The organism is Micromonospora sp. NPDC000668, from assembly GCF_042897975.1.
Lineage (GTDB): Bacteria > Actinomycetota > Actinomycetes > Mycobacteriales > Micromonosporaceae > Micromonospora.
In genome coordinates this window covers 285,107-340,234 of sequence record NZ_JBIAYP010000007.1, presented here as the reverse complement: position 1 = coordinate 340,234, position 55,128 = coordinate 285,107, and the positions used below count along the sequence as shown (strand labels likewise).

Genomic DNA, 55,128 nt, shown 5'->3' with positions numbered 1-55,128 from the left:
TTCTTCCACCAGGTGTCGAAGTGCCGGCCGGAGACCACGTCGGCCGGGATCCGCTGGTCGTAGAAGCCGAAGATGGTCTCGTCGTCGACCAGGATGTCCCGGCGCCGGGCCCGGCTCTCCAACTCCTCGATCTCGGACAGCAGCCGCTGGTTGTCACCCCAGAACTGGTGGTGGGTCTGCCAGTCGCCCTCGACGAGGGCGTGCCGGATGAACAGCTCCCGGCTCAGCGCCGGGTCGATCCGCCCGAAATTGACCTTGCGGGAGGTGACCAGCGGAATGCCGTACAGCGTGACCTTCTCGTAGGCCATCACCGCGGCCTGCTTCTTCTCCCAGTGCGGCTCGCTGTAGCTGCGCTTGACCAGGTGCTGCGCGAGCGGTTCGACCCACTCCGGCTCGACCCGGCCGGCGATCCGGCCCCAGAGCCGGGAGGTCTCCACCAACTCGGCGGCCATCACCCAGCGCGGCGGCTTCTTGAACAACGCCGAGCCGGGAAAGAGCGCGAACTTGGCGCCTCGGGCACCCAGGTACTCGTGCTTCTGGGCGTCCTTCAGGCCGATGTGCGACAGCAGGCCGGGCAGCAGCGACTGGTGGACCTTCGGGGTGTCGATCTCCTCCGGCAGGTCGGCGCCGCCGCGGCGGCTCGCACCCCGGCCGGCGTCCGCGCTGTCCGCCGTGTCGCGCGCCGGTCGCCCGCCGCGCCGGTCGCCGTCCTCGGGGGTACGCAGCACCTGACGCAGCTGGGCGACGATGTCCTGCCACTCGCGGACCCGCAGGTAGTTCAGGTACTCCGCCTTGCACATCCGGCGGAACGCGCTGGAGGAGAGTTCCCGCTGCTGCTCCCGCAGGTAGCGCCAGAGGTTGAGGAAGGCGACGAAGTCCGACTCCTTGTCGGCGAACCGGGCGTGCGCCTGGTCGGCCTGGGCCTGCTTCTCCGCCGGCCGCTCCCGGGGGTCCTGGATGGACAGCGCGGCGGTGATCACCAACACCTCGGTGGCGCAGCCGTTGCGCTCGCCCTCGACCACCATCCGGGCCAGCCGCGGGTCGACCGGCAGTTGGGCCAGCCGCCGGCCCAGCGCGGTGAGCCGCTTCGCCGGGTCTGTCTCGGCTGGGTCCAGCGCGCCCAACTCGTGCAGCAGGTTGACGCCGTCGGTGATGTTGCGTCGGTCCGGCGGGTCGATGAAGGGGAACGCGGTGAGGTCGCCGAGCCCGATCGCGGTCATCTGGAGAATGACCGACGCCAGGTTGGTGCGCAGGATCTCCGGGTCGGTGAACTCCGGCCGGGAGAGGAAGTCCTGCTCGTCGTAGAGCCGGATGCAGATGCCGTCCGAGGTGCGGCCGCAGCGCCCCTTGCGCTGGTTGGCCGACGCCTGGGAGATCGGCTCGATCGGCAGCCGCTGCACCTTGAGGCGACTGGAGTAGCGGGAGATCCGGGCGGTGCCCGGGTCCACCACGTACTTGATGCCGGGCACGGTCAGCGAGGTCTCCGCGACGTTGGTGGCGAGCACCACCCGGCGCGAGGTGTGCGCGGCGAAGACCCGGTGCTGCTCGGCGCTGGAGAGCCGGGCGTACAGCGGGAGGATCTCGGTGCCGAGCAGCGGACGTTTCGTCTGCACCAGCTTGCCCAGCGCGTCGGCGGTGTCCCGGATCTCCCGTTCCCCGCTGAGGAAGACCAGGATGTCGCCGGGCCCTTCGGCGGCCAACTCCTCGACGGCGTCACCGATCGCCTGGATCTGGTCGCGGACGGTCTCCTCGTCGCCGTCGCCGTCCTCCTCGCCCTCGGCGACCTCGACCAGCGGCCGGTAGCGCACCTCCACCGGATAGGTTCGCCCCGAGACCTCCACCACCGGCGCCGGTACGCCCTGCGGCTCGTCGGCGGTCGGCGGCCCGGCGAAGTGCCGGGCGAAGCGGTCGGTCTCGATGGTCGCCGAGGTGATGATCACCTTGAGGTCGGGTCGCCGGGGCAGCAGCTCGCGCAGGTACCCGAGGATGAAGTCGATGTTGAGGCTGCGCTCGTGCGCCTCGTCGATGATCAACGTGTCGTACTGGCGCAGCATCCGGTCGGTCTGCAGCTCGGCCAGCAGGATGCCGTCGGTCATCAGCTTGACCAGGCTGCGCTCGCTGACCTGGTCGGTGAAGCGCACCTTGTAGCCGACCACGTCGCCCAGCTCGGTGCCCAGCTCGTCGGCGATCCGGTCGGCCACCGTACGGGCGGCCAGCCGCCGGGGCTGGGTGTGCCCGATCAGCCCGTGCACCCCACGCCCCAGCTCCAGGCAGATCTTGGGGATCTGGGTGGTCTTGCCGGAGCCGGTCTCGCCGGCCACGATCACCACCTGGTGATCACGGATGGCGGCGGCGATGTCGTCCTTGCGCTCGCTGACCGGCAACCCCGCCGGGTACGTGATCACAGGTACGGCTGCCCGCCGGGCGGCGATCCGCTGCTCGGCACGGGCCAGGTCGGTGGTGATCTCGGCCAGCGCGGCCTCCCGGCGCTGCGGGTCGCGCAGCTTGCGGGCACCGTCCAGGCGCCGCTGGAGCCGGCGCTGGTCGCGGAACATCAGAGGGGAGAGGCGGCGGTGCAGCTCGCGAACCGGGTCGGTCGCGGCGGAGGCGGCTGGATTCTGCATGTCGTGCCCAAGGATAGGCAGCCCGACGACGTATCGCCGCCGGGTTATCGCGCGGCCGGTCCTTCGACGGTCGGACGGCGTCTCTCGACCGCTGGACGGCGGTCTAGAGTTGGCGGCCGACGTCGAGCGCTGGGGGGCCGGTATGGAGCTGCGGGACACCGACCGGGCGCTGGTGCAGGCCGCCACGGCGGTCGCGAAGCTGCGCTGCCGCAGCGAGAACCACAGCGTGGCGGCGGCCGTCCGGACCGCCGACGGGCGGGTCTTCACCGGGGTGAACGTCTACCACTTCACCGGAGGCCCGTGCGCGGAGATCGTCGCGGTCGGCGCCGCCGCCACCCAGGGCGTGACCGAGCTGGAGACCATCGTCGCGGTGGGGGACCGGGGGCGCGGGGTCATTCCGCCGTGCGGACGGTGCCGGCAGGTGCTGCGCGACTACTTCCCGGCCCTGCGGGTGATCGTCGGTCCGGCGGACGCCCTGCGGGTCGTCGAGATCGACGAGCTGCTGCCGGAGACGTACGTCTGGGCCGACCACCAGGTCGACCCGGGGGCGACCGGGGGCGTCGTGCCCGTGGCGCGCACCGGCGCGGCCGGCTGAGCCCGCCGGCGTCGGATCAGTCGCCGGCCGCCGCCTCCAGCATCGACCGGGGCATCGGCACGCTCTCGAACCGTACGTTGCCCTCCGGCACCATCCAGCTCATCACCTGCACGGCCAGGCGCCCGGCCCGCACCGCCGGATCGTTGTGGTACAGCTCGCGGGCCGCGTCCGGGTCCACCGAGAGCACGACGAAGCCGCGCAGCCGCTCGTCGTCGGTGTCCAGGAGCGGACCGGCCGCGAGTACGAGGCCCTGCTCCACCAGCCCTGCCTGATGGGCCAGGTGGGCGTTCTGCAACCGGTCGACCGCGTCCAGCGGCAGCTCCGGGGCGTCCGCCGGCCGCACTAGGAGTACGACCGTGTGCTGGTCGAATCGCATGCCCCCACCCTAGGCGCGGGTGGCCCCTCGGCGTGGGCGTCCGTCCTGGTCAGCGGCTCCCGGATCGATGACTACGAGTTAGGCGACCCTCAGCACGTCGGCTAAGGTAAGGCGAACCTAAGCGCGAACATGCAGGAGACTCGTGACCACCCTCGCCATCCGGCCGGCCCCGGCCGGCAAACGGACCGGCACCCGCACCGGCCGCCGGGTGGCCGTCACCGTCGGCGCCGCGCTGGTACTGCTGCTCACCGTGCTGGCCAGCTTCGCTCTGGGCAGCCGGCAACTCGGCGTGGACCAGGTCTGGAACGCCCTCTTCGCGCCGGACGGCGGCGACGCCAGCACCATCGTCCGTGAGATGCGGATGCCGCGCACCGCGCTCGGCCTCGCCGTCGGGCTCGCCCTCGCCGTGGCCGGTGTGCTGTTCCAGGCGCTCACCCGCAACCCCCTCGCCGAACCGCGCATCCTCGGCATCAGCGCCGGTGCGTCGTTCGGCGTGGTGCTGGCCATCTCCGTCTTCGGCGTCGGCACCCTCGCCGGGTACGTCTGGTTCGGCATCGCCGGGGCGCTGCTCGCCGGGGTGCTGGTCTTCGCCATCGCCGCCCGGGCCCGCGAGGGCGCCAGCCCGGTCACCCTCGCGCTGGTCGGCGCGGCCCTCGACGCCAGCCTCGCCTCCGGGGTGTACGCGCTGCTCAGCATCGACACCCGCACGTTCGAGGAGTACCGGTTCTGGGTGGTCGGTGGTCTCGCCGGCCGGGACCTGGGGGTCACCGCGCAGGTGTTGCCGTTCGTCCTCGCCGGGCTGGTGCTGGCCGTCCTGGTGGCCCGAGGCCTCGACGCGCTGGCCCTCGGCGACGACGTGGCCCGCGGTCTCGGCAACCGGGTCGGCCTGGTCCGCCTCGGCGGTGGCCTCGCCGCCGTGCTGCTGACCGGAGCCGCGGTGGCCGCGGCCGGGCCGATCGCCTTCGTCGGGCTGGCCGTGCCGCACCTGGCGCGCGCCCTGGTCGGCGCGGACCACCGCTGGACCCTTGCCGTCTCCGCCCTGCTCGGGCCGGCGCTGCTGCTCGGCGCCGACGTCGTCGGCCGGCTCGTCGCCCCGCCCGGCGAGATACCGGCCGGGATCATCACCGCCCTGATCGGCGCGCCGCTGCTGGCCGTGCTGGTCCGCCGCGCCCGGGTGGTGACCGCATGACCACCGTCGACCGCCCGTCCGACCTCTCGACCATCGGCTCCGACACGTCGCCCGGCGCGCGACTGCCCGGGCGGTCGCTGCTGCGGATCGGCCCGGTCAGTCTGCAGATCCGCCGCCGTGCGGTGCTGGTGGCCGCCACGCTGACCGTGCTGCTCCTGGTGGCCGTGGTGCTCAGCCTCTCCCTGGGCACCCCGTACGTCGCCCCGGCCGACGTGCTGCGCGCGCTCTCCGGCGCCGGCACCCCGTACGACCTGGTCGTCTTTGATCTGCGGTTGCCCCGGATCATGCTGGCCGCGGTGGCCGGCGCGGCCTTCGGTGTGGCCGGCACGCTGATCCAGAGCGTGGCGCGCAACCCGCTGGCGAGCCCGGACGTCATCGGCATCACCCAGGGTGCCGGGCTCGCCGCGACCGTGGCGTTGACCAGCGGGGCGTCCGCCGTGCTGGTGGCCCCCACCGCGCTGGTGGGCGGGCTGCTCGCCGCGGTGCTGCTGTTCGCCCTCGGTGCCCGGCACGGGCTGGCCGCGCAGCGGTTCGTGCTCGCCGGGGTGGCGGTCGCCTTCGCCTTCCGGGCGCTGACCGAGGTGGTCATGCTCACCGCCGACCCGATCGACGGGCTGCGCGCGCAGATCTGGCTGATCGGCACCCTGGCCGGCAAGGGCTGGACCGAGGCCGCCTGGATCGGCGGCACGCTGCTGGTGCTGCTGCCGGTGCTCGCCTGGGCCGGTTGGGCACTGAACAGCACCGCGCTGGACGACGACACCGCACGCGGGGTCGGGCTGCGCCCGGTCGCGCGCCGGATCGGGCTCGCCGGCACCGGCGTGCTCGTCGCCGCGATGGTCACCGCCCAGGTCGGCGCCGTCGACTTCGTGGCCCTGGTCGCCCCGCAGGTGGCCCGGCGGCTGGTCCGGGCCGAACGACCGCCGCTGGTCTGCGCCGCGCTGCTCGGCGCGCTGCTGCTGGTGCTTGCCGACCTGGCCGGCCGGCGACTGATCGCGCCCACCCAACTCCCGGCCGGCGTGCTGACCGCCGCGATCGGCGGGCCGTACCTGATCTTCCTGCTGCTGCGTGGACGGCGGCGGTCCTCGTGACCGTCACCCGCCCCGGCCCCTTGAAGGAGTCGTGATGCTCTCCACCCGCGACCTGGTCGTCGGCTACGACGAGCGGACCGTGCTCGACGGGCTCGACCTCGACCTGCCGACGGACGCGTTCACCGTGATCGTCGGTCCGAACGCGTGCGGCAAGTCCACCCTGCTGCGGACCATGGCCCGACTGCTCACCCCCCGCCGCGGCACGGTGCTGCTCGACGGCAGCGCCATCCGCGACCTGCCGACCCGGGAGGTGGCCCGCCGTCTCGGTGTACTGCCGCAGAGCCCGCTGGTGCCCGAGGGCGTCACCGTGGCCGACCTGGTCGGGCGCGGTCGGCAGCCCTACCAGCGGTGGTGGCAGCAGTGGTCGGCGGAGGACGGCGCGGCGGTCGACCAGGCGATGGCCCTGGCCGACGTGACCAGCCTGGCCGACCGGCCGGTGGACAGCCTCTCCGGCGGCCAGCGACAGCGGGTGTGGATCGCCATGACGCTGGCCCAGGACACCGACGCCCTGCTGCTGGACGAGCCGACCACCTTCCTCGACCTGGCCCACCAGGTGGAGGTGCTGGACCTGCTGCACCGGCTGCGCGTCGAGCGGGGCCGCACCGTGGTGGCCGTGCTGCACGACCTGAACCAGGCCGCCCGCTACGCCGACCACCTGGTCGCGATGCGCGCCGGCACGGTGGTGGCCGCCGGACCGCCCCGGGAGATCCTCACCGCGGACCTGGTCCGCGACGTCTTCGGGCTGGCCTGCGTGGTCGTGCCCTGCCCGGTGACCGGAGCACCGCTGGTGGTGCCCGCCCAGACCGGCGGCACCACCGCCCGCCCGGTCACCCCCTCTGCCACATCCACCGACGACGCGAGCATCCCGCTCGCCGGCTCGTACCCCTCGAAAGGACTCTGATGCGTCGTCTCGTCGCCGCCCTCACCGCGGCCGCCGCCCTCGGCGTCGGACTCACCGCCTGCGGTGAGAGCGACCCGGTCGCCGGCTCCACCGCCGGGGAGACCCGGGAGATCACCCACGTCATGGGCACCACCAAGGTCCCGGCGGAGCCCAAGCGCGTCGTCGTGCTCGACACAGACAAGATCGACACGGCGCTCACACTGGGCATCACGCCGGTCGGTGCCGCCACCGCCGGTGAGGCCAAGGGCTGGCCGACCTACTTCAGCGCGGACAAGCTCGCCAGCATCAAGGAGGTCGGGGTGCTCACCGAGCCCGACCTGGAGGCGATCAACGCGCTGAAGCCGGACCTCATCCTCGGCAGCAAGTTCCGCCAGGAGAAGTTCTACGACGAGCTGGCCGCCATCGCGCCGACCGTGTTCACCGACAAGGTCGGCATCACCTGGAAGGAGAACTTCCTCCTCGATGGCAAGGCGCTCGGCCACGAGCGGCAGGCCAAGGATCTGCTCGCCACGTACGAGAAGCGGGCCAAGGACTTCGGCGCGACGCTCGGCGACGCCGCCACCCGCAAGGTGTCGATCGTGCGGTTCCTCCCCGGCAACATCCGGGTGTACGGCCCGCAGTCGTTCTCCGGCATCGTCATCGGCGACACCGGCCTGGGCCGTCCCGAGCGGCAGTTGCTCGCCAACAAGGAGGACAAGCGCTTCGACCTGGTCAGCCCCGAGCGGATCAACGAGGTCGACGGTGACGTCATCTTCGTGACCGCGTACGGCGACAAGGCCGCCGCCGAGCAGGCCAAGACGACCGCCGGCACCCTCTGGAAGGGCCTCGGCGCCGTCAAGGCCGGCAAGGCGTACCCGGTCGCCGACGAGGTCTGGATGACCGGCATCGGCGTCGGCGCCGCCAACAAGATCCTCGACGACCTGACCAAGTACCTCCCCGCCGCCTAATCGCGCCGCGCGCTCCATGCCGCGCCCCGCCGACAGCCCGCACCCGCTCCGCGCGTGCGGGCTGTCGGTGCCTGGCACCCCATGATCGTGCTCGATCCAGGATGTAGTGGTCTCCCTCTTCTGGGAGGCCACTACATCCATGTTCAAGCACGATCATGGGGTGCCAGGGGGAGCGGGAGCGCGCCCGCAGGGCGGCCCGGACCTCGGCGAGGAAGCCGTCGAAGTCCTCCCGGAGGCGCTTGCCGGTCACGTGCAGCACGATCCACTCGCCGCCGAGCAGCCGGTTGAGCCGTCGACGGTCCCGGTGGAACTGCTCGGGATCGTCGTGCCAGAGCCCGTCGTACTCCACCGCGACCTTGAACGCCGGCCAGGCCAGGTCGAGCCGGGCCACGAACCGGCCCTGGTCGGCGACGACCCACTGTGTCTGCGGCCTGGGCAGCCCGGCGAGCACCAGCCGCACCCGGGTGCGGGACTCCTGGGGCGATTCGGCGCCCGCGTCGGCCAGGTCAACCGCGCGCAGCAGGGACCGCCAGCCCCGCTGACCGGCCCGGGCCAGCGCATATTCCCGCAACGTCGACACGTCGGTGAGCCGGCGATCCAGCAGGGCGTCGATGACGACCACCGCTTCCACCAGGTCGAGCCAGCGGGCGAGGTCCCAGCAGGTCCGCTCCGGGCCGGTCACCCTGACCCCCGCCCGTTCCACCACGTCGCCGAGGTCGACCTCCCCATGGTGGACCTGGAGGCCGGCGGTCGGCCCGATCCGGCTGTCCTTGGGCACCAGCACGTCGACGGGCGCGGCCCGGGACGGTGTTGGGCAGCCGTACAGGGCCGCTGCGGCCCGCCCGGCGATGGCCGCACCCGGCGGGATCAGCCAGCGTTCGACGGCGGCACACCTGGCCTGGTGGGTGACCCTCAGCCGCGACTCGGCGTAGACGTCCCGGAAGAGTGGCCGCCACGCGGCGCTGCGCAGGTCGTTGCGGGTCAGCAGGCCGCGCGAGACGGCCACGGAGCCACGGAAGATCCGACCGCGCAGTTGTGGCGGCCGGCGGGGAGCTTTCGGCATGACATTCAGGCTGACCGATCACCACCGGACCACGCAGTCCCTGTGGATAACCCGCCCACGCCTCGGCGCCGGGCACACGCCGCCGCCATGATCGCGCCCGAACATGGATGTAGTGGCCTCCCGGGGAGAGGAGACCACTACATCCTGGATCGAGCACGATCTTGGCGGCGGGCGGCGGGCGGCGGGCGGCGGGCGGCGGGCGGCGGGCGGCGGGCGGCGGGCGGCGGGCGGCGGGCGTCGGGCGTCGGGTGGGTTAGGCGGCGGGCGGGGGTGGGCGGGTTAGGCGGCGGTGGACCAGATGGCGCGGAAGGCGGCGGCTTCGCCGGCCAGCCAGCGTTCGATCTGGTCGGGCTTGGCGTCGGTGGGCATGCGGTGGGCCTGGCCGCGCCGGACGTCGACCAGGACCGGCTCGGCGTGCGGCAGCACCGCGTCCATGTGTCGGGCCATCAGATGCAGGGTGGCGAGCACCGACTCCTCACTCGGCGGGGTCTCGTCGAAGTGCAGGCGGACGGCCTCGGCCCGGCCGTCGGCGTGGCGTACCCCGAAATGGGGGTTGATCTTGACGGGTAGGTCGCCCAGCATGGCCAGGGCGTCGCGGGTCTGGGCCAGGTCGACGGCGGCCGGATCGCCGAGGGAGTGCAGCCAGGCGGTCGCGCCGGGCACCAGCGCCTGGTAGAGCGGGCGCCAGCGCGGCTTGACCACGTCGACCACGCCGGTGAGGTGGGTGCCGCCGGTGTGGAAGGCGATGTCGGCCTTGAGTGCCTTGACGAACTGGCCGTGCGGGTTGAAGCCGGAGCGGCTGGCTCGCTGCTTGCGCAGGCCGCCAACGAAGGTCGCCTTGGTCGGGCCGGTGCGGTCGACGTAGCGGGTGAAGCCGAGCAGGGTGGCGTAGGGGGTGAGGGGCGTGGAGGCGGGCGCGGTCACGGGCGTCCTCCCAGGTCAGGAACTCGATTAGTACATACATTCTAATCGACGGGTCTGACATCGCCCAGCGAAAACGGGGGTCCGGAAGACGCGACAAAGGGGGCCGCCGGGTGCCCGGGCGAGCCCCCGGTCAGATCCGTACGAAGCCCTCGCCCAGCACCGCCCGCAGCCGACTCAGGGCACGGGCATTCTGTGTCTTGACCACCGACACGGACACGTCGAGGGTGCTGGCCACGGCTTCGACGCTCTGATCCTCCCAGTGGCGGAGCACCACGATGGCCTGGTCGCGGATGGGCAGGGTGGCCAGGGCCCGCAACAGGGCGACGTGCAGCTCCACGGTGTCGTCGGCTGATGGGTGCGGAGCCTCGGGTAGCTCGGCGAGCACGAGTTCGGAGTCGCTACGCCGCCTCTTCTGGTCGAAGACGGCGTTCGTGGCCTCGACGAACGCGGTGAACTCCGCCTGCCGGGCGGTCTGCTGGGACACCGGATCGGTGACATCGAGGAACAGAATCCAGGTCGGAGGATGCGAAAGGGGGCCGCCCGAGCCGGGCGACCCCCCATGAAAAGACGCGTCAGAGCTGGCCGACGTCGGTGATCCGGATGGCCGCGGCGCCGATCTCGTCCGAGGCAGCCAGGTCGATCTCGGCGCTGATGCCCCAGTCGTGGTCGCCGTCGGGGTCGTCGAAGATCTGTCGGACGGTCCACCGCTCCCGGCCCTGCTCGATCATGAGCAGCGCCGGGCCGCGCGCGTCCGGCCCGACGCCGATCGAGTCGTACGCCTCGAAGTACGGCCGCAGCGCGTCGGCCCACGCGTCGTAGTCCCAGCCGTCGCCGGCGTCCAGCTCGGCGAGCAGGTCCCAGCGGCGCAGCGCGGCCAGCTCGACCCGGCGGAACAGCGCGTTGCGCACCAGCACCCGGAACGCCCGCGCGTTGCGGGTCACCGCCGGTGGCCGGTCGGTCAGCGAGGCGTGCGCCTGGGCCACCTCGGCCACGTCGGACGGGTTGCGCAGTCGCTCCCACTCGTCGATCAGGCTGGAGTCGACCTGGCGGACCAGCTCGCCCAGCCACTCGATGAGGTCGATCAGCTCCTCGGTCTTGGCGTCCTCGGGCACGGTCTGCCGCAGCGTCTTGTACGCGTCGGCCAGGTAGCGCAGCACCAGCCCTTCCGAGCGGGTCAGCCCGTAGAACTGCACGTACTCGGTGAAGGTCATGGCCCGCTCGTACATGTCGCGGACCACGGCCTTGGGGGAGAGCTGGTGGTCGGCGACCCAGGGGTGCCCCTGCCGGTACATCTCGTACGCGGCCTCCAGCAGCTCCGCGAGCGGCTTCGGGTGGGTCACCTCGTCGAGCAGCTCCAGGCGGGCCTCGTACTCGATGCCCTCGGCCTTCATCGCGGCGACCGCCTCGCCGCGGGCCTTGAACTGCTGGGCGGAGAGGATCTGTCGGGGGTCGTCGAGGATCGACTCGATCACCGAGAGGACGTCCAGGGCGTACGACGGGGACTCGGCGTCGAGCAGCTCGATGGTGGCCAGTGCCAGCGGGGAGAGCGGCTGGTTGAGCGCGAAGTCGAGCTGGAGGTCGACGGTGAGCCGGATCCGCCGGCCGGTCTCGTCCGGCTCGCGCAGTTCCTCGACCACGCCGCCGGCGCGCAGCGCGCGGTAGATGGCGATCGCCCGGCGGATGTGCCGGCGCCGGGCGGCGGCGTCCTCGTGGTTGTCGGTGAGCAGGTGCCGCATCGCGAGGAACGCGTCCCCGGGCCGGCCGATCACGTTGAGCAGCATCGAGTGGCTGACCTGGAAGCTGGAGGTCAGCGGCTCGGGCTCGGCGTCGACAAGCCGGTCGAAGGTGGGCTGACCCCATCCGATCGAGCCCTCCGGCGGCTTCTTGCGGACCACCTTGCGCCGCTTCTTCGGGTCGTCGCCGGCCTTGGCGAGGGCCTTCTCGTTGTCGATGACGTGCTCGGGGGCCTGCACCACGACCCGGCCGATGGTGTCGTAGCCGGCCCGGCCGGCCCGCCCGGCGATCTGGTGGAACTCCCGGTTCTTGAGCAGCCGGGTGCGGACCCCGTCGTACTTGGACAGGCCGGTGAACAGCACGGTGCGGATCGGCACGTTGATGCCCACGCCGAGGGTGTCGGTGCCGCAGATGACCTTGAGTAGGCCGGCTTGCGCGAGGGTCTCGACGAGCCGGCGGTACTTGGGCAGCATGCCGGCATGGTGGACGCCGATGCCGTGCCGGACCAGCCGGGACAGCGTCTTGCCGAAGCCGGCGGTGAACCGGAAGCCGCCGATCGCCTCCGCGATCATGTCCTTCTCGGCACGGGTGCAGACGTTGACGCTCATCAGCGCCTGGGCGCGCTCCAGCGCGGCGGCCTGGGTGAAGTGCACCACGTACACCGGGGCCTGCTTGGTCTCCAGCAGCTCTTCAAGCGTCTCGTGCAGCGGCGTCATCGCGTACGAGAAGATCAGCGGGACCGGCCGCTCGGCCGAGCGGACGACGGCGGTCGGCCGGCCGGTGCGCCGGGTCAGGTCGTCGACGAACCGGGTGGTGTCCCCCAGGGTGGCGGACATCAGGATGAACTGGGCCTGCGGCAGCTCGATGATCGGCACCTGCCAGGCCCAGCCCCGGTCGGGCTCGGCGTAGAAGTGGAACTCGTCCATGATCACCTGGCCGACGTCGGCCTGGTCACCCTCGCGCAGCGCCAGGTTGGCCAGGATCTCCGCGGTGCAGCAGATGATCGGGGCGTCGGCGTTGACGCTGGCGTCGCCGGTCAGCATGCCGACGTTCTCGGCGCCGAAGACTTCGCAGAGGGCGAAGAACTTCTCCGACACCAGCGCCTTGATCGGGGCGGTGTAGAAGGTCGTCCGGCTGTCTGCGAGCGCCGCGAAGTGCGCGGCGACCGCCACCAGGCTCTTGCCCGAGCCGGTGGGCGTGTTCATGATCAGGTTGGCGCCGGAGACGATCTCGATGACCGCCTCCTCCTGATGGGGGTAGAGGTCGAGGCCGCGCTCCTTCGCCCAGCTGGCGAACGCGTCGAAGAGGGTGTCGGGGTCGGCGCTTGTCGGCAGCGCGGCGGTGAGCGTCATAGCGTGTCCATGGTGCCTGGATCATGCCCCCGGGCGCCAACCCGCAGTCCTTTGGATCGCCGTCCGGGCGCGGTGGACGCCCGGATGGTCACCGTCGGCGGTAGATCAGGTCGGCCACCGGCCGGCCGGCTGTGAGCGCCCGCCGTTCGAACTTGGTCACCGGGCGGTGCGCCGGACGTGGCGCGAACCCGCCGTACGCGTCCACCAGCCCCGGGTCCGCGTCCAGGGTGTGCCGCATCGCCTCGGCGTACTCGGCCCAGTCGGTGGCGCAGTGCAGCGTGCCGCCCGGCGTCAGCCGGGAGCGCAGCAGCGCCACGTGCGACGGCTGGATGATCCGCCGCTTGTGGTGGCGGGACTTCGGCCACGGGTCCGGGAAGAAGATGTGCACGGCGTCCAGGACACCCTCGGGCAGGCCGCTGACCAGGTCCAACGCGTCGCCCTGGGCCACCCGCACGTTGCTCAGGCCGCCGCGCTCCACCAGGTCGAGCAGGTTCGCAATTCCCGGCGTGTGCACCTCGACCGCCAGATAATCTCGATCCGGGTCAGCGGCGGCCATCGCGGCGGTGCTGTCCCCCATGCCCGAGCCGATCTCCAACACCACCGGCGCCCGGCGGCCGAACAGGTCGGCCAGATCGACGGGTCCGTCCGGGACGTCCAGGCCGTAGGCGGGCCAGAGACGGTCCAGCGCGTCGGTCTGCCGCCCGCTCATCCGGCCCCGTCGGGGGTGGAAGGTGCGGATCGGCCGGCTCGCGGGCGGGGCGGCGGGGTCATGGTCGGTGGTGGTCACAGCGACCCGAGCGTACGCGACGCTGTCGGCGGATCGGATGTGATGTGCGACCGGGAATGAGAGGATCCATCTGGTACGGCAGACCGGGCGGTCCGCTGCTCGGCTCGGCCGCACGGCGTCGAGAGGGGGCATCGTGACAGTGACCCGCGGCGGCGTGACCCTGTCGGTGGTGACCGTGCTCGCCGGCCCCCTGCTGGCCGCCGCTCCCGCGCACGCCGCACCTCTTGCGCCCGCCGTGTCCGCTTCCCTTGCGCCTGCCGCCCTCACGCACGCGGTGCCCCGGTCCGCCGCGGCCGGCCCTGTCGCCCTCGCGTTCGCCGCGCCCGCCCCCGGCACGCCCCAGCCCGGCCCGCCGGGTGGTGCGCCGCAGCCGGGGCCAGTGGTGGACGTCTTCGTCGAGGTGAGCCCCAGCACGGTGCAGCCCGGCTACCTGGTCGGCATCCGGGCCAGTTGCCGGGACAACTCGGTCGGCGCCACCGTGGTCTCCGACGCCTTCGGCGCGGTCGGCGTGCAGCCGCAGCGTGGGGTGCTCACCGCCGCCCCGATGGTCCGCGAGCGCACCCGCCCGGGCAACTACCGGGTCAAGCTGGAGTGCCGCGACGGCGAGACCGCCTCGACGATGCTGCAGGTGGTCAAGAAGGTCCAGCCCAGTCGAGGGCCGGCCACCGGCTTCGGCGCCGACGAGGGCGGGATGACCGGCAAGCTGCTGGTGCCCGGAGGCGCGGCGCTGACCATCGCCGGGCTGATCCTCGCCGTGGTGGCCCTGCGTCGGCCGCGTACCGTCCGCGGCGCCGCCCGCCACTGAGCCCGCCATGGAGATCTTCCGCCCCTCGCAGCCGCCCGGTGACGCACGCCCGCCCGCTGATCGCCCGTCGGTGACCGAGCGCCCGCCGGTGGCCGCCCGACCGCCGACCGCCGTCGCGCCCCGGCGCAGCCGGGCACCCGGCCGCAGCCCCTGGTCCCTGCCGGTGGCCGTGGTGCTGGTGCTGGCCGGCGTCTTCGCCACCGGGGCGGGGCTCGGCCGCTCGGTCGGCCCGCTCGACTGGGCCCCGGCCGGCGGTGACCGGCCGCCCCGCAGCGAGTCGGTCGGGTTGTCGGCCAGCCGCCCGGTGCGCCTCTCGGTACCGGCGATCAAGGTCGCCGCGCCGGTGGCGCCGGTCGGGCAGGCCCGGGACGGCTCGATCGCCGTACCGCCGCTGGAGCGGCACAACGAGACCGGCTGGTACGACCGCGGGCCCACGCCCGGCGAGCCCGGCCCGGCGGTGATCGTCGGGCATGTGGACACCAAGAGCGGCCCGTCGGTCTTCTACGACCTGGGCATGCTCAAGCCCGGCGACCTGATCGAGGTGTCCCGGGCGGACAAATCGGTGGTGGTGTTCAAGGTCGACACCGTCGAGCACTTCCCGAAGGACCAACTGCCCGCCGAGCGGATCTACGGCCACGACGGCCCGCCGGTGTTACGGCTGATCACCTGCGGAGGCCAGTTCATCGGCGGCCGTACCGGCTACGCCGACAACGTGATCGCCTTCGCCACCCTGCAGAGCTCCCGCAACCCCTGACCTCACCCCGTTCGCCGAGGTGATCGACACGAGATCGGCGATGTTGGGGTATCGCGCCGGCCTGGACACCCGATATCCCGACCCGGACCCGAGAGGGCTGGGATAGCTACGGCTGCGGGACGTGGAGGGCCACCTCGAACTCCAGCAGCGTCGCGCCGGAGGCGACCGGGGGGCGGGGCTTTTCGCCGGGGGCGGCGGCGTGGGCGGCGCGGGACGGGCCGGCGGCCCAGGCCTGGTACGCCTCTTCGGTCTCCCAGCGGGTGTAGACGAAGTAGCGGGTCTCGCCGGCCACCGGCCGGAGCAGCTCGAAGCCGAGGAAGCCGGGGGAGTTCTCCACCGTTCCGGCTCGGGCGGCGAACCGCTTCTCCAGCTCCGCGCCCGCGCCTTCCGGGACGTCGATTGCGTTGATCTTCACGACTGCCATCTGCCCACCCTAGCCGCCGTCCGGGGTGGGCTCAGAACGCCTCGACCACGGGTACCAGATCGGCGTCGACCACGATCGGGGCGTGGTCGGAGGGGCCCTTGCCCTTGCGGGCCTCCCGGTCCACGTACGCCGAGCGGACCCCGCGGGTGAACGGCGCGGAGGCGTACACCAGGTCGATTCTCATGCCCTTGTTCTGGTGGAACATTCCGGCCCGGTAGTCCCAGTAGGTGAAGGGGTGGGGGCCCTTCATCGGGGTCGGCACCACGTCGCTGAGCCCCAGGTCGCGCAGGGCCGCGAGGGCCGCCCGCTCGGCCGGGGTGACGTGCGTGGAGTGGGTGAAGACCGCCGGGTCCCAGACGTCGGCGTCGGTCGGGGCGACGTTGAAGTCGCCGCAGACGGCCAGCGGCAGCCCGCCGGCCAGCTCCGCGTCCAGCGCGTCGCGCAGAGCCGCGAACCAGGCCAGTTTGTACGCGTAGTGCGGGTCGTCCGGCGTCCGGCCGTTGGGCACGTACACCGACCAGACCCGCACGCCGTCGCAGGTGGCGGAGATGGCCCGGGCCTCGGGCTCGGGAAAGCCGGGCTCACCGGCGAACCCGACCCGGACGTCGGCCAGGCCGACCCGGGACAGGATGGCCACGCCGTTCCACCGGCCGTCGCTGTGGCTGGCCACGGTGTAACCAAGCTCGCCCACCTCGGCCACCGGGAAGGCGCCGTCCGGGCACTTGGTCTCCTGCAGGCAGACCACGTCCGGCCCGGTGCCGGCCAGCCACTCCAGCAGCCGGGGCAGCCGGGCCTTCACCGAGTTCACGTTCCAGGTCGCCAGGCGCATGTCCCCAGCCTGCCGCATCCGCCCCCGTGACGCCCGGTCAGCTGCCCGGGGTGTCGCCGGGACGGGTCTGTTCGGCCAGGAACCGTTCCAACTCCGCGCCGAGTTCGTCGGCGGTGGGCAGCGGGCCGGCGTCCGGGGCGAGCAGGCTCTTCTCGCCGCGTCCCCGGGAGAACGCGTCGTACTGCTCCTCCAGGGCCTGGACCAGGGCGGCTGCGTCCTCGGTCTGGGCGACCTGCCGGTCGATCTCCACCCGGACCACCTCGGCGGCCGAGCGCAGCCCGTCGCCGGGCAGCAGCAGCCCGGTGCTGCGCGACACCGAGGTGAGCAGCACCTCGGCGGCGGCCGGGTACTCGGTCTGTGCGACATAGTGCGGCACGTGGGCGGAGAAGCCGAGCGCGTCGCGGCCCTGCTCGCCGAGGCGGAACTCGAGCAGGTGACCGACGCTGCCGGGCACCTGGACCCGTTGCAGCCAGGGCTCGTACCCGCCGATCAGCTCGGGCCGGGTGGCGTGCGCGGTGACCCCGGTCGGTCGGGTGTGCGGCACCGCCATCGGAATCGAGTTGAGCCCCACGGTGAGGCGGACGTCCAGCCGGGCGGCGAGCCCGGCGACGGCGGCCACGAAGCGCTCCCACTGCAGGTCCGGCTCGGGGCCGGTGAGCAGCAGGAACGGGGTCTCGTCGTCGTCGTGCAGCAGGTGCAGCTCCAGCTTGGGCGCGTCGATGCTCTCCCAGTGGTCCTCGACGAAGGTCATCACCGGCCGCCGCGAGCGGTAGTCGAAGAGTTGGTCCACGTCGAAGGTGGCGATCGGCCGGCTCTCCAACGAGGTGAGCAACTGCTCGCGGGCCAGCCGGCTGGCGTTGCCGGCGTCCACGAACCCGGTGAGGGCCTGGATCAGGACCGGTTGCCCGAGGTCGGGCAGATCGTCGGTGAGCTCGTAGAGCTCGTGTGGGTCGAGCACCGGTGCGGACCTCCCTGGAATGTGCCTACGGGATACCGACGCAACGGACGGCACCCGGTTCGGGCAACGTACCCGCCATCCTGGTGCATTCCTGCGGCGGGCAATTCGTCGCCCGTCTGATGGGCAGGACTGGACTAATCACCTGATTACCCCGCCAGGTCGGCCCTCGTGGGCCGATCGGCTGAGGGCGGTTCGGCCCAAAGGCCGAGTTTGTCGATCATGTCGTTGGGCGGGGCCGGATGTCCGCTCCTGTCGCCGACCGTGCCGGCCTGCGTGCCGCGCCAGCTTCACCCGGTACGCGAGGTTCGTTCCCCGGGCGGGTCGAGCCGTCCCGCTCGTCCACCAGGGCACCCCCATTCTGTGGCGAGCGCCACATGATCACCGTGCGTGATCGGGGTTTCCCCCTGCCTAGCCTCGGCTGATGCGTGACGACGGAACCCTCGACGACCCGTACGCCCCGAGCAGCCCCACTACCGGTACGGAGGATGGCACCTCATCCGAACGGACAACCGCCGCGAGTCGGCTCCGGGGTTACGCCCGGGACCTGACCGGTCGACGCCGGGCTCAGGTGGCTCTCGCCACCGGCGTGGTCTGCTGCCTCGGCCTGGCCGCTGTCGCGCAGGTCCGCCACGAGACCGCCGACGGGGCGCCCCGGGTCGATTCGCTCGCCAACAGCTCGGAGCTGCTCCAGCGCGCCGACCAGCAGCGCGCCTCCCGTGACCTCGAGCGCGTCGCCTCCTCGAGCACCCCCTCCGCTACCCCCTCCGGCACCCCCTCCGCCGCCGCGACCTCCGCCGACCCGGACACCACCCCGAAGGCCCGCAAGACCGCGCCGGCGCTACCGACCGACCCGGCGCCCGTCGCCGGGCTGGACGAGGACCAGATGGAGAACGCCGAGGCGATCGTCCGTACCGGCCGCAAGATGGGTGTCGCCCGCCGTGGCCTGGTGATCGCGGTGGCCACCGCCATGCAGGAGAGCAACCTCTACAACTACGCCAGTGGCGTGCTGCCCGAGTCGCAGGACTACCCGCACCAGGCGATCGGCTGGGACCACGACTCAGTCGGGCTCTTCCAGCAGCGCTCCAGCAGCGGCTGGGGCCCGGTCAGCCGGCTGATGGACCCCGAGTTCGCCACCCGGCAGTTCCTCACCGCGCTGGAGCAGGTGCCCGGCTGGCAGCAGATGCGGCTCACCGACGCCGCCCAGGCGGTGCAGGTCTCCGCGTACCCCGAGCACTACCAGCAGCACGAGTGGCGGGCCACCAGGGTCGTCGAAGCCATCGTGCCGTCCGGGCGGTAACCTGTCGGCCACTGTGGACTGTCGCGGTTGAGCCTGTCGCGTCCCGGGTACATCCGTTGCGGGTTCGGGGTACACATGACAGAGGGATCACCGACAGGAGGACGTTATGTCACTAATGCAGCGGATCAGCGCATTTCTGAGATCGCCGAAGGGGCAGCAGTTGGTCGACCGGGGCCGGCGCGAGATGGCCAAGCCCGGCAACCAGCAGAAGCTCAAGGGGTTGGCGGCCCGGCTGTCCAACCGCCGGCGCTGACCCTTCCACCGGCCGTCCTGCCCGCCGTACCGACCCCCTGGGGAGACCCGGTGACCGACACCCCACCCGTCGGCGGCCCGCCCGCCGCACCCACCCCCCAACCGTCCGCCGGCCTGCCGGCCGGGCCGGCGGACGCTCCCGAGGGCCCGCCGGCCCGGCTCTGGGACCGGATGCGTGACGATCCGCAGTACGCCCCGGAGCACCTCGCCCTGGAGGCGGTCCGCCGGCTCGCCCCGGAGGCCGCGCAGTGGGCCAGCCGGGCCCGGGCCGATCAGCCCGGTGTCTCGGCCGATGCCCTGGCCGACCAGGCGGCCCGCAAGTTCGTCAACCTGGCCCGCCTCTCCGGTGCGGTCTCCGGCGCGGCCGGGCTGCCCGGCGCCGTGCTCGACGTGGGCGTGCTGGCCTGGACCCAGGCGCGGATGGTGCTGCACATCGCCGCCGCCTACGACGTCGACCCGCTGCACACCGACCGGGCCACCGACCTGCTGGTGCTCCAGCGGGTGCACAAGGTCGCCGAGAGCGCCCGGCTGGCGCTCGGGGTAGCCGCCGGCCGGGAACGCGCCGACGCGCTCTTCGGCCTGGGCGGGCGACAGCGCCCGCTCGGCCACGTCATGCTGAAGCTGGGCGTCCGGCTGGCCCAGATGGCCGGCGTCCGGGCGGCCAAGCGGATGGTCGCCAAGATCGTGCCCGGTGCCGCGATCGTGCTCGGCACCTGGGCCAACTCGTCGGCCACCAAGGAGTTGGCGGCGCGCTCCCGGGCTCTCTACCGCCCGCGCAGCACCGTGCCGGAACCCCGCCACCCCTGACCGGCACCCCCGCGATCGTCCGAGGGCGTGGGGCCGGTCAGTCGGCCAGGCCGGAGGAGCGCCAGGTGACGTCGGCGAGCCGGCCCTGCCCGGTGACGTTGGGATGGAACCAGTCCAGCGGGTTCAACATGTCGAGCGTGAACCGGACCTTGTGCACCGCGCCGCCGTCGTGCCGGCAGCGCGAGCCGTACGCCCGGCACGCGGCCACCAACTGGGCGTTGTACGCGTCGATCCGGTCCCGGACGGCGGCCCGGCGGGCCCGGTCGGCGGGCGCCGTCGAGGTCGCCTCGGCCAGCAGGGCCGGGCAGACGCCCCGCCGCCAGGCGCGTACCGCCCGGGAGTCGCCGTGCCCGACCTCCCAGAGCCGGTTCAGGTCGGGGATGCTCACCACCAGCACCCGGGCCTTCGGCCGGCCGGTCCGCAGCACCCGCAGGCCCCGGTCGACGTCGGCCCGGAACTGCGCCACCGGTGTCATCGAGTCCACCCCGCCCCGGCAGACGTCGTTGGCGCCGATCAGCACGGTGACGTAGTCGGCGCGGTCGCGTACCGCTGCCTTCGCCTGGCCCTCCAGCGCGTCGGCGCGGGCACCCGGCCGGGCGTGGTTGTACGTCCGGCCGCGGATCGCGGAGTCCTGGTCGAGTAGCCGCCGGTAGTGGCTCCGCACCCGCAGGCCGTCCCCGGTGGACCAGGAGTTGCGCTCGCAGGAGGTGAGCACCAGGCAGGAGGCGAAGCCGGTGCTGATCGAGTCGCCCAGCGCGGCGATGCCACCCGGCCCGCCGGGCTGCGGGGTGCCCTTGGTCGGGCGGGGTGTCGCCGAGGTGCCGCCCTCGCAGGCCAGCGCGACCAGCGCCGCGAGACAGGCCAGGGCGGCGACCCAGCGTCGAGGCATGACATCCCCCGTCTTCGCAGCACAGAGCGACAGCGCGGTAACTCTATGCGCAGGACGTGGTTTGTCGGGAAGTTGCTGTCGGGTATGCGGCAGAGCGTCGGTAGGGCCGCCTCGGGCGTGCTACAGCGCGTCTGACCATCTGTCCCAACTAGCGTGATACCTGTGAGTCATCAATATGCGTCACAGGTATCACGCTCCTTTGTGCATGCCGCCCGGGCGCCTGGCGGGACGGCTGGATGATCGCCGCCACGTCGGCGCGGGCCATGGCTGGCCGTGCAGCCACCAGTGCAGCGCCCGGGTGATCTGGGGCAGCACCAGGTAGGTCATCAGCGGGGTTAGGCAGAGCGTCATCAGCAGCACCCGGGCCGCCAGCGGCACGTCGGCGAGAAACCGGGTGGTCAGCAGGGTGGCGGTGAGACTCAGTGGGAAGAACGCCAGCCAGATGGTCACCGCCTGCTTCCATCTCGGCGGCGACGCCGGCGGGATCGGCTCGACCGGGTCCACCCAGTGCTCCAGCGGCGGGTCGAACCAGCCCTCGATCCCGGTGCGCCGCTCGACCCGGGTGTGCTCGACGATGCCCTGCGCCGAGCTGAGCCACCAGCGCCGTTGCGGCGACTCCTCCCACTGGTGCAGCGTCTCGGCGTCGGCGAAGCGGTAGAGCATGTGCCAATCCGCCGAGCCCGGACCGCTCTGCACCCAGCCGGCGCCGAGGAACCCGGGAAACGCCTCGGCCAGCGCCGTGCCGGCCCGCATCCAGGCCACCATCTCGCTGGCCCGGGCCGGATCGGCGCGCCGGGCGATGGCGACGGTCACCGGCACGGTCTGGGTCATGGGCATGCGTCCATCCTGCGGTCGGCGGGGCCGTGGGGCGAACGGGTGTAACCGAGCACACCGGCGCACCCCGGTGGCGCGACCGACCGGGGTGCCCGGGGCCGGTTAACGCTGGCGATCTGGGGTAGGTCGGAGGGTATGACGAGATCGCAGCCCCGGCGTGCCCGCGGCACGGTCGGCCACGCGAACAGCGCGCTCAACCTCCGGCTCACCCTCGCCGGCTTCGGGTTGGTGATCATGGCGCTCTTCGCGGTGTTGGCGTTCTGGGCCGGCATCGCCTGGCTCGGCGTGGTCTGCGCGATCTTCGCCGTGGTCGCCGTGGTCGACCTGGTCGTGATCCAGCGCCGCCGCGCCGCCCGCCACCGCGAGGAGCCGGGCGTCAAGCACTCGCTGTTCGAGTGACAGGAGGACGAGATGCCCATCGCCACCACCAACCCCGCCACCGGACAGGTGCTCAAGACCTACGAGGCGATGTCCACCGAGCAGCTCGACGCCGCCATCGAGCGCACCGACCTCGCGCACCAGCAGCTTCGCGAGACCACCGTCGGCCAGCGCGCCCGGTGGATGAACGCCGCGGCCGACCTGCTGGAGGCCGACCGGGACGAGATCGCCCGGATCATGACCACGGAGATGGGCAAGACGTACATCGCGGCGCAGGCCGAGGTGACCAAGTGCGCCTCCGCCTGCCGGTTCTACGCCGACCAGGCGCCGTCGTTCCTCGCCGACGAGCCGGCCGACGCCACGGCGGTCAAGGCGACCCGGGCGTTCATCCGTTACCAGCCGATCGGTGCGGTGCTCGCGGTGATGCCGTGGAACTTCCCGCTCTGGCAGGTGATCCGCTTCGCCGCACCGGCGCTGATGGCCGGCAACACCGGCCTGCTCAAGCACGCCTCGAACGTGCCGCAGACCGCGATGCTGTTGGAGGACGTGTTCCGTCGGGCCGGCTTCCCGGAGGGGGCGTTCACCGCCGTGCTGGTCGGTTCGGACGCCGTCGACCGGATCCTCAGCGACCCCCGGGTACGCGCCGCCACGCTCACCGGCAGCGAGCGCGCCGGCCGTTCCATCGCCCAGGTCGCCGGCCGGGAGCTGAAGAAGACCGTGCTGGAGCTGGGTGGCAGCGACCCGTTCGTGGTGATGCCCTCGGCCGACGTGGACCGGGCCGCCGAGGTGGCCACCACCGCCCGCTGCCAGAACAACGGTCAGTCCTGCATCGCCGCCAAGCGGTTCATCGTGCACACCGACGTGTTCGACGCCTTCGCGGAGAAGTTCGCCGCGAACATGGCGGCGCTGCGGGTCGGCGACCCGATGGACCCGGACACCGACGTGGGGCCGTTGGCCAGCCAGGGCGGTCGCGACGAGGTGCACGCCCAGGTGCGCGACGCCGTGGACAACGGCGCGACCGTGCTCTGCGGCGGCGAGCTGCCGCCCGGTGACGGCTGGTTCTACCCACCGACGGTGGTCACCGACCTCACGCCGCAGATGCGGATGTGGAGCGAGGAGGTCTTCGGCCCGGTCGCCGGCCTGTACCGGGTGTCGTCGTACGAGGAGGCGATCGAGGTGGCCAACGGCACCGCGTTCGGGCTCGGCTCGAACGCCTGGACCCGGGACCCGGCCGAGCAGGAGCGCTTCGCCACCGACCTGGACGCCGGCAACGTCTTCATCAACGGGATGACCACCTCCTTCCCGGAGCTGCCGTTCGGCGGCGTGAAGAACTCCGGTTATGGCCGGGAGTTGTCCGCGTTGGGCATGCGGGAGTTCTGCAACACCAAGACGGTCTGGGTGGGCGAGGGCGCCGCGTCGGCCGGCGCCGGCGCGCACGCTGAGTAACCGGCGCGGACCGGGCGGCCGGGGCGGGGCGGGGCGGGGCGGTTCAACCGGACGCCGTCGTGGGTAGGAAGTGCGCCCATGACGGTGTTCGGGTTTCACGCGTCCCATGAGCAGATCCACCCCCGTGCCCTGCTGGAGGCGGTGATGCACGCCGAGCGGGCCGGCTTCGACGCCGCCATGTGCTCGGATCACTTCTCCCCGTGGAGCGTCCGGCAGGGCGAATCGGGCTTCGCCTGGTCCTGGCTGGGTGCCGCGTTGCAGGCCACCGGCATGTCGTTCGGCGTGGTCAACGCCCCTGGCCAGCGCTACCACCCGGCGATCATCGCGCAGGCCATCGGCACGCTCGGCGCGATGTACCCGGGCCGGTTCTGGGCCGCGCTGGGTACCGGTGAGGCCAGCAACGAGCACATCACCGGTGATCCATGGCCACGCAAGGACGTCCGCGCGGCGCGGCTGCGCGAGTGCGTGGACGTGATCCGGGCGCTGCTGGCCGGCGAGGAGGTCAGCCACGACGGCCTGGTCCGGGTGGACCGGGCCCGGCTGTGGACCCGCCCCGAGGAGCCACCGGCGCTGGTCGGTGCCGCGGTCAGCGTGGCCACCGCCCGCTGGTGCGCCGAGTGGGCGGACGGGCTGATCACGGTGAACGCGCCGGTGGCGCACCTCCGCGAGATGATCGACGCGTACCGGGACGCTGGCGGGCGCGGGCCACTGCACCTGCAGGTGCACGTCAGCTGGGCGCCGGAGCAGGCACAGGCCGAAGCAATCGCGTACGACCAGTGGCGCAGCAACGTCTTCGCCCCGCCGGTCTGCTGGGATCTGGAGACCGCCGAGCACTTCGACATGGTCTCGGCCGACGTGCCGGCTCAGCGGGTCGCCGAGGTGGTGAACGTCTCGGCCGACCTCGGCCGGCACGTCGGCTGGCTGGAGGAGTACCTGGAGCTCGGCTTCGACCAGATCGCCCTGCACCACGTCGGGCAGGAGCAGCGAGGGTTCATCGACGCGTTCGGCGCCGAGGTGCTGCCGAAGCTGCGCCCGGGCGGCTGACCGGGGTCCGACCCTCGGACCCCTAGGCTCGTACCCATGGAGAGCCTGTTTCCGGTCGTCGTCTTCCTGGCGATCGCCACCCTGGGCGCGGCGCTGGCCCGCCGGCTCGGCCTGCTCGCGCCGATCCTGCTGGTCGTACTCGGTCTGGCGCTCTCCTTCGTGCCGGGCTTCCCGCAGGTCCGGCTCGACCCGGAGCTGGTGCTGGTCGGCATCCTGCCGCCGCTGCTCTACGTCGCCGCGCTGGAAACCTCGGTGCCGGCGTTCAAGAACAACATCCGGCCGATCCTGCTGCTCGCCGTCGGCCTGGTGCTGTTCACCGCGTTCGTGGTCGGGCTCGTGCTGCACCTGCTGCTGCCGCAGGTGCCGTTCGCGATCTGCCTGGCCCTCGGCGCGGTGGTCGCCCCGCCGGACGCGGTGGCCGCCACGGCGGTCGCCCGGCGGGTCGGCCTACCCCGTCGGGTGGTCACCATCCTGGAGGGGGAGAGCCTGGTCAACGACGCCACCGCGCTGGTGCTGCTGCGGGTCGCGACGCTGGCCACCATCGGCTCGGCGGTCGGCACCGCCGAGGTCGCCATCGAGGTGCTGCGGGCCACCGGCGGTGGCATCCTGATCGGCGCCCTCGGTGCGGTGATCTTCGGCTTCCTACACCGGCGGATCAACGACCCACTGCTGGACAACGCGCTGTCGTTGATCATCCCGTTCGCGGTGGTGTTCGCCGCCGAGGCGGTGCACTCCTCCGGCGTGGTCGCGGTGGTGGTCACCGGGCTGGCACTCGGCCACAAGCTGCCCCAGTTGCTGTCGGCGGCCTCCCGGTTGCAGGTCGGGGCGTTCTGGCGACTGGCCCGGTTCCTGCTGGAAGGGCTGGTGTTCCTCCTGGTCGGCCTCCAACTGCGGGAGGTGCTGCGGGACCTCGACGAGCCGATCGGCTCGCTCATCACGATCACCCTCGCGGTGCTCGCCACGGTCTTCCTCACCCGGTTCGTCTGGCTCTTCCCGGCCACCTACCTGGCCCGGCTGGTGCCCCGGATCCGCCGCCGGGACGAGACCCCGTCGCCGAAGTTCCCGATCATCATCGGCTGGGCCGGGATGCGTGGCGTGGTGACCCTGGCCGCCGCGCTGGCCCTGCCGCTGACCCTGGCCGACGACGCGCCCTACCCCCGGGCGCTGTTCATCTGGTTGGCCTTCGCGGTGATCGTGGTCACCCTGGTCGGCCAGGGGGCCACGCTGCCGCTGGTCGCCCGCCGGCTGAAGCTGCCGCAGGACGACCCGGTGCAGGACGCGCTGTCGGCCGCCGGGGTGCAGCAGCAGGCCAGCCGGGCCGCCCGGGACCGCCTCGACGCGCTGGCCGCCGACGCACCGGCGGCGGTGGTGGACCGGCTGCGCCGGGCGCTGGACGACCGCACGAACCTGGCCTGGGAACGGCTCGGTGGCGCCGAGCGGGAGACCCCGTCCCAGGCGTACGGTCGGCTTCGACAAGAGATGATCGACGCCGAGCGGGACGTCTTCCGGGCTGCCCGGGACGCCGGTCGGATCCCCGAGGAGGTGCTGGTGCGGGCCTATCGTGACCTGGACCTGGAAGAGTCGTTGCTGCGGCAGGAGGTCGAGAAGTGAGCTGTCAGCACCTGACCGAGGCCGGCGCCGTGGAGTCGGGCACCACCGAGGAATGCCCGGACTGCGTCGCCATCGGAGACGCCGACTGGGTGCACCTGCGAGCCTGCCTGACCTGCGGGCACGTCGGCTGCTGCGACTCGTCACCGAACCAGCACGCGACGAAGCACTTCGAGTCCACCGGCCACCCGGTGATCCAGTCGGTGCAGCCCGGCGAGACCTGGCGCTGGTGCTACGTCGACGAAGAGATCGGCTGACGGGCCGACGACTGGAGGCGGCCCGGCCGTCAGCGTCGGGACGATTGCTCAGCCGAGCCGACGGACGAGGAGCTGCCCGGGCCACGGGTCGCGTCCCGGTCGCGCGACAGTGAACGAGTCGGTGGCGGTGAAGCCGCAGCGCTCATAGAAGCGGACCAGCACCCGATCGTCGCCGCCGTAGCAGTCCACCCGGAGCAGCCCCAGCCCCCGCGACCGGGCCAGTTCCGCGGCGTGCTCCAGCAGCCGCGCCCCGATCCCCAGGCCGGCGTGCTCCCGGTCGGTGACCAGCAGCCGCACGTAGAGTTCCGGCTCGGTGGCCGGCGGCACGTAGTCGCTGGCGGCGCCGACCACCAGGGTGCCGACCGGGCGGTCGTCGCGCATCGCCAGGTGCATGCCGCCGCCCGAGGCCCAGCCGTCGGCCTGGGCGATCCGGCGTGGATCCGTCGACGCCGGCTCGGTGCCCCACTGACCGGTCCGGCCGCGCGCCGCCAGCCAGGCGGTAGCGCCGTCGAGCAGCCGCAGCACGGTCGCGGCGTCGTCGGGACCACCGGGGCGAATGGTGATGCTCTGCTGATCCGTCACGCCCACCATGCTGCTACACCCCGGGCGGGTGGCCAACGCCCACCGGGTCAGCGCCGGGATGACCAGGCCCACGACGGCGAAGAGCCCGCCGACGGCCAGCCAGCCGGGCACGCCGCCGTCGAGCACCACCAGCGTCAGCAGGGCCGGGGCGACGGCGCGGGCCAGACCGGCGAGCATCCCATCGGCACCCTGGTACGCGCCGACCGCGTCCGGCGGAGCGAGATCGTAGGCGAGACCGGCCCCGGCGGTGCTGTGCCACAGATCGCCAACGGTGTAGACGACGGTGGCGACCAGCAACAGCGTGACCGCCGAAGCGGTGTGCAGGGTGGCGGTGGCCGCGTACAGCAGCATCGCGGCGGCCAGCACCAGGCCAGCCCGGCGCATCTTCCGGGCCGCCGGGGCCGCAGCGTCCGCGCCCCGGCTCAACCGCACCGCCAGCAGGACTGTGAGCAGCGTGTTGGTCAGCAGCACAGCCGACACGACGGGCGGGGGCGCCCCGAGCAGGGTCACCGCCCAGAGCGGCACCACCAGCGTGAGTACCGTCTGGTGGAGGGCGAGCACCGCCGACGCACCGCTCACCGCGAGGAAGCGGCCGTCGTGCAGCGGACGACCCCGGCGGAGAGCAGCGGCCGTCGCGGGATGCGGGGGCGGCGGGAAGGCCGGCAGCCGCAACAGCAGCGCCGCCGACACCAGATAGCTGGCCGCGTTGCCTGCCACCAGGATCTGGTACGCCAGATGCGTGTCGGCGGCCAGCGCGAACCCGGCCAGCCCCGCCCCGAGCGCGATGCCCAGGTTCGCCACCGCCCGCAGCGTGGCGAAGGCGTGCACCCGCCCCTGCGGGCCGGCAACGGCGGCGACCAGCGCGGCGCGGACAGCGAGGTTGCCAGAGGTCAACAGCAGCTCGAGCACCGCGACGACCAGGAACATCGGGAACGAGCCGACCAGCAGGTACGTTGCGGCAACCACCGCCTGGAGCACCTGCAGGACGGCTCGCAAGGTACGCGGGTCGCGCCGGTCCGCGAGCCCGCCGAGCGGCACGCTGGCGGTCAGCCCGACCAGCCCTGCGACGCTGAGCCCGGTGCCCACCTGGACGGCGGAAAGCCCCACGTCTCGGGTGAGGTAGAGAGCCGCGCCGGTCAGCCACAGTCCCGAGCCGACGGTGTTCGCCAGTGTGGCGAGGGAGAGGGTGCCCAATCGCCCCGGCGGCGGCAGCGGCGACACGCCCCGCATCAGCGCGCGGTGGGCACGGCCGCGGAGACGTCGACGAGCCGCTCACCCTCGGTGTCCTGATCGACCGCGTCCCCGTTGACAGCCATGATGCCGACGTTAGGCAGGCCGGGCGACTTGGCGGCCCCGAACGACGCGAGGCCGGTCACACCGATCCCCAAGCCCCGTTCCGGAGCGTGCTCCGGAGAACGGCGCCATGCCCGCCGCGCAGTTCCGCCCCGCCGTGAGTTCCGGCCCGCACTGGGTTTCGGCCCGCACTGGGTTCCGGCCCGCTGTGAGTTCCGGAGGTGGACGCGGCGCAGGGTCACGCTGGAATGCGGTGCCGCAGTCATGGCTGCTGGATGGGCTGTGGTGGTCACGGCCGCCGGTGGTAGTGGTTGCGGCGGGGGAGTTGGTCGGGATCGAGCCAGGCTGGTGGGACGAATTCGGGGTGGCCGTCGTCGCCCAGTCGGACGGTCCAGTCGCCGTGATGGATGTGTCGGTGGTGGTGGGCGCAGAGAAGCACGGCGTTGGTCAGGCTGGTGTTGCCGCCGGCTGCCCAGTGTTGGATGTGGTGGGCGTCGCACCAGCGGGGTGGGCGGTCGCAGCCTGGGAAGGCGCAGCCGCGGTCGCGCAGGACCAGGGCGCGTCGTAGTGGGCCGGTGATGAGACGGCGTTGCCGGCCGACGTCGAGTAGCTGGCCGGTGCTGCCGAGGACGGCGGGGAGGATGGCCGCGTCGCAGGCGAGGCGGCGGACCGTTTCTGGGGTGAGCCGGAGGCCGGTGTCGAGTGTGCCGGAGTCGAGTTGCCGGGTCAGCGCGTCGAAGCTGGTGGTAACCACGATCTGGGCCGGTTCGGCGCCGTGCTCGGGTAGCTCGCCGGTGCGTAGGGTGAGTCGGCAGAGGTCGGCGAGTGCGTCGTGTCGGCGTTGCCCGGGGGTACGTGGGTCGTCCGGGCCGGTGGGTGCGGTCAACGGCTCGATCGCGGCGCGTAGCAGGCCGGCTGCTTCGGCGTCGAGGCTGCCGGTCAGCCGCAGGCGGCCATCTGGCAGCTCGGACAGAGTGACATGACGATCCCGGGCGGAACGGCGGGCCTCGGTCTCCAACGCCGCCCGGTTGGCGGCGTCGGCGACCTCCGGGGCGACGTGGTCGAGGATCCGCGTGCCCAGCCTGCGGAGTAGCGTGGGATCGAACTGCCCGGCCCATTCGACCAGCACGCCGACGGCCTTGTCGGCAGCCTCGGCGCCGGCGGCGGTGTGCACCGTGTTGACGGTGTCGCCGATGACCCGGGCCTGCTCCACGCTGATGTCCCCATTGGCCAGAGCAGCCCGGACCCCCGGCGCTCCGGCGTCCAGCGCAGCGGCGAGGTCGACCAACCGGCGCGCGGCGGGAACGGTGAGTCGCAGCCGATCGCGCAGCCACACCGTCGTCGACGACGCACTCTGCGCCGCAGCCGTGCCGCGACTGTCGACGGCCCGCACCAGGGCCAGCTTGACGGCCGCCAGGCGCTGCTCGAGCCGGTGCGCGGCATCCAGCGCCGCGACGAGATCGTGCTCCCTAAGGGCCCACGTCGCCGCGTCGCCGCAGGCGGCGACTGCCGCCTCCGCCTGCGCCAACTCCTCCATCACAGATCGAACTTAGAACACGTGTACGACAGTTTGGTGCTCGGTCGGTGGACGGTTCGGCTGCTCTCAGCGGCGGCGATGGGATGCTGGTCCGGGAGGCTGAAGGTGTTGGATTTCGGGGTCGTTGCCAGGGCTCAGCGGCCCGCGCAGTCGACGAGGCGTTCGGTGGCGAGGCAGGAGACGAGGCAGCGTTCCTTGGCGTCGCCGCTCAGCCGGGCGGTCCAATCGGTGAAGCCGCCATCGCCGACCTCCAGGCTCCCGCCGAGGACGGTGATCCGTATAGAGCAAGCCGTGTAGTAGCCCTGACCGCGCCTCCGCTCCGGCTCGTCCACGAGCGGCACCGCGCCACCGTCGAGTGCTGGTCGGACGGTGTCGGCCAGTCGCTCCCGGACGACCGGGTCGTCGAAGACCGTGACGTGTAGCTCGGTCAGACCTCGCTGGCGCGCATCGTGCTGACGATCTTGTTCTGGTTGACCGGTGCGGCCGTCGAGCAGGTGCCCATCGGTACGACCGGCGACAGCTCCACTCCCGAGATGTCGGCCGGCAACAGTTGCCACATTCGTGCCTCGACCTAGGCGAGCGCGCGGGGGTCGGCGCGGGCCGGGCGGACCAAGCGGTCCTCGCGCCAGCGGCGAACCAGGTCGGGCGGGCGCACGGTCGTCGCACGGTCGCGGGCCACTGTCAGCAACAGGGTACGCAGATCCGTGGCAGGTAAGCCGGCCAACGTGGCCCGTGTCCCCGCCGGCATCGCCGCCCACACTCGACGCTCCGAGTCGGTCAGTTCGCCGCCGTCCATGGCGCCCACCATGGCCCACGCGGCCGGCCGGGTCCACGTGATTTGAGGGGCTGGTGGCCGGCCCGAGAGGGAGCGGCCACCAGCCGTACCGGTCAGGTCAGCGAGCAGGCCGAGCCGTTGACGGTGACCAGGCCCGGGTTGGGGTTGGCGCCGCCGCCGGTGGTCGCGTTGAAGCCGAACGTCACGGTGCCGCCGGGCACGATCCGGGCGTTGTACGACTCGTTGCGCGCGGTCACCGTCGCGCCGGACTGGGTGACCTTCGCCAGCCACGCCTCGCGTATCCGCTGGTCCCCGGTGAACGCGAACCGCACGCTCCAGCCGTTGACGGCCGTGGCGCCGGTGTTGCGCACGGTCAGCTGTGCGGTGAACCCGGTCCCGCCGTGCCAGGTGCCGTAGTTGGTGTAGCGGACCGCGCAGGTGGTGGCCGGCACCGAGCTGGCGTCACCCTGGTCGGCCAGGAACGAGGCGATCCAGGCCAGCGCCGAGTTCCAGTTGATCGCCACCTCGTTGGTCGCGTACGAGTTGATGTCGTCGACATAGCAGAACATCGGCTCGCAGCCGGCGAGCAGTTGCGCCGCGAACGGGTCCTGGAGGGCGGCGTTCGCGCCACCGGCGAGGGAGCCGGCGGGTGGGTTCGGCAGGTTCGGGTCGAGCTGGTGGCCGAAGATCCGGCTGTGCTGGTTCTCCGCCGCGTGCTCGCCCCACCCGGTGACGTAGGAGATGTTCAGCGCGTTGCGGCCGAGCAGGTAGTCCATCGCCTGCACGGCGCCGTCGCGGTAGTCGGCGTCGCCGGTCAGGTCGAAGGCGGTGGCCAGCACGACGGCGTTGTTGATGATGTTGCTGTTGGCGCCCCAGAAGTAGCTGCCGGCGTCCCCGGGCATCGGCAGCCCGTACGCCTGCCGGCGCAGCTCGGCGAGGTACGTGTCGGCGGCGGCGGTGACCGAGGCGCGGACCCGGGTCAGCTCGGCGGCGGGTAGCCCGTTCGGCACGGTGGCCAGGTCGAGGCGGCCGAGCGCGGCGGTGCTCTGCCAGCCGAAGCCCTGCGGGCCGAACACGTCGCCGGTGTGGTGCGGCGAGGCGGTCAGGTCGCTCAGGTAGGTCTGCGTGCCGGTGCTCAGGTACAGCCCGACCGCCGCCCAGTAGAACTCGTCGGTGACGGTCGAGTCGTCGTACGCGCCGCCGCCGGTGCCGTCGGTGGGGCTGGCGTACACCGCTGGATGGGCCTTGGCCGCGGCGTAGGCCGTCGTCGCGGCGGTGGCGCAGCGGCCCGCGAACGCCGCGTCGTAGGGGGCGTAGAGCCGTGCGCACTGGGCGGCGGTGGCGGCCAGGTTGAGGGTGGCCGCGGTCGACGGCGGGTGCAGTTCGCGGGGCTGCGGGTCGTCGTGGGGGGCCAGCGGCAGCCCGGTCCAGTTCCGGTCGTGGATCTTGTGGTGCGCCATTCCGGCGAGCGGCTGGCCGGCCGGCACCTGCATGCGCAGCAGGAACTCCAGCTCCCAGCGGGCCTCGTCGAGGATGTCCGGTACGCCGTTGGCGCGCTCGGGTACCCGCAGCGTGCCGTCGGCCAACCCGGTGCCGCCGGCCGCGGTGGCCGCCGTCCTGGTCCGCTCGAAGGTGTTCAGCAGTTGGTAGGTGGCGATGCCGCCGTTGACCACGTACTTGCCGTGGTCGCCGGCGTCGTACCAGCCGCCGCGCACGTCCAGGGAGTAGTCGCAGACGCCCGGTTGGCAGGGCACGCTGGTGTCGCCCTGGTTGGGTGCCACGCCGAGGTGGCCGGCGGGTCGGGCGTACTCGTCGCCGATCAGATCGCCGTCGATGGCGGTGCCGCTGCGCTGGGCGTAGAAGAACTGGAGCGAGTCGGCGCGCAGCCGGTCGTACAGGGTGCCGGAGATGTCGAACGGGTGACTCGTCTCGCCGTCCACGGTCAGCGTCAGCCCGCTGCCGGGGGTGCGGTAGCTGGAGAAGTCGGCCGTCTGCACGTTCTGCCCGGAGGCGTCGTCCACGCCGCGGGCGGTGGTGGTGCCGCTGGCCAGGACCGCGCCGCCGGCCGAGCGCAACTGCCACGGCAGAGGGTCGGTGGCCGTGGTGACCACGGTGGCGTTCTTCGGGCCGCCGGGCAGGTAGCCGACCTGGTTGACCCGCACCCGTGGCCCGGTGTCCGGCTCGTACGGCTCGGGCGGCTCGCCGCCGCGCAGCGAGACGTCGTCCAGGCAGACGGTCTGCGTCTCGGCGGCGCCACCGACCTGGAAGATCAGCTGGGCGGCGGGGTTGTCGTCCGGGACGGTGAAGGTCTGCTCGACCCGCTGGGCGGTGCCGGTGGCGGTGGCGTCCACGGCGGCGTACGTCGTGTACGGGGCGCTGCCGAGCTGCAGGACGGCCTTGACCGCGGTGCCGGGAGTGGCGGAGACGGCGAAGCCGAGGGTGTATTCGGCTCCGGCGATCAGGGGCACGCCGTCCTGGCCGATGCCGGCGTCCCACGGGTTGGCCAGCCCGCCGGGGACGGTGGTGCAGAGCCGGCCGTCGGTCACCGCGAGCGCGCCGGTGCCGAAGGAGAACCAGGGGCTCACGCCGCCGCTGAAGTCGCCGTTGTCGATCTGCTCGGGGGCGTCCGGTGGCGGGTCGGCGTGGGCCGGGCCGGCGCCCGCGGCGGTGAGGGCCAGGGTGGTCGCCGCGGCCAGCAGGAGGCGGCGTCGGGATGGCGTCACGGGGGAGTCCTTCCGGGACGGGAAGTGAAACGGTGGCGGCGGAAGCTGGGAGCGCTCCCAGGTGTCGGCTCGATGTTTCCAGCGGGTCAGGGGCATGTCAATCGATCTGACTGGATGGCTTTCGGTGCCCGACTAGGGCGGCCGGCCAGCACGACGCCGGGCCGGGGTGCCGCGACTCGCCGTTGCGGACACGTGAGATTGGCCGCGCCACGCCCCGTCGTCCTGATCTCCTAGAGACAACTGCGCCCTTCGCCTGGCAGGCTGCCTCCCATGACCCTGAAGCTGCGTTCCGTGGGAACGAGCGACCGTGGGCTGATCCGCAGTGGAAACCAGGACGCCCTGCACGCCGGGACCTGGCTCGTCGCCGTCGCCGACGGCATGGGCGGGATGGCGGCCGGTGACCTGGCCAGCGCGCTCACCATCGACGCGGTCGCCCCACTCGACGTGGAGACCCCCGAGGACGCCCTGGTGGCCGCGCTCCAGGGCGGCATCGCGGTGGCCACCGCGCGGATCCGGCAGGCGGTTGCCGAGGATCCGGAGCGCCAGGGCATGGGCACCACGTTGACCGCCCTGCTCTTCGCCCGTACCGGCAGCTGCCTGGCCCTCGCGCACGTCGGCGACTCCCGGGCCTACCTGTTCCGCGAGGGCGTGCTCAAGCAGGTCACCAGGGACGACACCTTCGTACAGATGCTGGTGGACCAGGGCGTGATCACCGCGGACCAGGCCAGCAGCCATCCGCGCCGGGCGGTGGTCACCCAGGCGCTCCAGGGCGACGACGTCTCCCCGTCCTACGCGACGATGGTGCCCCGGGTCGGCGACCGGTGGCTGCTGTGCAGCGACGGGCTCTCCAACGTGGTCCGTCCGGACACCCTCGCCGAGGTGCTCACCGGCTACCCGGACCGCGCCGCCTGTGCCGGCAAGCTGATCGACCTGGCGCTGCACGCCGGTGGGCCGGACAACGTCACCGTGGTGGTGGCCGACGTGGAGGAGGAGTAACCGGCGTTCAGCGCCGGCGTGGCGTGGCCCGCCGGGTGGGCGTCGCGGTAGCCGGGTCCTCCGGCCACGGGTGCCGGGGGTAGCGACCGCGCAGCTCGGCGCGGACCTGCGGATAGCCGGTGCGCCAGAACGACGCCAGGTCGGCGGTGACCGCCACCGGCCGCCCGGCGGGGGAGAGCAGGTGCAGCAGCACCGGCACCCGCCCGTCGCCGATGCGGGGGGCCGCGGGCCAGCCGAACGTCTCCTGGAGCTTCACCGCCAGCACCGGCGCTGCCGGGTCGCTGTAGTCCAGCCGGATCCGTGAACCACTGGGCACATCGATCCGCTCCGGTGCCAACTCGTCCAGTTGGGCGGCCTGCTTCCACGGCAGCAGCCGGCGCAGCGCCGAGGCGACGTCCACCCGGGCCAGGTCGGCGCGGCGCCGGGCGGCGGCAAACTCCGGGCCGAGCCAGGTCGGCGCGGTGGCGAGCAGCGCCTCGTCGCCCACGTCCGGCCACTCGGCACCGAGGTGGTGCCGGCCGAAGGCGAGCCGCTCGCGCAAGGCCCGGGCCGCTGGCGTCCAGGGCAGCAGTCCCAGCCCTTCCTGGCGCAGACCGGTCAGCAGCGCCTCCGCCACCTGCGCCCGGTCCGGGCGGTCCAGCCGGCGCTCCTGCAGCTCGATCGCGCCCAGTCGGGTCACCTCCCGGGCCACCACGTCTCCGTCGGACCAGCCGACCTCCCGGCGCGTGGACAGCAGCGGCCCGGCGGCCTCGCGGGCCGTCGCCTCGTCCAGCGGCGTGGCCCGGCGGATCCGCGCCGACGGCGCGCCGGGGGTGCGGTCCGCGACGGCCACCGCCAGCCAGTCGGACCCGGTCAGCCCCGACCCGGCCGCCAGCTCCGCGGCGGTCCCACCGGTCATCAGGTACGCGGACCCGCCCGGCCGCCGGACCCGGGCCAGCCGTTCCGGGTACGCCAGCCCGACCAGCAGCCCGGCGGCCAGGTCGTCGGTCAGCCCAGCGGAGCCGGCACGTCCGCCGGCTCCCGGACCGCTCGCTCGGGCGGCGCGGTCGGCGTCGCCACGGCCCTCGGGGGTGGAGCCGGCGGGCAGCGCGGCGCGCAGCCGGCGTACCTCGCCTCGCCAGCGGGCGGTCGCGGCCGGGTCGACCCCGGTCCGCAGCCGGCGCCAGCCGGCGGTCAGGTCGTCGCCCGGGCCGGCCGCGCTCTCCTCGGAGAGCAGGGCCACCACCTCGGCCGTCCGGTCGGCGCCGACCCGTCCGGCGCCGTCGAGCAGAGCCCGGGCCAGCCGCGGGTGCGCGCCGGCGGCGGCGATGGCCCGCCCCCGCCCGGTGATCCGGCCGTCCGCGTCGACCGCGCCCAGGGTGGTCAGCGTGTCCCGGGCCACCGCCATCGCCGCAGCCGGTGGCGGGTCGGGCAGGGCGAGCCCGACGCCGTCCGGCCGGCCCCAGGCGGCCAGCTCCAGCGCGAAGCCGGTCAGGTCGGCGGTGGCGATCTCCGGCTCCGGCCGGGCGGGCAGTCGCTCGTGGGTCGCCGCGGACCAGCAGCGGTAGACGGACCCGGGGGCCTCGCGGCCGGCCCGGCCGGCCCGCTGGGTGGCGGCGGCTCGGGAGACCGGCACGGTGATCAGCGCGCCGAGCCCGCGGGCCAGGTCGATGCGGGGCACCCGGGACAGTCCGGCGTCCACCACCACCCGGACGCCTGGCACGGTCAGGCTGGTCTCGGCCAGCGCGGTGGCCAGCACCACGCGGCGTCGATCTGCCGGACGCAGGGCGGCGTCCTGCTCGGCGCCGCGTTGCCGGCCGTGCAGCGGGAGCAGCGCGACAGTGTCCCGCAGGTCGGCCAGTCGGCCGGTGACCGCCGCGATCTCGCCGGCTCCGGGCAGGAAGACCAGCACGTCGCCGTCGTGCTCGCGCAGCGCCCGCCGGACGGTGGCCGCCACATGGTCGAGCAGGGACCGGTCCACCGGACCGGCTCCGGGCGGGGCGATCGGCCGGGGTGGCGGCGCCCAGATTCGCTGCACGGGGTGCAGCGCGGACTCGGCCCGTACGACCGGGGCCGGGCTGGGCCCGCCGAGCAGAGCGGCGAAGCGGTCGGTGTCCGGGGTGGCGGACATCGCCAGCAGCCACAGGTCCGGCCGGAGGGTGGCCCGCGCCTCCACCGTGAAGGCCAGCGCGAGGTCGGCGTCGAGCTGCCGCTCGTGGCACTCGTCGAGCAGCACCGCGCCCGTGCCGGGCAGCTCAGGGTCGTGGTGCAGCCGGCGGACCAGCAGGCCGGTGGTGACCACCTCCACCCGCGTTGCCGGGCTGACCCGGCGCTCGCCGCGTACCGCGTAGCCGACACGGTCACCGACCCGCTCGCCGAGCAGTTCGGCCATCCGCCGGGCGGCGGCGCGCGCGGCCACCCGGCGGGGTTGCGCGATCACCACCCGGCCGGTCACCCGGTCGGCTACGGCCAGCGGCGCGAGGGTGGTCTTGCCGGTGCCCGGCGGAGCCACCAGGACCCCGGCGCCGGCCGCGTCGAGCGCCGCGATCAGCGCCGGCAGCACCGGGCGTACCGGCAGGTCCAGGGTTTCGTCAGAGAGCACGGCCCAGTCTCGCACCGGCCCGGGTGGGTCAGTTGTGGCGCACCTCGCCGACGCCGCGCAGGAAGGTACGCCAGGCCGACGGGCCGAAGGCGAGCACCGGGCCGGAGCGGTCCTTGCTGTCCCGGACGGCGACCTGACCGTCGGCTGTCGCGACCTCCACGCAGTTGCCGTTGCCACTGCTGCGCGTGCTGGTGCGCCAGTCCGCCCGGGTCAGGTCGATTGCCGTCATCCGCGATACCTCTCGTCTGCGTCGGCGTGCCGCAGAAGCGGTCACGCAAAGTTACGAGAAGCATGCTCGATACGGGTCAACGACGCCGCCGGATCGAGCGCCATCCGACACAGCTCCTCGTGCAGAAGGCTATACCCGAGCACTTGATCGGCATCCTCCAGCGCCAGTCCCATCGTGAGGTTATCCAGGTAAACCACGGACGCGTCGGCGGCCTCGGCGAAGTTGAGGATCACGTACGGTGTGCTCATCGCGGGGTGACCGCCGGCCGCGAACGGCAGTACCTGGATTGTAACGTTGGGTAACTGCGCGATCCGGCTCATGTGGACCAGCTGTTCGGCCATCACGGCGGCGCCGCCGACCGGGCGCAACAGCACCGCCTCGTTGACCACCGCCGACAACTGAACCGGGTTGTCGCGGCGCAGCACCTCCTGCCGCTGCAGCCGAGCCGCCACCTTGCGCTCCACACCGTCCTCGCCGGCGGTGCGCCGATAGATCTCCCGGGCGTACGCCTGGGTCTGCAACAGCCCCGGCACCGACTCGGCCTCGTACGTGCGCAGCGCCGCCGCCTCGGCCTCCAGCCCGACGTAGAACTCGAACCACTCGGGCAGTACGTCGCTGTAGTTCTGCCACCAGCCGCGCTGCTGTGCACCCCGGGCGATCTCGATCAGCGCCTCGGCGTCCGCCCCGGTCACCTCGTAGAGCGCGAGCGCCGCCCGGACGTCGCGCGGCTTGATGCCGATCTGCGCGGTTTCGATCCGGGAGAGGTTGCTCTTGGACATGTCGAGCTGGCGCGCGGCGACATCGAGAGTCATGCCCGCGCGTTCCCGGAGCTGGCGGAGCTCCCGAGCGATTCGTCGACGGCGCACGGTCGGGCTGGCGGCGGGTCGGATGGCGGGGGTGGGGGTCACCGTCCGAGTCTGTCACGACAAGATCCGCAGGTCGCACATGCACGGAGTGCAACTTTCAAATCTGGGAGTTGCATTGCAGTAGCTGTCGGTGCATCCTTTCCCGGTCGCGATCACTGTGGACACATCCGTGCGGGAGGACCGTTGCTCATCGCCGACGAGTTCTTCCTGATCGCTCACAACGACAGCCGTGGCAAGGCCAAACTGCATCCGGCCGCGACCGGGCTCGGGCTGGCCGGCGGGCTGCTCGGTGAGCTGATCCTGTATGGACACATCACCGTCTCGAGCGGACGGATCACCCTCGTCGACCGACGCCCACCGGCCGACGCGCTGGCGCACACCGTGCTCGACCAGATGATCGGCGAGTCCCAGCATCAGGCGGTCGGCACCTGGCTCAGCTTCCTGGCGCAGAGCGCGACGACCTCGGTGGGGGAGCGCCTGGCCCGGGCCGGTGTGCTGCGCCGCCAGGAGAGCCGCCGGCTGCTGCGCACCTCGGTCAGCTACCTGCCGATCGACCTCAACGCGGTGGCCTGGCCGGCCACCCGGCTGCGGGCACTGCTGGACCGTCCGGACCCGCCGAGCGTGCCGGACGCCCTGCTGCTCGGCCTGGTCGTGGCCGCCGGCCTGACCCGAGAGGTGCTCTGGAGCGCCGGACCCCGCGCCCACCACCGGTTGAACGTCCTCATCCCGGCGCTGCCGGCGCCCCTGAAGGAACTCGTCGGGTACACCGAGGCCGCCGTTGGCGCCGCGGTGCTGCGCGGCGCCCCCTGATTCCCCGGTAACCCCCTCCTCGACAACCGGAGTAGTGGTATGCCCCCGACATCGACAGTCCAGCGACCCAGCAACGTCTCCGAATCTCTTGCCCGAGGCCGCCTCGGCATCCCCTCGGTGATCTTCTTCGTGCTCTCCGCCGCCGCGCCGCTGACCGTGGTGGCGGGTGTCGTCACCACCGGATACGGCGTGGTCGGGGTGACCGGCATCCCGCTGGCCTTCCTGGTGGTCGCCGCGGTGCTCGCCCTATTCTCGGTGGGCTACGTGGCGATGTCCCGCCGGGTGGAGAACGCCGGCGCCTTCTACGCCTACGTCTCCCGTGGCCTGGGCCGACCGGCCGGCGTGGCCGCCGCCTGGGTGGCGCTGACCGCGTACAACGCGCTGCAGGTCGGGCTCTACGGCACCATCGGCGTAGCCGCCGAGCCGGTGCTCGACCGGATCTTCGGCGGGCACCCGCACTGGTCGATCGTCGCCCTGGTGGCGTGGGCACTGGTCGGCCTGCTCGGCCTGCTCCGGGTGGACATCAACGGCATGGTGCTGGCGGCGCTGCTGGTCGCCGAGATCGTGGTGATCCTGATCTTCGACCTGGGACAGCTCGGCAATCCGGCCGGCGGCGAGGTCAGCTTCGCCGCGTTCTCGCCGGACAACCTCTTCGTGCCCGGGGTCGGCGCGGTGCTGGTGCTGGCCATCCTCGGGTTCGTCGGCTTCGAGTCCGCGGTGGTCTTCAGCGAGGAGAGCAAGGATCCGAAGCGGACGGTGCCGGTGGCCACGTACCTCTCGGTGGGGATCATCGCCGTGCTGTACGCGCTCTCCGCCTGGACCATGACGGTCGCCGTCGGACCGGACCAGATCGTCGCCGCGGCTGGCGAGCAGAGCGTCGGGCTGATCTTCAACCTGGCCGGGGAGCACCTCGGCGACACCGCGGTCACCATCGGCCAGGCACTCTTCCTGACCTCGGTGCTGGCCGCGATGATCTCCTTCCACAACACCACGGCCCGCTACGCGTTCGCGCTCGGCCGGGAGCGGGTGCTGCCGGCGGTGTTCGGGCAGACCTCACCGCGCAGCGGCGCGCCGCGGGCCGCCTCGCTGGCGCAGAGCGTGTTCGGCCTGCTGGTCATCCTGCTGTACGCGGTCAACGGCTGGGATCCGGTGATCAAGCTGTTCTTCTGGGTCGGCACCACTGGTGGCTTCGGCGTGCTGCTGCTGATCGCCACCACCTCGGTGGCGGTGATCGCCTACTTCGTCCGGTCGGGCGGCGGCGAGACGCTGTGGCGGCGGCTCATCGCACCCGGCCTGGCCACCGTCGCGCTCGTCGTGATCATCTGGCTGGCCGTGTCGAACTTCGCCAACCTGCTCGGCGTCGCGCCGGACTCCCCGCTGCGCTGGGCGCTGCCCGCCGTCTACCCGGTGGCGGCCGCCCTGGGCGTCAACTGGGCGCTGGTGCTGCGCAAGAGGCGTCCGGACACGTACGCCCGGATCGGCCTCGGCGCGAGCGCCGCTGCCGCGGTGCCGCCGGTGGAGCAGCCGCCGGCACCGGCCGGCGCGGAGGTATCCCGGTGAGCGTGGCCATCGACCGGCTCGGGCCGGAGGACACCGCGCTGGTGGCCGGCCGGATCGCCGAGGCGTTCACCGCCTTGGAGGTGACGCACTGGCTGGTGCCCGACGCGAGCAAGCGCGAGGCCGTGCTGGCGGGGAACTTCGAGATCCTGGTCGAGCACGCGATGCGGCACGGCCTCGTCCACGCCACCGCGGACCGGTGTGCGGTCGCCGTCTGGTTCCCGTCGGTCGGTGAGCCGGCGCCGCCGCCGACGGACTACGACGCCCGGCTCGCCGCCGCCTGCGGCGAGTGGACCGACCGGTTCCAGCATCTCGACGAGTTGTTCGCGGCCAATCACCCGCATCCTGACCACCACCACCTGGCCTTTCTGGCGACCCAGCCGGGCCGGCAGGGGCAGGGGCTGGGGACCGCGCTGCTGGCGCACCACCACGGGTGGCTGGACGAGAACGGGATGCCGGGTTACCTGGAGGCGAGCAGCGCTCGCAGCCGCGACCTGTACGCGCGGCACGGCTACCGGGCCGGCGAGCCGTTCCGGGTGCCCGACGGCACGCCGTTCTGGCCGATGTGGCGGGAGCCGGTCGGCCGCTGACGGGACCGGCCGGGTCGCTGCCCCGAGGGGAGCGACCCGGCCGGACGCCGAGCGGACCCGTTGTCACGTTCGCGTGACAACCGGTGCGGACGGTTGAGGGCCGGGTCCGCCGACCCGGCCCTCAACCGCCGAACCGCCTAGTACGCGCCGTCGAGCTGGCCGCGCAGCTTGGTCAGAGCCCGGGTCAGCAGCCGGGAGACGTGCATCTGCGAAACGCCGATCTGGTCGGCGATCTGCGACTGGGTCAGGTTGCCGTAGAACCGCAGGGTGAGGATCTTCTGCTCCCGCTCGTCGAGCGTGGCCAGCGCTGGGCCGAGGGCGACCCGCAGCTCGGCCAGCTCGAACTGGGAGTCCTCGCCGCCGAGCATGTCGCCCAGCTCGGTGGCCCGTTCGCCGTCGCCGGTCGGGGTGGACAGCGACACCGCGTTGTACGCGCGGGCGCCCTCCAGGCCCTCCAGGACCTCTTCCTCGGTGAGCTTGAGGTGGGCGGCGATGTCGGCGACCGTCGGCGACCGGCCGAGGGTCTGCAGCAGCGAGCTGTTGGCGTCGGAGATGGCCAGCCGCAGCTCCTGGAGCCGGCGGGGCACCCGGATGTCCCAGGTGCGGTCGCGGAAGTGCCGCTTGAGCTCGCCGATGATGGTGGGGATGGCGTACCCGGCGAAGTCGACGCCGCGGGACGGGTCGAACTTGTCGATCGCCTTGATCAGGCCGATCGCGGCGGTCTGCGCCAGGTCGTCGGTCGGCTCGCCCCGCCCGCTGTAGCGGTGGGCGAGGTGGTTGGCCAGCGGCAGCCAGGCCTCGATGGCCCGGTCTCGCAGCGCGGGGCGCGACGGGTGGTTGGCGGGCAGTGCGGCCATGGCGTTGAGCAGGTCGGCGGCGCTGTCGGTGAGCGCCCGCGGGTCCAGCTTCGTGGTGCTCCGGGCCGTGGTGGTCGGCTGCTCGCTAATCGTTGGCGCGGTCATGGGTGGTCCTCCCTGCACCTCGTCCGCGGATAAAAGACGTGACGCTTTGGTTTAGCTTCGTATGGGCCGTTCGGGACTCACCTTAGCCTGATCGTCTCCCCGAAATCTAGCCGAAAGGCTGATGTACTTAAGGTGTGTTCAGTAACGAAGGGAGCAAATAGGGCGGATCTCCGGATGCCTGTGAGGATCCTTACCTGGTAGGTGGCACCCCCGGTCGTCCCACCCGAGCCGGCCGATCGGCCACCCCGATCGCCTGAGCGGTCAACAGGAAATCCGACATCAGGGCCGATGTGTCGACTATCCGTCCTTGTCCCGCTGGCGGGACCGGCCGTAGCGTTGCCCGTACAGACCCGGTTCGGAGGCACCGTGCTCGATCCAGCCGCTCCCCAGCTCGTCGTGAACAGTCGCACGCTCTATTTCAGCTGGCTGCCGGCGGATCCGGACGCGGTCGCCGCCCTGGTCCCGCCCGGGCTGCGCCCCCGCCCGGACCGGCAGGTCTTCCTCAACCAGTACGTCGTCGACGACGAGACGCAGACCTCCGGCTTCGGCGCCTACTCGCTGACCTACCTCGGTGTCTCGCTGGTCGGTGTGGACGCCCCCGGCGGGCTCAGCCCGGGCGGCTGGTGGACCCACTACGTGGCCTCCAGCCGGCTGGTCCGGGAGTACGCCGCCGCCCGCGGCGCCCCGACGGTCGCCGGACGGACGCGTATCGAGGTGGGCGGTGAGGACCTGCTCTCCGAGACCGAGGTCGACGGAGCGCCGCTCATCCGGGCCCGATGTCGGGTGGGGGAGACCGGCCACGTGATCAGCAGCGGCCACCACCGCTACTTCACCCGCCGCGACGGGCAACTGCTCAGCTCGGTCTACCCGTTCGTGGCGGAGCCGGTCGCGCCGTTCGAGATCGAGTCGGTGGAGTTCCTGCAGCCCGGGCACCCGATGTACGCGCTCCGCCCCGCCAACCCGCTGACCATCGGCTTCGGCTATTACTCGCCGCGCTCCTCGTTCGCCTACCCGGGCGGGCTGACCGTGCACGGCGCCGCCGTCCTACCCGAGCCGACCAGGCAGGTTCACCAGGTGCCGGCCAACCTGGCCCGCAGCGGCCTGCCGTCCGGGTCGTAGACCAGCCGGTACAGCGGCAACGCCCACAGGCGCGTGTACCAGGGCAGCCGCTCGGGGCGGTGCGGGCGCAGCCGGCCGGGCGGACGGTCGCCCACCTGGCCGTCGTCGTACCACTGTTGCAGCGCGTCGGCGGCGGCCGTGACGGTCGCGACGGCGTCTGCCGGGTCGAGCAGGTCGGCGTCGTCCGCGCCGGCCGGGTCGCGGTCCAGGTGCTCGCGCCAGAGCCGCAGCCGCAACTCCCGGGCGAAGGCCCGTGCCCCGTCGCCCTGCCCGGCGGGATCGGTGGGCTCCCGCGGGTCACGGGTGTCGTCGAGCACCGCACAGGACAACTCGCTGTCGTGCGTCCAGGAACGGCGGTTGAAGTTGTCGCTGCCCACACTGGCCCAGACATCGTCGACCACGCAGACCTTCGCGTGCACGTAGACCGGGTCACCGGCGTGGTTCTCCACGTCGAACACGTGCACCCGCTCCGGCGCGGCCCGCTCGCACAGCGACAGCGCCTGCTCGCGGCCGACCATGTTCGGTGGCAGCGCGAGCCTGCCGTCCACATCCGGGTGCCGGGGCACCACGGCGATCAGGTGCAGCTCCGGATTGTCGCGCAGGGCGTGTGCGAACAGGTCCGCCACCTCGGTCGACCAGAGGTACTGGTCCTCCAGGTAGATGAGGCGGCGCGCGCGGTGTACCGCCTTGGTGTAGCCCCGGGCAACGGTCCGCTCGCCGTCCGGTGCGAAGGAGTAGCGCGGCCGGACGGCGGGGTAGGTGCGCAGCACCTGGATCTGGTGCGGCCCGCAGGGCGGCGGCTCGGCCGGCTGCTCGGGCAGCGGGTCGGGGCGCAGGTCGGCGCCGCGTAGCCGGTCCCGCAGGTAGGCCATCGGGTTCTCCGAGTCCAGCGGCATCGGGTCGGTCCAGCGCTCCCGGAACACCGTGTCCAGTGCGTCGACCACCGGGCCACGCACCGCGAGCTGCACGTCGTGCCAGGGCGGGTTCGGGCCGTACCGGGGAGACATCTGCACCGGCTGCGGGTCGCCGCGGTGCGCGGCGTCATCACGGCGGCTGTGGCACAGGTCGATCCCGCCAGCGAACGCGATGTCCCGCTCCGGGGCGCCCGGGTGCCGCAGCACCACCAGCTTCTGGTGGTGCGAGCCGCCGCGCCGGACCCGCTGGTCGAGCAGCACCTCGCCGCCGGCCGCGGAGATCGTCTCGCTGAGGTCGCGGTTCTCCGCCTCGCTGTAGGACAGCGCGTCGAGGTGTGAGCGCCAGATCAGCCCCTTCACCACCACCCCGCGCTGGGCGGCCTGGGCGAAGAGTTGGGCCACGGTCGGGCCGTCCGGGCGCAGCCGCTGGTCCGGGTCACCCCGCCAGTCGGTGAAGAACAGGTGGTCGCCCTCGGTGAGTGATTCCACCTCGTCGACCAGCCGGTCGAAGTACGCCGCACCGTGAATCAACGGCTCGGCGAGGTTTCCGGTGGTCCAAACGGGTAAATCAGAGACCGGGTTGGCGCGTTCCTGCGCGGTGAGGAACCAGTCCTGCAATGGCAACGTCCAGCCCTCCCCGAGGTCGACAACGTCCTCACGGTAGGACCCCGGCCGTGCAACCGCACGCCAGGTCGACGGACCAGTCGACCTGACCGCCGCCATGTTCGACGCGCGACAACCGAGGAGGCCACACCATGCCCCGCGAGACGACGAACCCCGTGACCGAGTACCGCGAGCCGGCGGTGGAGAGCGAACGGGGGGCGCTGGTAGCGGTGTTGGTGATGGTGATTCTGGGGGTCGCTGGGATATTTGCGGTCTCCTGAGGTGGCGCCGGGCCCCGGGTTGAAGCGGGGGCGCCGGCGCCGATCTCAGAGGTCGACCGTGGTCAGGGCCGAGCGCCCTGACCACCGGTGTGCGGCAGCCGCTCGGTGGGAATCACGCCGAGCCGGCCGGCCTGGAAGTCCTCGAACGCCTGGATCAGCTCGTCCCGGGTGTTCATCACGAACGGGCCGTACTGTGCCACCGGCTCCCGGATCGGCTGACCACCCATGATGTAGAGGTCCAGCGCCGGGGTGTTGCTGTCCTGCGTGGTGTCCGCGCTGAAGCGCAGCGCGTCGCCCGGACCGTGCACCGCGAGCTGGCCGGTACGCACCGGCCGTCGGTCGGTGCCGACGGTGCCGCGCCCGCCGAGGACGTACACCAGGGCGTTGAACTCCGGCTGCCAGGGCAGGTCGACCTGCGCCCCCGGCTGCACGGTCACGTGGGTGATGGTGATCGGGGTGAAGGTGGAACCCGGGCCGCGGTGCCCGGCCACCTCACCGGCGATGACCCGGATCAGCGCGCCGCCGTCCGGCGTGGTGAGCAGCGCCGACTCCCGCCCCCGGATGTCCTGGTAGCGGGGCGGGTTCATCTTGGCGGAGCGGGGCAGGTTGACCCAGAGCTGGGTGCCGTGGAAGAGCCCACCGCTCATCACCAGGTGCTCCGGCGGGGCCTCGATGTGCAGCAGGCCGCTGCCGGCCGTCATCCACTGGGTGTCCCCGTCGGTGATGGTGCCGCCGCCACCCTGCGAGTCCTGGTGGTCGAAGACGCCGTCGATGATGTACGTGACGGTCTCGAAGCCGCGGTGCGGGTGCCACGGGGTGCCCTTGGGCTCGCCCGGCGCGTAGTCCACCTCACCCATCTGGTCGAGGTGGATGAACGGGTCGAGGTCGCTGGTCGGCACCCCGGCGAAGGCCCGGCGGACCGGGAAGCCCTCACCCTCGAAGCCGCTGGGCGCGGTGGTCACCTTGCGGACCGGGCGGATCTTGGTGGACTCGTCGAGCTGGGGCAGGCGCGGCAGGACGAGAACGTTGTCAACGGTGATCGCGGGCATCGAAGGCTCCTAGTTCGTGGCGTGGGTGGTCGAGGTCGCCCGGGCCGCCCGTAGGCGGGCGCCGAGCCGGTCGAAGACCCGGGTGAGGCAGGCGACCTCGGCGTCGTCGAGGTCGTCCATCAGGTGGGTACGCACCGACGCCAGATGGTGGGGTGCGGCTTCCCGCAGGGCGAGCAGCCCGGCGGCGGTGAGCACCGCCTCGCTGCCCCGTCGGTCGTCCGGGCAGGACTCCTTGCTGACCAGGCCGCGGCGTTGCATCGAGGAGATCTGGTACGTCAGTCGGCTGGGCGAGAAGACCAGTCGGCCAGCCAGCTCGCCCATCCGCAGCCGCTGCCCCGGCACCTCGGAGAGCAGGACCAGCACGTGGTAGTCGGCGAAGCTGAGGTCGCTGTCGGCGCGCAGGTCCTCTTCCAGCTGGGTGTAGAGGCGCTGGCTGGCCTCGATGTAGGCGCGCCAGGCGGCCGATCGGGCACTGTCCAGGTTCTCGGTCACGTCCATGACGATAGCACTCTTTAAAAATTTAACTAGTGCCTTGAATAGTCGTGTGGGTCACGTCCTGGCGGTCTATCGGAGCGGTTCGTGCAGCTTTGAAGGAAGCCGGCGGGAATCCCGCGGCGGAGCCGCGCCGCGATGTGCCAGACTCCGGCGTCGTGGAACACGTGGAACTCACCGCCGCCGACCTGTTGCTACGTCCCTGGCGGGAGACGGACGCCCCGGCGGTACGCGACGCCCTACGCGACCCGGCCATCGCCCAGTGGAACCCGCACGGTGGCGGACCGATCGACGACGAGAGCGCCCTGCTCTGGGTGCGCCGCCGGGCCGACTGGTCCGCCGGCGACCACGCCTCGATGGCGGTGACCGCCGCGGCCGGTGGCGTGCTGCTGGGCTCGGTGTCGCTGCACCACATCCACCACGGCGACGCGTCCATCGGGTACTGGACGGTGCCGGCGGCGCGCGGGCGCGGGGTGGCGGTACGCGCCGTCGTCCGGCTCACCGACTGGGCGTTCACCGAGGTCGGACTGCACCGGGTGGAGCTGTGCCACGCGGTGGCCAACGCGGCCTCCTGCCGGGTCGCCGACCGGGCCGGCTATCCCGCCGAGGGGACCCTGCGCGAGTCGTACCGGTACGGCGATGGCCGCCGCCACGACGAGCACCTGCACGCCCGGCTGGCCACCGACCGCTGAGCGACTCGCGGGCCGGCCGTCACTCGACCACCTTGCGCAGGAAGGCGGCGAGGGTGGTCGTCGTTCGCTCGATCTTCTCGTCCAGGGTGATGGTCTCGTGCAGGCGTCGCCCGCCGGCCTTCTTCCCGCGCAGGTAGAGCGAGCAGGCCAGGTCGGAGCAGATGTAGACGCCCACGGAGTTGCCCTGGCGCCCGTCCCGCCCGGCCTTGCGGGCCGTCATCAGCGAGACGCCGTCGCCGGTGTGGGTGGTCAGGCACAGCGAGCACATGCTGCGCCGGACACGGGTGGTCTGCGCGGCCACCCGCAACGCCACCCCGACCAGCCCGCTGTCGGACTCGGCGACCAGGTAGGCCCGCTGGGCCGCGGCGGGATCCCGCCACCCGAGGAAGTCAAGATCGTGCCAGGGGCGCAGAGCGAGATCGTTCGGTACGGCCAGCCGCTTCGTCTCGCCCTGGGTGCAGTTGACGAAAGACGAGCGGATGGCGGGCTCGGTTATCGCTAGCATAGGTAGTAGCCTAGCCATCCTAGGCAAACGATTAAGGCGACTAGGTTTGGGGTGTGCTGCATGGCACGTGCGGGGGTGACCGCCGAACGCCTGACCCTGGCCGCGGCGGAGTTGGCCGACGAGGCGGGCATGGAGAACGTGACCGTCGCGGCGCTCGCCCGCCACTTCGGCGTCAAGGACGCGAGCCTGTACTTCCACATCAGGAACGGACAGGACCTGCGGGTCAGGGTGGCGCTGCTGGCGCTCGCGGAGCTCGCCGACCGGGTCGGCGCCGCGCTGGCCGGTCGCGCGGGCAAGGACGCGCTGGTGGCCTTCGCCAACGCCTACCGGGGCTACGCGAAGCAGCACCCGGGTCGGTACGCCGCGATGCAGATCGACCTCGACCCGGAGACGGCGGCCGCGAGCGCCGGCGTCCGGCACGCGGAGATGACGCGGGCGATCCTGCGCGGCTACCGGCTGCCCGAGCCCGACCAGACCGACGCGGTACGGATGATGCACAGCACGTTCCACGGCTTCGTGAGCCTGGAGAGGACCGGCGGTTTCCGCCACACGCCGCGTACGACGGACGACTCGTGGTCCCGCACCCTGGACGCCCTCGACGCCGTCCTCAGCAACTGGCCGCCCGCCCAGAGCGCCGATCCGGAGACCGCTCGGTGACGGACGGCAACCGCCTAGGCTCGACGTGTGGATGATCTGGAGCTGGCCGACTGGCGGGAGCGGGTAGCCCGGCTGTACCTGTCCGACGTCGACCTGACCGGCTTCCGCGCCGGCCGCGACAACCTCTTCGCCACCCACCCGCAGAGCCCGATCCCACCTGCGGAGCGGCCCGGCTTCACCGGGGTGCGCTACTTCCCGGCCAACCCCGAAGCCGTGGTGGAGGCGCCGCTGCGGCCGGCCAGCGGCGAGCTGCGGGTGGACACCGGCGGCCCGGACGGGGTCGTCGCGTACCGACGGGTGGCGGTGGCCGAGACGCCCTGGGGGCCGCTGACCCTGTGGTGGATCGAGGCGTACGGGGGAGGGCTGTTCGTGCCGCTGCGCGACGGCACCTGCGGGCAGGAGACCTACGGCGGTGGCCGGTACCTCACCGACACGGTGAAGGGCACCTTCGGCCGGGGCGTCGAGCTGCTGCCCGGCGACCGGGTGCGGCTCGACGCCAACTACCTCTACAACCCGAGCTGCGCGTACGACGAGCGCTGGGCCTGCCCGCTCGCCCCGCCGGAGAACCGGGTCGACGTGCCCCTGCGGGCCGGCGAGCTGGCGTACCACGGCTGACGGCCGCCCCGGCGTGCTGCCGGGACGGCCGGTCGACCGGTGGCTCAGCCGGCTTTCGTGGCCGAGCTTGGCATGTTCAGCCGGCCCAGCAACTGCCGTGCCTGGTCGGCGAGCTGCGCGTCGACGGTCACCGCGTACTGGCCGGCGCGTAGCGAGCTGGCCGAGGTGAAGTCCCGCTGCCCGCCGGTCATCGCGTGCGCGACCGCGCCGAACACGGCACCCCAGATCGCGCCGATGACCAGCCCGACGAGAATCACCGCCAGCCAGTTTCCGACGGTGAAGATGCCGAACAACAGGCCGATGAAGAGCCCGAACCAGGCGCCGGTGCCGGCCCCGAGCAGGGCGGCGCGTCCGGTGGTCATCCGGCCGAGCACCGTCTCCACCAGAGTGAGGTTGGTGCCGACGATGGCAGTGTTCTCCACCGGGAAGCGGTTGTCGGCGAGATAGTCGACCACGCGCTGGGCGGACGGATAGTCCGGGTATGAGCCGATAGTCACCGTGGGCGGGCCGGTCTCCGGCCCGTGCCCGTCACCGGCCGGCGCCGACAGACGGCCTGCCGGCCCGGACGGGAGCAGGTCGCCCCGGTTGGCGGACCGCCAGGCGGCGGCCGGCCCTGAAGCTGACGTCATGAGCATCCTCCCTCGTCAACCCTCCGGGTTCCCGCCTGCGCAGCCCGATAACGCCAGCTACCGCCGTTGATGCCGTCGCACCTGGCAGGAATGCGCCCGGACGCCCCGGGTAGGTAGCCAGGTGCAGAGCGGACAGATCAGCGACCACGGCTTCCTCGCCGACGGCCGCAGCGCGGCGCTGGTGGACCGCTCCGGATCGGTGAACTGGTGGTGCCCGGGCCGGTTCGACGCGCCGTCGGTGTTCGGACGGCTGCTCGACGACGGCGCCGGGCACTGGTCGATCCGACCGGAGGGCGACTACACCGTCGACCGCTGCTACCTCGACGACACCCTGGTGCTGCGGACCGTCTTCCGTACCGGGCAGGGGGAGGTGGCGCTGACCGACGCGCTCGCCTTCGAGCCCGGCGCCCGGGGCCACGACATCGGGCTGCGCTCGCCGCAGGTGCTGGTCCGCAGCGTGCAGAGCCTCTCCGGCGAGGTCCCGATGCGGATGCACTACCGGCCCCGCTTCGAGTACGGGCGGACCACCGCGTTCCTCATCGAGCGGGACGGCACGCTGGAGGCCACCGCCGGGGCCGCCCGGCTCACCCTGCGCGGCACCATGCGGCTCGACTGTGGCGAGGGCGAGGCCACGACGACGTTCACCGCCCGTGCCGGCTCGGTGCACAACTTCACCCTCGGGTACGCCCCGACCTACGACGCCCCGCCGCCGGAGGTGCCGGACGCCGATCGGACGATCGCCGACACCGTCGCCGGGTGGCGGTCCTGGACCCGGGAGCACCCCTACCAGGGGTGTTACCCCGAGCAGGTGCGGCGCAGCGCGCTGGTAGTGCAGGGCATGACGTACCGGCCGAGCGGTGCGGTGGTGGCCGCGGCGACCACCTCGCTGCCGGAGAAGCTGGGCGGAACCCGGAACTACGACTACCGCTACGTCTGGGTGCGCGACTTCAGCCTCACCCTGCGGGCGCTGTGGCGGTCAGCCTGCTTCGACGAGGTGCAGCGGCAGTTCTCCTGGGTGAGTCGGGCGATGGGCCGGATCGGCGAGGAGCCGGTGCCGATCATGTACGGGGTGCAGGGGGAGCGGGACCTCACCGAGCACCGCCTGGACCAGCTCGCCGGTTACCGCCACAGCCCGCCAGTGCTGATCGGCAACGACGCGTGGCGGCAGCGGCAGACCGACATCTTCGGCGAGGCGCTGGACGCCGCCTGGCTGATGCGCGACAAGTTGGAACCGATGGAACCGGAGGTGCAGCACGTGCTGCGGGTGCTCGCCGACCAGGCCGTACTGGACTGGCGGCGGCCGGACGCGGGCATGTGGGAGGAGCGCGGGATCGAACACCACCACGTCTCCTCGAAGGTGCAGTGCTGGGTCGCGCTGGACCGGGCGGTCCGCTTCGGCGAACGGCTCGGCGGGTCGCAGGACGTGGCACGCTGGGCGGCCGCCCGCGACGAGGTGCGCGCGACGGTGCTGGAACGGGGGTGGAACGACCGGCTCGGGGCGTACACCGGAAGTTTCGATTCCGACGACCTGGACGCCTCGGTGCTGGTGATGCCGCTGGTGGGGTTCCTGCCGGCGGACGACTCGCGGATGCGTTCGACGGTCCGCGCGGTGGAGCGGCGGCTGTCCCACGACGGCCTGCTGCGGCGCTGGGACGGCGACCCGGCGGGCTTCGTCATCTGCTCGTTCTGGCTGGTGGGTTGTCTGGCGCTGGGCGGCGAGCGGGACCGCGCGCACGAGCTGTTCGGCACGTTGGCCGGTCGGGTCAACGACCTCGGCCTGTTCGCCGAGCAGATCGACCCGCTGACCGGGGAGCAGTTGGGCAACTTCCCCCAGGCGTTCTCGCACATCGGCCTGATCAACGCCGCGGGTCAGCTCACCGACGTCGAGCAGGACCCGGCGCTACGCCATCGCGGCATGGCTCCGCCGCACTTCACCCCGATGAAGCACTGAGACCGGAGATCAAGGCCCTCGGGCGAACGGCCGAGGCCCGGGGGAGAATGCTCGGATGCGGCTGGTGCTCACGGCGGACACCCACCTACCGAAGCGCGCCCGGGACCTGCCCGGGCCGCTCTGGGCGGCGATCGAGGCGGCGGACGTGGTGGTGCACGCCGGTGACTGGGTGGACGAGTCGCTGCTCGACGAGATGCTCGCGCGCTCGCGCCGGCTGATCGGCGTGTACGGCAACAACGACGGCCCGGCGTTGCGCGCCCGGCTGCCGGAAGTGGCGCGGGCGGACCTCGATGGCCTGCGGATGGCCGTGGTGCACGAGACCGGCCCGCGGACCGGTCGCGAGCAGCGGTGCGCGGCCCGTTTCCCCGACGTCGATCTGCTCGTCTTCGGTCACTCGCACATCCCCTGGGACACCGAGGCCCCCGGTGGTCTCCGCCTGCTCAACCCCGGCTCACCCACCGACCGCCGCTCCCAGCCCCATGCCACCTTTCAAACCGCGGAAATCCACGCCACCGGCCTGACCAAGGTCACCCTGCACAGCCTCCCCCGCCGCTGACCCGCGACCCCTCCACCGCCGGTTCATGCCCGCCGGCTGCCCCACCGGCACCTACGATCACCGGATGAGCGTGGACCGGTCGGGCGTGGTGGTGGTCGGCGCGGGCATCGCCGGAGTGGCCTGCGCGGTGGAGTTGGCCGCAGCCGGAGTGCCCGTGCAGGTCCGGGAGCGGGGGCACGTCTGCGGCGGCCGGATGGCCAGCAAACGCTTCGAGGGCCGTCCCGCCGATATCGGCGCCGCCTACTTCACCGCCGACGACCCGGACTTCGCCGCCGTGGTCGAGCGGTGGCGCGCTGCCGGCCTGGTCCGCGAATGGACCGACACCTTCCAGGCGTACGACCGGAACGGGCGCCACGACGTGCCCGGACCGATGCGCTTCGCCGCGCCGCGCGGGCTGCGGTCGCTGGTCGAACACCTGGCCGGCGCGGTGCCGGTGACCGTCGACCGGTTGGTGCTCACCGTGGAGCCCGGGCCTGTCGTGGACGGCCACCCGTGCGCGGCGGTCGCCCTGGCCATGCCGGGCCCGCAGGCCGCCCTGCTGCTCGACCCGGACCTGGCCGACGCCACCCGGGCCGTCCAGGCGCAGCGGTGGTCGCCGTCGCTGGCCGCGGTGCTGCGCTTCCCGAGCCGACGCTGGCCGGACTTCCGTGGCGCGTTCGTCAACGACCACCCGGTGCTCAAGCTGGTCTGCGACGACGGCGACCGGCGGGGCGACGGGGGGCCGGTGCTGGTCGCGCACACCGTGCCGGAGTTCGCCGCCGGACACCTGGCCCAGCCGATCGGGGCCGGTCCGGCGATCGAGCAGGCGGTCCGGGACCTGTTGGGACTACCCGAGGCGGCCGCCGACGTGCACGTGCACCGCTGGACGTACGCGCAGCCGACCGCCGGTGCCGACGGCAACACGCACCACCTGGACGCCGACGGAATCGGCCTGGCCGGCGACGCGTTCGGCAAGCCCCGGGTGCAGAGTGCCTGGCGCTCCGGCCGGGACCTCGGTCGCGCCCTGGCAGTTCGCCTCGCCTGACCGCAGGTCCCGGCCGGCGGGGCTGGCGTTCAGGCGTGCCCGGCGGCGACGGGCTGGGTGGATGTGTCCCGTTCGGTCGGGTCGGAGGTCCGCTCGCCCTCGCGGTCCAGCAACTGCATGACCGGGGTCGCCGCGATGCCGTGCACCACCACGGACACGAGCACCACCAGCCCGACGGTGGCCCAGAGCAGCTCCGCCTGCGGGAAGTCGGCCTTCGTGGTGGCGTACGCGAGGTAGTAGAACGACCCCACCCCGCGGATGCCGAACAACGAGATCACCCAGTGCTCGGCCGGTCGGCCCGGTGCGCCCCGCAGCGACAACCAGCCGACCAGTGGCCGTACCAGGAACACCAGCGCCAGCCCGACGGCCGCCGCCGGCCAGGTCAGCGGGCCGAGCAGGCCGCCCACGATCGCGCCACCGAGCAGCAGCAGGAGCACCAGGGTGAGCAGCCGCTCGATCTGCTCGGCGAAGTCGTGCAGCACGGAGTGGAACTCGTGGGTCCGCTCGGCGGCCCGGATCGCGCGGGCGGCCACGAAGACCGCCAGGAAGCCGTACCCGCCGACCACCTCCACCAGCCCGTACGCCAGGAACGTGGCGGCCAGCGCCAGGAAGCCCTCGGCGTGCCGGGCCAGCCGGAGCTGGCTGGGCGCCCGGAAGAACAGCTTGCCGAGCAGCCAGCCGATGAGCAGCCCGCCACCGACCCCGACGCCCACCTTCCAGAGCACGTCGACGGTCAACCAGTCGACCAGCCAGTCGCTCGGGGCGAGGCTGGTCGAGGCGATCGCGATGGCCGCGTAGACGAAGGGGAACGCCAACCCGTCGTTGAGGCCGGCCTCGGAGGTCAACGCGAAGCGGACCTCGTCCTCGGAATCCTCCACGTCGGTCGGTTCGCCGACCTGCACGTCGGCGGCGAGCACCGGATCGGTCGGTGCCAGGGCGGCGCCCAGCAGCAGCGCGGCGGCCGGCACCAGCCCCGCCCACCACCAGCCCAGCAGCGCCACCGCCGCGATGCACAACGGCATCGCGATGACCAGCAACCGCCAGGTGGACGACCACCGAGCCCAGCTCAACGGCCGGTCGATCTTGAGCCCGGCGCCCATCAGGGCGACGATCACCCCGATCTCGGTCAGGTGGGTGGTCAGCACCGGATGGGCCAGCGGATCCGGGGTCGGCAGCCCCACCGGCAGGACGAAGACCAGCATGCCGAGGGCGAGGAACGCGATCGGCATGGACAGCGGGCGTTGCTCCAGCACCCGGGGCAGGATGCCTGCGAGCAGGGCGCCCACGCCCACCAGCGCGAAAGCAACGTCTACCGGCTCCACCGTGCCACCCTCCGACCGCGCCCACGAGTTGCGGGCAGGTGGTGACACACCATGCCCCGGAGGCCGTACGTGTAAGCCTTCTCAGCGACCGGAACCGGTGTGAGCCTCAGCGCGGCCGGATGACGGGCGAATCGTCCAGTGTGGCCAGCAGCGCGGCCGGATCGTCGTACACCGCCACCGCGCCGGCACCGGCCAGCTCACCCCGGCTGGTCCCGCCGCAGGTGAGCCCGACGCACGGGATGTCCAGCTTGCCGGCCGCCGCGACGTCCCAGACCGAGTCGCCGACGAAGACCACCCGCTCGGCGGCCAGCCCGGACTGGTCCAGCGCGGCGACCAGGATGTCCGGGGCCGGCTTGCTCTGCTGGGCGTCCGCCGACGAGGTGACCGTGTCGATCACGTCGTCGGCGGCCAACGCCCGGCGCAGCGCGCCGACCTCGTGTTCCGAGGCGGAGGTGGCGAGCACCACCCGCAGCCCCCGCTCGGCGCATGCGCGCAGCAGGTCCGCCGACCCGGGCAGCGGCGTGAGCCGCTCCCAGTACTCGGCGTACAGGGTGTCGTGCGCGTCGCGCAGCTTCCCGTCGGCGTCGCGGTCCCGCTCCGGGCCGAGCAGGTGGTCCAGGAGCTTGTCCGAACCCATCCCGATCGAGCGGTGCACCGTCGCCATCGGCACCGGCTGGTCGGTCTGGCGGAGCGCCTCCCACCAGCTCACGGTGTGCAGGAAGGTGGTATCGACCAGGGTGCCGTCGACGTCGAAGAGGACCCCGGCGGGTCGGTCGGTGCGCATGGGCGTCCTCCTACCCGCTCAGTGCCCGGCTGATCCAGCCAGGCCCCGGGAACGCCCAGCCGGTTTCAGCGGCCCTCGGCCGGCGGGACGAGGATCTCGAACCAGACCGTGGAGCCGCGGACCGTCGGGTCGGTGCCCCAGGCGTCGCTGAGCTCCTCGATCAGGCCGAGCCCGCGCCCGCGACTGCTCAACGTGTCGGTCCGGGTCCGGGTCACGGTGCCCCGGGTGCCGGAATCGGCGACCGAGACCAGCAGCCGCTCAGGACTGAGGTC

At 72.7% G+C, this 55,128-nt stretch carries 58 protein-coding genes (2 of these 58 only partly in view); 27 read left to right on the top strand and 31 right to left on the bottom strand.

Going from position 1 to position 55,128, the window contains the following annotated elements:
- Positions 1-2,624, bottom strand: partial view of an ATP-dependent RNA helicase HrpA gene (gene hrpA, locus ACFY29_RS31780; RefSeq protein ID WP_386991988.1) — the 5' portion only. It extends 1,447 nt beyond the left edge of the window; the window shows 2,624 of its 4,071 coding nt (coding positions 1-2,624); its start codon is at positions 2,622-2,624; the stop codon falls past the left edge of the window.
- 142 nt (positions 2,625-2,766) lie between these two features.
- Here hrpA and ACFY29_RS31775 point away from each other — a divergent pair, with 142 nt between their 5' ends.
- Positions 2,767-3,219 (top strand): cytidine deaminase, encoded by a 453-nt coding sequence (locus ACFY29_RS31775; protein WP_328425741.1) that lies wholly within the window; start codon positions 2,767-2,769, stop codon positions 3,217-3,219.
- 16 nt (positions 3,220-3,235) lie between these two features.
- On the opposite strand, the gene ACFY29_RS31770 is transcribed toward ACFY29_RS31775, so the two are convergent.
- On the bottom strand, positions 3,236-3,595 hold the full coding sequence (locus ACFY29_RS31770) for a YciI family protein (RefSeq protein WP_328425743.1): 360 nt from the start codon (positions 3,593-3,595) through the stop codon (positions 3,236-3,238).
- Positions 3,596-3,737: 142 nt separating this feature from the next.
- Between ACFY29_RS31770 and ACFY29_RS31765 the strand changes: the two genes are divergently transcribed.
- The 4 genes from ACFY29_RS31765 to ACFY29_RS31750 are packed head-to-tail and all read left to right on the top strand — an operon-like array spanning position 3,738 to position 7,720.
- Positions 3,738-4,784, top strand: a complete 1,047-nt coding sequence (locus tag ACFY29_RS31765; RefSeq protein WP_386991984.1) for a FecCD family ABC transporter permease — start codon at positions 3,738-3,740, stop codon at positions 4,782-4,784.
- The gene (locus tag ACFY29_RS31760) at positions 4,781-5,872 is read left to right on the top strand and encodes a FecCD family ABC transporter permease (protein ID WP_386991982.1); all 1,092 of its coding nucleotides are present in this window, start codon (positions 4,781-4,783) and stop codon (positions 5,870-5,872) included. The genes ACFY29_RS31765 and ACFY29_RS31760 overlap by 4 nt, the downstream gene beginning before the upstream one ends.
- 34 nt (positions 5,873-5,906) lie before the next feature.
- Positions 5,907-6,773: an ABC transporter ATP-binding protein gene (locus ACFY29_RS31755; protein ID WP_386991980.1), complete on the top strand. Its 867-nt coding sequence runs from the start codon at positions 5,907-5,909 to the stop codon at positions 6,771-6,773.
- Positions 6,773-7,720 (top strand): ABC transporter substrate-binding protein, encoded by a 948-nt coding sequence (locus ACFY29_RS31750; protein ID WP_386991978.1) that lies wholly within the window; start codon positions 6,773-6,775, stop codon positions 7,718-7,720. Before ACFY29_RS31755 ends, ACFY29_RS31750 begins: the two co-directional genes overlap by 1 nt.
- On the opposite strand, the gene ACFY29_RS31745 is transcribed toward ACFY29_RS31750, so the two are convergent.
- The 5 genes from ACFY29_RS31745 to trmB all read right to left on the bottom strand — a co-directional run bounded on the left by ACFY29_RS31745 (position 7,608) and on the right by trmB (position 13,580).
- The gene (locus ACFY29_RS31745; RefSeq protein ID WP_386991976.1) at positions 7,608-8,783 is read right to left on the bottom strand and encodes a hypothetical protein; all 1,176 of its coding nucleotides are present in this window, start codon (positions 8,781-8,783) and stop codon (positions 7,608-7,610) included. The genes ACFY29_RS31750 and ACFY29_RS31745 overlap by 113 nt on opposite strands.
- A gap of 279 nt (positions 8,784-9,062) precedes the next feature.
- Positions 9,063-9,707, bottom strand: a complete 645-nt coding sequence (locus ACFY29_RS31740; RefSeq protein WP_328425752.1) for a hypothetical protein — start codon at positions 9,705-9,707, stop codon at positions 9,063-9,065.
- A gap of 130 nt (positions 9,708-9,837) precedes the next feature.
- A complete protein-coding gene (locus ACFY29_RS31735; protein ID WP_386991974.1) occupies positions 9,838-10,191 on the bottom strand; it encodes a sigma factor-like helix-turn-helix DNA-binding protein in 354 nt (117 codons plus the stop codon).
- A gap of 88 nt (positions 10,192-10,279) precedes the next feature.
- On the bottom strand, positions 10,280-12,793 hold the full coding sequence (locus ACFY29_RS31730; protein WP_386991972.1) for a DEAD/DEAH box helicase: 2,514 nt from the start codon (positions 12,791-12,793) through the stop codon (positions 10,280-10,282).
- A gap of 88 nt (positions 12,794-12,881) precedes the next feature.
- Entirely contained in the window at positions 12,882-13,580 is a 699-nt protein-coding gene (gene trmB, locus ACFY29_RS31725; protein ID WP_328425760.1) for a tRNA (guanosine(46)-N7)-methyltransferase TrmB, read from the bottom strand.
- Between the two features lie 130 nt (positions 13,581-13,710).
- Between trmB and ACFY29_RS31720 the strand changes: the two genes are divergently transcribed.
- Entirely contained in the window at positions 13,711-14,385 is a 675-nt protein-coding gene (locus tag ACFY29_RS31720) for a hypothetical protein (RefSeq protein ID WP_386992040.1), read from the top strand.
- 7 nt (positions 14,386-14,392) lie between these two features.
- Entirely contained in the window at positions 14,393-15,139 is a 747-nt protein-coding gene (locus ACFY29_RS31715; protein WP_386991970.1) for a class F sortase, read from the top strand.
- 106 nt (positions 15,140-15,245) lie between these two features.
- On the opposite strand, the gene ACFY29_RS31710 is transcribed toward ACFY29_RS31715, so the two are convergent.
- From ACFY29_RS31710 to ACFY29_RS31700, 3 genes are read right to left on the bottom strand one after another with little or no spacing between them, the layout of a single operon-like run.
- Entirely contained in the window at positions 15,246-15,563 is a 318-nt protein-coding gene (locus tag ACFY29_RS31710) for an antibiotic biosynthesis monooxygenase (RefSeq protein WP_328425762.1), read from the bottom strand.
- A gap of 31 nt (positions 15,564-15,594) precedes the next feature.
- Positions 15,595-16,392, bottom strand: coding sequence for an exodeoxyribonuclease III (locus ACFY29_RS31705; protein WP_386991968.1), 798 nt, complete (start codon positions 16,390-16,392; stop codon positions 15,595-15,597).
- A gap of 37 nt (positions 16,393-16,429) precedes the next feature.
- Positions 16,430-17,350 carry a PAC2 family protein gene (locus ACFY29_RS31700; RefSeq protein ID WP_328425766.1) on the bottom strand — a complete coding sequence of 307 codons (921 nt, stop codon included), beginning with the start codon at positions 17,348-17,350 and terminating at the stop codon, positions 16,430-16,432.
- A gap of 421 nt (positions 17,351-17,771) precedes the next feature.
- Here ACFY29_RS31700 and ACFY29_RS31695 point away from each other — a divergent pair, with 421 nt between their 5' ends.
- From ACFY29_RS31695 to ACFY29_RS31685, 3 genes are all read left to right on the top strand, one after another.
- Complete coding sequence (locus ACFY29_RS31695) at positions 17,772-18,647, top strand: peptidase M23 (protein ID WP_386991966.1); 876 nt, start codon at positions 17,772-17,774, stop codon at positions 18,645-18,647.
- A 106-nt stretch (positions 18,648-18,753) separates the two neighbouring features.
- Positions 18,754-18,900, top strand: coding sequence for a hypothetical protein (locus ACFY29_RS31690; RefSeq protein ID WP_355609913.1), 147 nt, complete (start codon positions 18,754-18,756; stop codon positions 18,898-18,900).
- Between the two features lie 50 nt (positions 18,901-18,950).
- Positions 18,951-19,706, top strand: a complete 756-nt coding sequence (locus ACFY29_RS31685; protein ID WP_328425772.1) for an EcsC family protein — start codon at positions 18,951-18,953, stop codon at positions 19,704-19,706.
- A gap of 37 nt (positions 19,707-19,743) precedes the next feature.
- On the opposite strand, the gene ACFY29_RS31680 is transcribed toward ACFY29_RS31685, so the two are convergent.
- Together ACFY29_RS31680 and ACFY29_RS31675 are read right to left on the bottom strand one after the other, a co-directional pair.
- Positions 19,744-20,595 (bottom strand): GDSL-type esterase/lipase family protein, encoded by an 852-nt coding sequence (locus ACFY29_RS31680; protein ID WP_386991963.1) that lies wholly within the window; start codon positions 20,593-20,595, stop codon positions 19,744-19,746.
- Positions 20,596-20,784: 189 nt separating this feature from the next.
- Positions 20,785-21,432: an antibiotic biosynthesis monooxygenase gene (locus ACFY29_RS31675; RefSeq protein ID WP_386991961.1), complete on the bottom strand. Its 648-nt coding sequence runs from the start codon at positions 21,430-21,432 to the stop codon at positions 20,785-20,787.
- Positions 21,433-21,564: 132 nt separating this feature from the next.
- Between ACFY29_RS31675 and ACFY29_RS31670 the strand changes: the two genes are divergently transcribed.
- The 5 genes from ACFY29_RS31670 (at position 21,565) to ACFY29_RS31650 (ending at position 26,162) form a co-directional block, all read left to right on the top strand.
- Entirely contained in the window at positions 21,565-21,828 is a 264-nt protein-coding gene (locus ACFY29_RS31670; protein ID WP_328425778.1) for a DUF6343 family protein, read from the top strand.
- A gap of 12 nt (positions 21,829-21,840) precedes the next feature.
- On the top strand, positions 21,841-23,253 hold the full coding sequence (locus tag ACFY29_RS31665) for an NADP-dependent succinic semialdehyde dehydrogenase (protein ID WP_328425780.1): 1,413 nt from the start codon (positions 21,841-21,843) through the stop codon (positions 23,251-23,253).
- A gap of 78 nt (positions 23,254-23,331) precedes the next feature.
- Positions 23,332-24,297 carry a TIGR03885 family FMN-dependent LLM class oxidoreductase gene (locus ACFY29_RS31660; RefSeq protein ID WP_386991960.1) on the top strand — a complete coding sequence of 322 codons (966 nt, stop codon included), beginning with the start codon at positions 23,332-23,334 and terminating at the stop codon, positions 24,295-24,297.
- 36 nt (positions 24,298-24,333) lie between these two features.
- On the top strand, positions 24,334-25,908 hold the full coding sequence (locus ACFY29_RS31655; RefSeq protein WP_328425784.1) for a Na+/H+ antiporter: 1,575 nt from the start codon (positions 24,334-24,336) through the stop codon (positions 25,906-25,908).
- Positions 25,905-26,162, top strand: a complete 258-nt coding sequence (locus ACFY29_RS31650; protein WP_328425786.1) for a UBP-type zinc finger domain-containing protein — start codon at positions 25,905-25,907, stop codon at positions 26,160-26,162. Before ACFY29_RS31655 ends, ACFY29_RS31650 begins: the two co-directional genes overlap by 4 nt.
- 48 nt (positions 26,163-26,210) lie before the next feature.
- Here the strand turns inward: ACFY29_RS31650 and ACFY29_RS31645 are convergent, their stop codons facing one another.
- The 7 genes from ACFY29_RS31645 to ACFY29_RS31615 form a co-directional block, all read right to left on the bottom strand.
- Positions 26,211-27,974: an MFS transporter gene (locus tag ACFY29_RS31645; protein ID WP_386991957.1), complete on the bottom strand. Its 1,764-nt coding sequence runs from the start codon at positions 27,972-27,974 to the stop codon at positions 26,211-26,213.
- Positions 27,974-28,120, bottom strand: a complete 147-nt coding sequence (locus ACFY29_RS31640; RefSeq protein WP_386991956.1) for a hypothetical protein — start codon at positions 28,118-28,120, stop codon at positions 27,974-27,976. The genes ACFY29_RS31645 and ACFY29_RS31640 overlap by 1 nt, the downstream gene beginning before the upstream one ends.
- Before the next feature lie 206 nt (positions 28,121-28,326).
- Positions 28,327-29,577, bottom strand: coding sequence for a DUF222 domain-containing protein (locus tag ACFY29_RS31635; protein WP_386991954.1), 1,251 nt, complete (start codon positions 29,575-29,577; stop codon positions 28,327-28,329).
- A gap of 131 nt (positions 29,578-29,708) precedes the next feature.
- Complete coding sequence (locus ACFY29_RS31630) at positions 29,709-29,915, bottom strand: hypothetical protein (RefSeq protein WP_386991952.1); 207 nt, start codon at positions 29,913-29,915, stop codon at positions 29,709-29,711.
- An 86-nt stretch (positions 29,916-30,001) separates the two neighbouring features.
- Positions 30,002-30,133, bottom strand: a complete 132-nt coding sequence (locus ACFY29_RS31625; protein WP_386991950.1) for a hypothetical protein — start codon at positions 30,131-30,133, stop codon at positions 30,002-30,004.
- 12 nt (positions 30,134-30,145) lie between these two features.
- Positions 30,146-30,370, bottom strand: a complete 225-nt coding sequence (locus ACFY29_RS31620; protein WP_386991948.1) for a hypothetical protein — start codon at positions 30,368-30,370, stop codon at positions 30,146-30,148.
- Between the two features lie 92 nt (positions 30,371-30,462).
- A complete protein-coding gene (locus tag ACFY29_RS31615) occupies positions 30,463-33,072 on the bottom strand; it encodes a glycoside hydrolase family 9 protein (RefSeq protein ID WP_386991946.1) in 2,610 nt (869 codons plus the stop codon).
- A 270-nt stretch (positions 33,073-33,342) separates the two neighbouring features.
- Between ACFY29_RS31615 and ACFY29_RS31610 the strand changes: the two genes are divergently transcribed.
- On the top strand, positions 33,343-34,068 hold the full coding sequence (locus ACFY29_RS31610) for a protein phosphatase 2C domain-containing protein (protein ID WP_355609933.1): 726 nt from the start codon (positions 33,343-33,345) through the stop codon (positions 34,066-34,068).
- Positions 34,069-34,075: 7 nt separating this feature from the next.
- Here ACFY29_RS31610 and hrpB read toward each other — a convergent pair whose 3' ends face one another.
- Genes hrpB through ACFY29_RS31595 form a run of 3 tightly spaced genes read right to left on the bottom strand, consistent with a single transcriptional unit; the run spans position 34,076 to position 37,744 of the window.
- Positions 34,076-36,649 carry an ATP-dependent helicase HrpB gene (hrpB, locus tag ACFY29_RS31605; RefSeq protein WP_386991943.1) on the bottom strand — a complete coding sequence of 858 codons (2,574 nt, stop codon included), beginning with the start codon at positions 36,647-36,649 and terminating at the stop codon, positions 34,076-34,078.
- A gap of 28 nt (positions 36,650-36,677) precedes the next feature.
- Positions 36,678-36,878, bottom strand: a complete 201-nt coding sequence (locus ACFY29_RS31600; RefSeq protein ID WP_386991941.1) for a DUF397 domain-containing protein — start codon at positions 36,876-36,878, stop codon at positions 36,678-36,680.
- 41 nt (positions 36,879-36,919) lie between these two features.
- Positions 36,920-37,744: a helix-turn-helix domain-containing protein gene (locus ACFY29_RS31595; protein ID WP_386992038.1), complete on the bottom strand. Its 825-nt coding sequence runs from the start codon at positions 37,742-37,744 to the stop codon at positions 36,920-36,922.
- A gap of 183 nt (positions 37,745-37,927) precedes the next feature.
- Between ACFY29_RS31595 and ACFY29_RS31590 the strand changes: the two genes are divergently transcribed.
- Genes ACFY29_RS31590 through ACFY29_RS31580 form a run of 3 tightly spaced genes read left to right on the top strand, consistent with a single transcriptional unit; the run spans position 37,928 to position 40,701 of the window.
- On the top strand, positions 37,928-38,554 hold the full coding sequence (locus ACFY29_RS31590; protein ID WP_386991940.1) for a GPP34 family phosphoprotein: 627 nt from the start codon (positions 37,928-37,930) through the stop codon (positions 38,552-38,554).
- 39 nt (positions 38,555-38,593) lie between these two features.
- Positions 38,594-40,114 carry an APC family permease gene (locus tag ACFY29_RS31585; protein ID WP_386991938.1) on the top strand — a complete coding sequence of 507 codons (1,521 nt, stop codon included), beginning with the start codon at positions 38,594-38,596 and terminating at the stop codon, positions 40,112-40,114.
- Entirely contained in the window at positions 40,111-40,701 is a 591-nt protein-coding gene (locus ACFY29_RS31580) for a GNAT family N-acetyltransferase (protein ID WP_386991936.1), read from the top strand. The genes ACFY29_RS31585 and ACFY29_RS31580 overlap by 4 nt, the downstream gene beginning before the upstream one ends.
- A 137-nt stretch (positions 40,702-40,838) precedes the next feature.
- On the opposite strand, the gene ACFY29_RS31575 is transcribed toward ACFY29_RS31580, so the two are convergent.
- Positions 40,839-41,663, bottom strand: coding sequence for a SigB/SigF/SigG family RNA polymerase sigma factor (locus ACFY29_RS31575; protein WP_386991934.1), 825 nt, complete (start codon positions 41,661-41,663; stop codon positions 40,839-40,841).
- 366 nt (positions 41,664-42,029) lie between these two features.
- On the opposite strand from ACFY29_RS31575, the gene ACFY29_RS31570 reads away from it, so the two are divergent.
- Complete coding sequence (locus ACFY29_RS31570) at positions 42,030-42,782, top strand: hypothetical protein (protein WP_328425808.1); 753 nt, start codon at positions 42,030-42,032, stop codon at positions 42,780-42,782.
- On the opposite strand, the gene ACFY29_RS31565 is transcribed toward ACFY29_RS31570, so the two are convergent.
- Positions 42,731-44,320 (bottom strand): phospholipase D family protein, encoded by a 1,590-nt coding sequence (locus ACFY29_RS31565; protein ID WP_386991931.1) that lies wholly within the window; start codon positions 44,318-44,320, stop codon positions 42,731-42,733. The genes ACFY29_RS31570 and ACFY29_RS31565 overlap by 52 nt on opposite strands.
- 131 nt (positions 44,321-44,451) lie before the next feature.
- Between ACFY29_RS31565 and ACFY29_RS31560 the strand changes: the two genes are divergently transcribed.
- Positions 44,452-44,580, top strand: a complete 129-nt coding sequence (locus ACFY29_RS31560) for a hypothetical protein (RefSeq protein ID WP_255421212.1) — start codon at positions 44,452-44,454, stop codon at positions 44,578-44,580.
- 62 nt (positions 44,581-44,642) lie between these two features.
- Here ACFY29_RS31560 and ACFY29_RS31555 read toward each other — a convergent pair whose 3' ends face one another.
- Both ACFY29_RS31555 and ACFY29_RS31550 read right to left on the bottom strand, forming a co-directional pair.
- Positions 44,643-45,629, bottom strand: a complete 987-nt coding sequence (locus ACFY29_RS31555) for a pirin family protein (RefSeq protein WP_328425815.1) — start codon at positions 45,627-45,629, stop codon at positions 44,643-44,645.
- Positions 45,630-45,638: 9 nt separating this feature from the next.
- The gene (locus ACFY29_RS31550) at positions 45,639-46,121 is read right to left on the bottom strand and encodes a MarR family transcriptional regulator (RefSeq protein ID WP_328425817.1); all 483 of its coding nucleotides are present in this window, start codon (positions 46,119-46,121) and stop codon (positions 45,639-45,641) included.
- Between the two features lie 158 nt (positions 46,122-46,279).
- Between ACFY29_RS31550 and ACFY29_RS31545 the strand changes: the two genes are divergently transcribed.
- Positions 46,280-46,813 (top strand): GNAT family N-acetyltransferase, encoded by a 534-nt coding sequence (locus ACFY29_RS31545; protein WP_386991928.1) that lies wholly within the window; start codon positions 46,280-46,282, stop codon positions 46,811-46,813.
- 19 nt (positions 46,814-46,832) lie between these two features.
- Here the strand turns inward: ACFY29_RS31545 and ACFY29_RS31540 are convergent, their stop codons facing one another.
- A complete protein-coding gene (locus ACFY29_RS31540) occupies positions 46,833-47,318 on the bottom strand; it encodes an FBP domain-containing protein (protein ID WP_328425821.1) in 486 nt (161 codons plus the stop codon).
- Between the two features lie 60 nt (positions 47,319-47,378).
- On the opposite strand from ACFY29_RS31540, the gene ACFY29_RS31535 reads away from it, so the two are divergent.
- Positions 47,379-47,975 (top strand): TetR/AcrR family transcriptional regulator, encoded by a 597-nt coding sequence (locus ACFY29_RS31535; RefSeq protein WP_386991925.1) that lies wholly within the window; start codon positions 47,379-47,381, stop codon positions 47,973-47,975.
- A 27-nt stretch (positions 47,976-48,002) separates the two neighbouring features.
- Positions 48,003-48,590 (top strand): DUF1684 domain-containing protein, encoded by a 588-nt coding sequence (locus ACFY29_RS31530; protein ID WP_328425825.1) that lies wholly within the window; start codon positions 48,003-48,005, stop codon positions 48,588-48,590.
- A gap of 44 nt (positions 48,591-48,634) precedes the next feature.
- On the opposite strand, the gene ACFY29_RS31525 is transcribed toward ACFY29_RS31530, so the two are convergent.
- The gene (locus ACFY29_RS31525; RefSeq protein WP_386991923.1) at positions 48,635-49,219 is read right to left on the bottom strand and encodes a general stress protein; all 585 of its coding nucleotides are present in this window, start codon (positions 49,217-49,219) and stop codon (positions 48,635-48,637) included.
- A 121-nt stretch (positions 49,220-49,340) separates the two neighbouring features.
- On the opposite strand from ACFY29_RS31525, the gene ACFY29_RS31520 reads away from it, so the two are divergent.
- From ACFY29_RS31520 to ACFY29_RS31510, 3 genes are all read left to right on the top strand, one after another.
- The gene (locus ACFY29_RS31520; RefSeq protein WP_386991921.1) at positions 49,341-51,170 is read left to right on the top strand and encodes a glycoside hydrolase family 15 protein; all 1,830 of its coding nucleotides are present in this window, start codon (positions 49,341-49,343) and stop codon (positions 51,168-51,170) included.
- A gap of 55 nt (positions 51,171-51,225) precedes the next feature.
- Positions 51,226-51,726, top strand: a complete 501-nt coding sequence (locus ACFY29_RS31515; protein WP_386991919.1) for a metallophosphoesterase family protein — start codon at positions 51,226-51,228, stop codon at positions 51,724-51,726.
- Positions 51,727-51,790: 64 nt separating this feature from the next.
- Entirely contained in the window at positions 51,791-52,750 is a 960-nt protein-coding gene (locus tag ACFY29_RS31510) for an NAD(P)/FAD-dependent oxidoreductase (protein WP_386991917.1), read from the top strand.
- A gap of 29 nt (positions 52,751-52,779) precedes the next feature.
- Here ACFY29_RS31510 and ACFY29_RS31505 read toward each other — a convergent pair whose 3' ends face one another.
- The 3 genes from ACFY29_RS31505 to ACFY29_RS31495 all read right to left on the bottom strand — a co-directional run.
- Positions 52,780-54,072 (bottom strand): cation:proton antiporter, encoded by a 1,293-nt coding sequence (locus ACFY29_RS31505; RefSeq protein WP_386991915.1) that lies wholly within the window; start codon positions 54,070-54,072, stop codon positions 52,780-52,782.
- A gap of 106 nt (positions 54,073-54,178) precedes the next feature.
- The gene (locus tag ACFY29_RS31500; RefSeq protein ID WP_386991913.1) at positions 54,179-54,856 is read right to left on the bottom strand and encodes an HAD family hydrolase; all 678 of its coding nucleotides are present in this window, start codon (positions 54,854-54,856) and stop codon (positions 54,179-54,181) included.
- 65 nt (positions 54,857-54,921) lie between these two features.
- A protein-coding gene (locus ACFY29_RS31495) for a SpoIIE family protein phosphatase (RefSeq protein ID WP_386991911.1) crosses the window boundary here: on the bottom strand, positions 54,922-55,128 show its final stretch. The gene runs 1,932 nt beyond the window's last position; 207 of the gene's 2,139 nt are visible here — the last part of the coding sequence; the start codon falls outside the window, past its right edge; the stop codon is at positions 54,922-54,924.

Coding starts and splice junctions, on each gene's coding strand:
- ACFY29_RS31775 (WP_328425741.1), top strand. CDS start 2,767: ATGGAGCTGCGGGACACCGACCGGGCGCTGGTGCAGGCCGCCACGGCG.
- ACFY29_RS31770 (WP_328425743.1), bottom strand. CDS start 3,595: ATGCGATTCGACCAGCACACGGTCGTACTCCTAGTGCGGCCGGCGGAC.
- ACFY29_RS31760 (WP_386991982.1), top strand. CDS start 4,781: ATGACCACCGTCGACCGCCCGTCCGACCTCTCGACCATCGGCTCCGAC.
- ACFY29_RS31755 (WP_386991980.1), top strand. CDS start 5,907: ATGCTCTCCACCCGCGACCTGGTCGTCGGCTACGACGAGCGGACCGTG.
- ACFY29_RS31750 (WP_386991978.1), top strand. CDS start 6,773: ATGCGTCGTCTCGTCGCCGCCCTCACCGCGGCCGCCGCCCTCGGCGTC.
- ACFY29_RS31745 (WP_386991976.1), bottom strand. CDS start 8,783: ATGCCGAAAGCTCCCCGCCGGCCGCCACAACTGCGCGGTCGGATCTTC.
- ACFY29_RS31730 (WP_386991972.1), bottom strand. CDS start 12,793: ATGACGCTCACCGCCGCGCTGCCGACAAGCGCCGACCCCGACACCCTC.
- ACFY29_RS31715 (WP_386991970.1), top strand. CDS start 14,393: ATGGAGATCTTCCGCCCCTCGCAGCCGCCCGGTGACGCACGCCCGCCC.
- ACFY29_RS31710 (WP_328425762.1), bottom strand. CDS start 15,563: ATGGCAGTCGTGAAGATCAACGCAATCGACGTCCCGGAAGGCGCGGGC.
- ACFY29_RS31705 (WP_386991968.1), bottom strand. CDS start 16,392: ATGCGCCTGGCGACCTGGAACGTGAACTCGGTGAAGGCCCGGCTGCCC.
- ACFY29_RS31695 (WP_386991966.1), top strand. CDS start 17,772: ATGCGTGACGACGGAACCCTCGACGACCCGTACGCCCCGAGCAGCCCC.
- ACFY29_RS31690 (WP_355609913.1), top strand. CDS start 18,754: ATGTCACTAATGCAGCGGATCAGCGCATTTCTGAGATCGCCGAAGGGG.
- ACFY29_RS31680 (WP_386991963.1), bottom strand. CDS start 20,595: ATGCCTCGACGCTGGGTCGCCGCCCTGGCCTGTCTCGCGGCGCTGGTC.
- ACFY29_RS31675 (WP_386991961.1), bottom strand. CDS start 21,432: ATGCCCATGACCCAGACCGTGCCGGTGACCGTCGCCATCGCCCGGCGC.
- ACFY29_RS31670 (WP_328425778.1), top strand. CDS start 21,565: ATGACGAGATCGCAGCCCCGGCGTGCCCGCGGCACGGTCGGCCACGCG.
- ACFY29_RS31665 (WP_328425780.1), top strand. CDS start 21,841: ATGCCCATCGCCACCACCAACCCCGCCACCGGACAGGTGCTCAAGACC.
- ACFY29_RS31660 (WP_386991960.1), top strand. CDS start 23,332: ATGACGGTGTTCGGGTTTCACGCGTCCCATGAGCAGATCCACCCCCGT.
- ACFY29_RS31655 (WP_328425784.1), top strand. CDS start 24,334: ATGGAGAGCCTGTTTCCGGTCGTCGTCTTCCTGGCGATCGCCACCCTG.
- ACFY29_RS31645 (WP_386991957.1), bottom strand. CDS start 27,974: ATGCGGGGCGTGTCGCCGCTGCCGCCGCCGGGGCGATTGGGCACCCTC.
- ACFY29_RS31625 (WP_386991950.1), bottom strand. CDS start 30,133: ATGTGGCAACTGTTGCCGGCCGACATCTCGGGAGTGGAGCTGTCGCCG.
- ACFY29_RS31620 (WP_386991948.1), bottom strand. CDS start 30,370: ATGGACGGCGGCGAACTGACCGACTCGGAGCGTCGAGTGTGGGCGGCG.
- ACFY29_RS31610 (WP_355609933.1), top strand. CDS start 33,343: ATGACCCTGAAGCTGCGTTCCGTGGGAACGAGCGACCGTGGGCTGATC.
- ACFY29_RS31600 (WP_386991941.1), bottom strand. CDS start 36,878: ATGACGGCAATCGACCTGACCCGGGCGGACTGGCGCACCAGCACGCGC.
- ACFY29_RS31585 (WP_386991938.1), top strand. CDS start 38,594: ATGCCCCCGACATCGACAGTCCAGCGACCCAGCAACGTCTCCGAATCT.
- ACFY29_RS31575 (WP_386991934.1), bottom strand. CDS start 41,663: ATGACCGCGCCAACGATTAGCGAGCAGCCGACCACCACGGCCCGGAGC.
- ACFY29_RS31560 (WP_255421212.1), top strand. CDS start 44,452: ATGCCCCGCGAGACGACGAACCCCGTGACCGAGTACCGCGAGCCGGCG.
- ACFY29_RS31555 (WP_328425815.1), bottom strand. CDS start 45,629: ATGCCCGCGATCACCGTTGACAACGTTCTCGTCCTGCCGCGCCTGCCC.
- ACFY29_RS31540 (WP_328425821.1), bottom strand. CDS start 47,318: ATGCTAGCGATAACCGAGCCCGCCATCCGCTCGTCTTTCGTCAACTGC.
- ACFY29_RS31535 (WP_386991925.1), top strand. CDS start 47,379: ATGGCACGTGCGGGGGTGACCGCCGAACGCCTGACCCTGGCCGCGGCG.
- ACFY29_RS31525 (WP_386991923.1), bottom strand. CDS start 49,219: ATGACGTCAGCTTCAGGGCCGGCCGCCGCCTGGCGGTCCGCCAACCGG.
- ACFY29_RS31515 (WP_386991919.1), top strand. CDS start 51,226: ATGCGGCTGGTGCTCACGGCGGACACCCACCTACCGAAGCGCGCCCGG.
- ACFY29_RS31510 (WP_386991917.1), top strand. CDS start 51,791: ATGAGCGTGGACCGGTCGGGCGTGGTGGTGGTCGGCGCGGGCATCGCC.
- ACFY29_RS31500 (WP_386991913.1), bottom strand. CDS start 54,856: ATGCGCACCGACCGACCCGCCGGGGTCCTCTTCGACGTCGACGGCACC.